Genomic DNA, 57,671 nt, shown 5'->3' on the forward strand with positions numbered 1-57,671 from the left:
CACAGCTTACCGCTCCTGGTCGAAATGATCCATGCCTGAATAGCTAATTTGTTTTAAAAACCGTCTATTAAGGGCTTTTCAGGGCTGACTACATAATGTACCTGGAGTACCCTGTTCGCTTCACCTGATTCTGACAGGTGTATTTCGTAAGTTACATGCTCTCCGGACAGTACCTTATTGACATAAACTCTGGCTTTGGCAAACGCTTCTTCTCCCATCAGCCCCGGCATATACAGATGCTGTATATCCTGAGTCTCTGAGAGGTGAAATAGTTTCCGGTAACGGGTGTTCATAAAGCGATAACGCAGTGAGGCATCGACATAGCAGGCCAGTGCCGGTATTGCATCGGCGAGCCATTGAAACGTACGTTTCCGTGATAACTCGGACGGATTAAGGCTATCCTGTGCCTGCCTGTTCATTTAAGCCTCCGCAAATACAGGGAATAAAATAAGCATGCAGTGAATAGGGGCACAATAAATAACAGATCAGATTAACTCAGTGGCCCCACTCAGATATTTAAAAAACGAGCACTGTAATCAGGATAGCACTGATTGAACTGAAGCAGATATTCACGGACCGGATGTCAGAAAAGAAAGACGATTAATAAGATAAATCGCAAAAGGAAACCGTGCAGGCTATTTCTGGTTCATTCACGTTATTCTGTCTGATTGGCCTTGTTACTTATGTATCTCTGCTGAGGTTATCTGGCTTCACTGGGTTGCAGATTGGCCTGAGGCTTCAATTCAAACTCAACCAGTTTATTAATCACCGAAATAAGATCCTGATCGCCCGAATTCTGGCGACCGTAAACGGCATAGACTTCACGGCTGACCGACTCTGCCTCTGATACCAGATACAGGTCTTGATTGACCAGATAAGGTTCAACCAGAGCCAGTGGTAAAAAAGCGACACCACCATAGGTGATCAGAAACTCCAGTGCAATCTGGCTTTGTTCGGTATGCAGAATCGGCATGACAGGAGTGCGGAATAGCTTGGCATTTTTCATATTGAAAGCTGTGCCCCAGTCTACAAAAACATAGCCAGCCTGATCAATTTCACTCAGTCTTATACCTGCTTTATGGCTAACCAGTACCAGTTCAATCTGGCCAATGATGCAATTCTCTAATTCTGCTGAATTCGGTGGATCTAACACCACCGCTATATCCAAACGTCCAGCCAGGAGTGACCGGGTTAATTCCTGGTGGGAGTTGATTTCGGTACGGATCGATAAACCGGGAAACTCGTTTGCCAGTCTCGGCAGAATGGACTGAAGAAAAGTGCCCCAGAGATTGGATATGCCGCCCAGAGTGAGTTGAGTATCCTGTGCTTCCGACATACCTACGTCCTGCAGTGCCAGTTGCCAGCCTGCTAACAGGTTTTCAGCGTGGGGTAATAAACGCTCTCCAGCCACAGTCAGGCGGATATTATTTCTTTGTCGGGTAAAGAGATCAATGCCGACCATCTCTTCCAGCTGACGAATACGGAAGCTGACCGCAGATTGTGTCAGATGAAGGTTCTGCGCTGCCTGACCAAAATGTCGGGTTTTGGACACTTCAAGAAAGGTGCGCAGTAAGCTCAGATCCATTATTTATCCATAAAAAAAATCGATTGAAATTAATAAAAAAACATCATTTTACAGTGCTGAGGGAAGAAATAATAATTCAAATTATCTTAGTCAGAGCTGTATCTCTCCGATATTTGCTCTGAGGCACGTATTGGCCTCTCTTTATTAACTGGAGCGATCTGCCGGTAAATGCTGTCTTTTTTGGGGTTTGACACAAGAATTTAGCCTTAGTGTCTCCCTATGATTTTATCGTAAGAAACTTATTTTGCTGCAGGCTGCTAATGAAAATTAGCATGCCTGGGGCTTTTTTTGCCGTTAATTATTATAAGAAGCTCTTATCGAAAGTGACGAATATGCTTCTGTCTGGAGTCTGATCTTGAAAATCTGTTTCATCATGTACCCCTGGGACCGTATTGATCCTGAAAGTGATTCGACCTTGCGTATGATCCATGAATGCGTAGATCGGGGGATTACTGTGGCTGTGACGACACCAAACAACCTCACTATCCGGGACAGTGAAGCCCATGCTTTCTGTAATGTGATCAGACACACCACTAAGCTTACCAGCAACATTGTTTCTTTTTATAAAAAGGCTGAGTTTAAACGCTGTAAGCTGCCGTTAGCGGGCTTCGATGCCATTATCATGCGGGCTAATCCTCCTCTGGATACCGTTGCGCTCAACTTCCTGGATTCGGTACGTAACGACGTCTTTATCATGAACGATCTGGATGGTCTGCGTATTGCCAACAACAAACTTTATCCGGCCTCTTTCAGCGGTGAGGCCAGTCGTTTTGTTCCTGCAACTCATGTATCGAAAAACCGTGAGTATCTGGAGCAGGTACTGAAAGATTCCCCGTCTGAAAAAATGATCATGAAGCCACTCAACGGCTTTGGTGGCCAGGGGGTGATCGTGATTGAGAAAGGTGCGCGGCAGAACTTCCGCTCTTTATTGGATTTCTATATTGGTTCAGGTGATGAAAGCAATTACGTGATTCTGCAAGAGTATGTCTCTGGTGCTGAAAAAGGTGATGTGCGCATCCTGTTGCTCAATGGTGAACCGGTTGGTGCCATGCGGCGTGTGCCACCCGCTGATGATGTGCGTTCCAATATTCATGCCGGTGGCCGGGAAGAGAAACACGTACTGACTCGTGAAGAGAAAGAGTTATGCCGGGCGATTGGTCCTCAGCTGGTGCGTGACGGTCTCTATTTTGTCGGTCTGGATGTGATTAACGGTAAGCTGATCGAAGTGAATGTACTGAGTCCTGGCGGCATTACCCGTATCAACCGTTTAAACCGGGTACGCCTGCAGAAGCAGGTGATCGACTTTGTTGAAAATGTGGTGAAAGCCAAGGAAGTGGTAGCAGAACGGAAAAATGCTTTCCGTAAGGTGATTGAAGATGCTGCATCTGTCTGAGCAGGAGATTTTGCGTCGTATCCGCCTGGGTGAAGCTTTTGAATGTCAGGCAGAAGATGGCTCTTTTACCCTGAAAGTAGAAGAGTATACCCCTGCGATCTATACCGCGATCCATGACGGCCATCAGTTTCGGTCATCTCTGGAAAAATACAGCCTGCTGAATGAAGCGGAACGTTATCAGGAAGAAGACCCTTTTACCGGTGAAATGATTCAGGCCATGCCGATAACACTGATCGGCATGGATTCACGCTATGAGTATGACCTGAATCGACCGGTAGCCACCTGCGTCTATAAAAAAGCCTGGGGCAAGCAGGTATGGCATAAGCCGATCTCAGCTCGTCAGCGTCAGCTTAGTATCGAAAAACATAAGCGTTTTTATCGTATTCTGGATGCTCTGATCGAAAAAGTTGAGCAGCTTTACGGTGCTTGTATCGTTTTTGATATGCACTCTTACAACGGCTTCAGACAAAGTGAATCCGCACCGGTATTTAACCTGGGTATAGAACAGGTGGACATGGATCGCTGGCAGCGGGTGGTCAAACGCTTTGAACGCCAGCTGAACAACATCACGTTACAGGGTATACCCGTTCGTACAGCCAGTAACGAGGTGTTTTACGGACGTGGCTATTTAATTGCTCATACCAACAGCCGTTTTGAAAACACTCTGGTGATTCCCTGTGAAGTGAAAAAGGTGTTTATGGATGAGCACACCGGGGAAGTGTTCCGTCTGTTATTGGATGAGCTGAAAGAAGGCCTGAAACATAGTCTGAGTGATACTGCCGCTTTTTTCGCCCGCAATCATACTCGCAGGGCCAGCGCCAAACGACTGGATATGTTGTCTTCTCAGCTTGATCCGGCGATCAGAAAACTGGATCAGGCGTTGTATCAGCTGGCCCGCGATCTGGAAACACTTTATTACATCAACCCGATTAATGTTACTCAGGAAAAGCGCCGTTTTTTCAGTAAAAAAGGCAGCTATCGTCCAGTCTTTCGTTACCGGCCCCTGGATATTGATCCTTACCATTTTCGAGAACAACTGTATCGCCTGCCAGTGGATGAGATTCGTGATCCCGGAATTCAGCAGATGTACCGTCAGACTATTGATATGCTATCCAGCAAGATTGATCTGTTGGTACATTCGGGCAGCGAGCAGTTTGTTTATAGCTCGTTGAAATACTACGGCGAACCCAGTATGGAAGATGAGGCTAATGCCCACTTTTTACTCCATGCGGCAGGGTTAGAAGAGGCTGAAGAGAAGACGATTACAGCAGAAGAAGCCTGTGTTTATTTTCGCCAGTGTGCTTCTGATTGGGGGATGGACTGCAAGGTTGAGCTGAACCATCGGTTAGTTGCGGGAGCTATGGTCTCTGATCGCAAAAAAGCACTCTATGTTAATGCCAATAATCATTTTTCTCAGGGGCAACTACAGGCTCTGGCACATCATGAACTGGGTGTGCATATGGCGACTACGCTCAATGCGCGCCAGCAGCCATTGCGAATATTCTCCCTCGGGCTGCCGGGTAATACTATGACTCAGGAAGGTCTTGCTATTCTTAATGAATTCCATACCGGCAACCTTCCTCTGAAACGTTTGCAGAATCTGGCTCATCGGGTATTAGCAGTAAAAGCTATGCTTAATCATGGTGATTTCCACCATACTTTCAATTATCTCTACGAGGAGATGAAGCTGGGACAGGACAGTGCTTTTAGCATGGCGGTCCGGGTTCATCGTGGCGGTGGTTTTACCAAGGACTATCTCTATCTGAGAGGAGTGAGCGAAGCCTTACGCCTGTCTCAGACTCGAGATATCCGTAATCTGTATATTGGCAAAACTGGCTTTGCTTACTTGCCTCTGATTGATGAAATGATCGAGCGAGGTATTTTGAATAAGCCTCAGTTTGTTGCCGAAGGGTTGATCAGCCCACACCAGAATTCTGAAGTATTGACCTATCTGATGATGTCAGTGCGGCCCACCGCTCCGGCGACTGAGCCACCTCCTAAGCTGTGTGCCTGATGACAAGGTAAACAAAATGACAATAATAAATAATGACAATAAAGATCTGATCAAAAAGGTGCTGACTGAAGCCGCTGCCGATATTCCTGTGGAGCAGATCTGTGAACAGAATGGCATCAGTAAAGCCACCTACTATGCCTGGTATTCTGCTTATAGCTGTGAAAACGGTGAGTTAATGCGGATAACTGAAATCAGGGAAAAAGATCAGAAGCAAGCAACAGATCAACTGGTTAAACAGATGACGGTTTTCCGCTAAGAATACTTGCTGTAAATCATTGAACACCTGCGCTTCCTGCTCGTTATTTGAGCGGAAAGCGCAGGGCTATCTGAATAGTCATCTTCATTGGAAAGCATCTGTGCGAATACTTAAGTAACAAGCCTTAACAACCAGAGAATGAGCATACCTGTAGCGATTGGCCAGAATACATTACGGCTTAATATAGAAACGATGATGGCTCCGACTGCCGCTGAAATTTGAGTGATGTCAATAACATCCCCGCCTGACGAGTGGCTGAATATGATTGCTGGAATGCATAATGCCGCTAATATGGCTGGTGGTAGTAGTGCCAGAATATTTCGGCTCCGTTCCAGCAATTTTTGAGTGGAACCATGCAGCTCAATAAAAGAAAGGCGAATGAGAAAAGTACCAAACCCTGCCAGTATAAATAGCAGCCATAGCGATAGTGTATCCATTAGCACTTCTCCTCTGAGTGGGCTTTAGTCGGTTCAGTCCGTTGATTATCTGGCATTAACAGACCCACGCTTACCCCAGCGACAATTGCAACAATAAAGCCACTGTTGTAGGGCAGTTGCTGGAACAAGACGGCACAGGAGCCAGATATGATAGCAACCACTAACATCACTGGACGGGTAATGGTGGCCACTAACATCGCCAGGAAGGCCAGAGGTATCGTGAATTCCAGTGACCATTCGGCGGGGATACTGGCCCCGACCGCAACTCCCGCAACGACCGATAATACCCAGCTCAGCCACATGCTACTGGCGACACCAATCAGATACCAGAGACGCTCACCGTCGGATTTAGCCATCTGTTCTGGTATGGCGCACAAACCATACACCTGATCCGATAGCAGATAGGCGATCGGCCAGCGTTGGTGCTTTCTTAAGGGAGCTAACAGAGGAGCAAAGGTAACGCTGTATATGGCAAAGCGCAGATTAACGACGATAGACGTAACAAGGATAATGACAAAAGGGGCATTATCCTGAATCAGCTGGTAAGCGGCTAATTGAGCAGATCCTGCAAAAAATAGCAATGTCATTGCCATAATCGTTTCCGGTGTCATACCTAAGCTGACACCCTGGGCTCCGGCGATCAGGCCAAAAGGTAATACGCCGGATACCAGGGGAAGAAGATTACGAACACCTAACCAGAATTGAGTTCTGTGGTTTCCAAAAGACATATCAAAGTACTCAGACGTTAAAAGTAAAGGCATTAAAGGCAACTGACACTCATGGACACTCTAACGGCATTTAAACCGCGCTGTCATAATCTGTAGTTGCTCTGTTTTATCCAGTGTGTCATTGGCATAAGCCTGTATCTCAAGGCTCTGCTGTTTGTTACGGGAAACACTGTGGGCGACCTGCTCCATATTGTTTGCGATGCTATCGGTCGCTTCGGTAACCTCGGTAATATTATTGATTAGCAGTGCGTTGTTCTGGGCTACATCATGAATCAGGTTCTTGATCTCCTGGATGGCGTTAGCGGCTTGATCGCCCAGCGTCCGGCCTTGTTGGACGTGGGCCTGGCCTCGATCCATTGTTTGCAACAGTAGCTGCAGGCTTTGTTGAATATCATCTACAGTTTGTCGGATATGTTGTGTGGATTGCACGGTTTTTTCTGCCAGGCTACGTACCTCATCAGCAACCACTGAAAAGCCCCGACCCGACTCACCGGCACGGGCCGCTTCAATCGCAGCATTCAGGGCCAATAAATTAGTCTGATCGGCCAGAGTGTTGATCATATCCGTGACGCCATCAATCTTGCCTGAGGATACTTCCAGAGTGGTGATCTGATGACTCAGTTCATCAAATACCTGTGCTAAATCGGTCAGACTGCTGATCGCCTGGGTAATCACTTTATCTCCGGCAATCGCAGATTGTTCAGCCTGCTTAGATTTTTCATAGGTGGTTTCGGTGCCCTGCGCCATATTCTGGATTACGGCGCGAATCTGTTCGCTGGCAGAGGCAACAGCTCCGGCCTGATCATTGGTAATGGCGTTGCTTCTGACCATATCGGCCAGGTTTTTGGATAAGCCTGCCGCGCCCTGATTCAGGGTGGCGCTACTGGCTCTGACCTGAGATAAAATGGTGCTTAAAGAGTGGCTCAGCGTGTTAACAGCCTCTCGGGCTTGATCGATTTCATCGTGTGGTTGAGGCTTGATCGTCAACGCTTGGGTCAGATCCCCTCTGGCAAGATTTGACAGTGCAGAAGAGATACTTTTTAAGCTGCCAATGACCCGTTGACTGATTCTAATCAACATCAGCATCACGGTAACCGCAACCAGAATACAAACCCCCAGAATCAATCGCTGTGTTCTTTCTCCCGCCAGATGGGCTTCTTCTTGTGCCTCAGCCAGCTGGATTGATAACTGTTGGCTGGCATCTTCAATACTGAGTCTTAATGTCTGATAGTGCTGACCTGCCTGGGCCTGATAATGCTGTATCTCTAAAGCCACCTGGCTGAGTTGCTGGTAGAGGTTACCAATCTCTTTCAACATAGGTTGATAAAGCGTACCAAATCCCAGCTGCTCACTTTTTTTGTTGAAGGCCTCAAGAGCCAGGATAACCGCATGACTGTGCTCTTTAGAGGGAAATTCTAAGAAGCGACTGGTAGTTTGTCTGATCTGAGCAAAGTCTTTACGAAAATTGGTGAACAGGCTTTTCTCCAGTTCGGCCATCTGTCCAGCCAGGGCTCCTCTGAGTCCTTTATTGGAAATCCGTCCTAGCTTTTCACTGCTTTGAATCAGCCGTTGTTTGATCTCTACCCACTGCTGCAGAATGGTCTGAATTTTATCTATATGCTGACCTTTCGTGCTGTTTTGCTGGTTAAACCTTTTCAGGTATTGCGCTTGTAGCAGGAGGTTTTTCAGTTGCCCGCTTTCGGATTTTTTGTCCTGTTTTAATACCGAAAGCTCCAGGCGGGTCATATGCAGGATTTGATCATTTAACTCATTAACCCGTAAGAAGGAGTGATCTAATGTGCGTAGTGTGAAAAAAGACAGTATTGCCAGAAAAAAAAAGCCAATCAGCGTCAGAGTCACTACGATATAAAGCTGTTTTTTGAGACTTAGAGCATTAATCATCAGAGATCTGCCTCTTAGATTATTATCGGGTAGCGGCTCTTTTTCGGTAAAAGAGCAGGGCTGCACTTATTACTGAAATCCAGGTATAGGCATAAACCGCAGGTGATAAAGAATGGCGTAATGTTCGGGGCTTGACCGAAATAACCCCGGTATTCTCCGATCACTGAGCGGAAAATACCGAGGCAGCTATAAGATAAGCGGCATTCTGGTTAGGCCTGACCCTTATTTCGCAATTAACTGCTGTGAGAGAAGGGTTAATTGATATAGCCAAAGGCTTTTGGCAGGTAGAGCGCCAGAGGTGGCCAGTAGGTGGTGACCAGCATCACGGGTAGCGCTGCAAATGCCATAAAACCTAACGCCGGGCGCATGACCTGAGACATGCCGACTTTACCAATACGGCAGGTCATAAACAGGATCGGTGCCATTGGCGGACTGTTACAGCCGATGACAACGCTGGTGCCGACAATCGCTGCAAAATGTACCGGGTCAACGCCAATGTTAACCATAACGGGTAACAGCAGAGGACTGATAATCGCGACAACACTGACATCATCCATGATCATACCCAGTAAGATCAGGAAAATATTCACAACCAGCAGGATCAGTAATTTATCCTGGAACAGATCCATCAGTAACTCGGTCAGCTCCTGAGGCACGCGTTCAAAAGTAAAAATACGGCTGGCGACGAAAGAAAATACCAGAATCACCATAATGACGCCGGTGGTCGCTGCAGCATCCACCAGACAGGCTATAATCTTTTTAAAATCCAGTTCACGATAGACAAAAAGGCCAACAGGAATCGCATAAGTCACTGCCACAGCGGCGGCTTCTGTGGGGGTGAATACCCCACCATAGATACCGCCCAGAATAATCACAGGTAGCATTAAAGCAGGAATCGCTTTCCAGCCATTGTCACCAATCGCCGTTACACGCTCCTGGAAAGTTAAGGTACGGGCTTCCGGGTCAGGGTTGTGACGCATTTTCAGCCAGTTGATAAAGCACAGAGTAATGATCAACAGAATGCCAGGACCTATGGTCGCCAGGAAGCAGGCTGCAACAGACTGACGGGTGACCACCGCATAAAGAATCATTGTAATACTGGGGGGAATCAGCAAACCCAGCAGAGACGAGATCCCCAATAGTGCACTGGTGTATTCCCGTGGATAACCGTGTTTTTCCATTGGGCCGATCATAATCGTACCGATAGAGGCTACAGCCGCTGAGGCTGTGCCTGAAATAGCACCAAAAACACCACAGGCCACTACCATTGATGAACCCATGCCAGTACGGGATTTACCTACCAACGCCTCAACAAAATGCACCAGGCGTGCAGCCATCCCACCGGATTGCATCAGGTAACCGGTCATCACAAACAAAGGCAGTGCAAGCAAAATAATGGAGTTAACAGACCAGAAGCCTGTCGTCATCAATGAAGATATGTCCACGTCGTACGCGAAAGACAAGATCATCGTCATAGCTGCAAATGAGAATACAACAGGCACGCCAATCATCATCAGCACTACCACGGCAGCTATTGCTAATAAAGCTCCCATAAAAAACTCCTATGAGAATTATCGTTATTATCAGCCGTTTTCAGGCTCGCGGAAACTGATCAGATCTTCAAAAAAATCACGAATCAGATAGAAAATGAACAAGACGCTGGCAAAGAAAAGGCTGCCCTGAGAGAGATACCAGGGTAATTGAAAGACAGGGGTCGTCTGGCCTTTCTTGATGCCCCATAGCAGCAAATCATTGCTCCAGGTGGCAAACATAATCGCCATGAACAAAGAGATGGACGTTGCCAGCAGACGCATAAAACCAATGACCCTGGCGTTACTACTGATGACCTGAACAAAGTCTGCGGTGAGGTGGGAACGGTCTCTGGAAGCCAGTACGGCACCCAGCATATACAGCCACATGGCCCCCATCAGCACCAGCTCTTCCAGGCCAAATACCGGCTCGTCCAATGCCCGGCTAAAGATGCCGTAGGAGAGCATAAAGGCGATGGCCAGACTGATAATGACAACCACAGGTTTGATCAAGGTGGCCAGGACTGTGTCGATTTTATGAATAATAGAAAGTATTGCGGACATGTTTGATTCCTGTAGTTAAGAAATGAAAAAAGTCAGCGGGGAAAACCCGCTAACTTTCATCCTTTAAGTGAGGCTTTCAACTTATTAGGAATAAACGATTTATTTTGGCACAGAGGCGTTTGCGCGAATCCTGGCCATTAGCTCAGCGCCCAGCTTCTCCTCAACCAGAGGCCAGACATCATTACGGACGCGTTTTACCCAGGCCTGCATTTCTGCTGTGGAAGGCTCTACATACTCCATGCCTGCTTTCTGGGCGGCCTTGATCCATTTTTCATCTTCGGCACGAGCATCTTTAAACTGTTGGTTGATCACCACTTGAGCGGCATCTGCAATGATCTTCTGATCTTCTGCATCCAGCTCATTCCAGGTGTCATTGTTCATCAGTAGGGCGTAAGAGGAGAAGTTATGCCTGGAGTGAACATAATAGTTCAGCTGATCACGGAAATACTCGTAATCCCAGTAAATAACATTACTGGAGTCGCCATCAACAACACCGGTTTGAATGGAGGTATATACCTCAGCCCAATCAATAGGCACCGCCTGGAAGCCCATAGCCTGAACCGTTTGTGGCAGTGGGAATACAGGTGCTGAGCGCACCTTCATACCTTGTGCGTTTTCATATGAGGTGGCGTATTTGCCTTTTGTCGCAATACCGCCAAAACCCTCAGGATAAGGGCCAAAGTATTTCAGACCGATATCCGCATAAACAGGGCCAAGAATATTCTTCAGCCAGCCGTTCTCACCATAAGCTTTCAGAGCATCATCCCAACCCAGGGTCAGATAGGGAATATAGTTAACAGCCAAGCGCTCATCGTAGGATGTTTGAGGCCAGGTCACCATCATCTGGATGTTGCCTTTTACCAGCTGATCAAACATCTCCTGCTGACCACCCAGCTCTCCCTGATAGAAGATATTGACCTTCATGCGGCCATCGGATTTTTCTTTGATCAGGTTTGCCCACTGCTGCATGGACTTACCCTGTGCTGAATCACGATCACCCGACTCCAGAGCAAGATTGAACTTGTACTTGTCATTGCTGGCAAGAGCATCCAGTGTTCCCGTTAGCGTAACAGCAGCGGAGACTGTGATAACCTGAGTCGTTTTTAACAAGGTTTTAAGTGATAAATTCATAATAATACCGGACTTGTTGTTCTAATTTTTATTTGTCGTAGAGATGCTTTGGACCTTAATAAAAAAGGGTTCAAAGTAACTCAACAGCGTACTTCTAGTATAAAAATGAAGTGAAAAAAACTTCCAATGATATAATTTATATACTTTCCATAACCCTGGGTTATCAACAGGCGATGACGCGCTTTCTGCCAGACAAAAAAAGACCAGCAATAGCTGGTCAAAATGCTAAACATTAACAACATTAAAAATAAAGGCACGATACAAATAGATAACTCTTACATAAAATACGTGTTATTACCTCCTGATAAGTCATCATGAATGTTTTTCATATTAATTAACCCGATGTTTGTTTTATATGTTTTAAAAATCTACGGCGATAGATATTTCTGAATAAATAACTTATCTCTCTAGCCCGAGGTATAAATACCAAAAAACTTTTGTGCAGGTACTTAGTGATTGATCCGTCTGATATATCACTGATAAATCGGGGTACAACCTAGAGTTCTATACCTGCCTGCCATTCTTTAATACGCATGGTCGAGTTCGCGCCTAGTGATAAGAAGGGTTCAGGAGGCAATCGGCGAGGAGGACTGTAGTCCATAAAGTCTCTTAGATGGTCTGAGTCTCCCAGCACCGCTAACTCTGCCGCCATCATTCCAGATAACGTCCCTTTGACCGTACCTAAGCCATTCTGACAGCAAGCGGACCAGATCCCTGGTTCTAATTCGCCAAAGGCTGGGACTGAGTTCCAGGTCAGACAAAGACGCCCTCCCCAGCGGTATTCCATCTCAATACCTTCCAGCATAGGAAAACGGTTTTTAAACGAACGATCTTGTAGCCTCGCTGCCCGGCGCATATTACCTGTACTGGCTTCGATAGACTGGTTAAGAGTTGCGTGGTTGCGTATCACAATACGATCGCCACTCCCCTGATAGTCTGAACATCGTCTTACCGTAGTACCCAGGGGATCAGCAGGCAGAATTCCCCAATCGGATGCACCGCCTAAACATTCAACTTCATCGGATGTGAGAGTCCTGGTCATCGAGGCGTAGGTAAAGACATGCAGCAACTTTTTGGGATAGAAACCAAACGACTGTATATGTCCATTAACGGCCATAATGATGCCTTTGCAGTGCACTCGTCCTTTGGGCGTTGCCACGACGTGGGGTTTACCGCGCTCAAGGGAGATAGCAGGGGAGTTCTCGAAGATACGGATCTTGTCACTGAGTCCCTTCGCCACCTCTCGAATAAAAGCCGCAGGCTGAATCATTACCGCGCCTGGTGTATACAAGCCATATTTATAGAATGAACTGCCTGTCCAGGCCTGCATCTGTTGAGCATCTTTTAACTGATAGCTTTCACCCAGGTTTTCCAGATGCTTGCAGTAACTGTTGATATGGGCGATGCCCTTGTCTGACCCTGCAGCGGTCATTTTACCGCAAGGGGCAAATATTTTGCTGTCTAAGTTGTATTCATGGGCCATATCACGGGCAAAGTTGATCGCGGCCCTATTTAGTTGTATCTGTTTGATATCCTGCTCATGGGCACCTGCATAGGTTTCAGAGTTTAGCTCATGGGGCAGATCGATCATAAAACCGCTATTACGCCCTGATGGGCCATCGGCAAGACGACGGGCTTCCAGTACCACTATCTCCTCGCCTTGTGTCAGTTGCAGCAGCCTTTGAGCTGCAGAAAGGCCTGCAAATCCAGCTCCAATAATTAACCAGTCAGCGTGTATATCGCCTTCAAGCTCAGGATAGGTCGGTGCATTGGGCAGTATTGCATTCCATGCTGCAGGTCCTGGATCTTTGGGGAGGTGCTTAACATCTATTCGACTTTTGCTCATGGCATATTCCAGACCGGAAAGACCACCGGAAAGAGCCGAGAGCCGTGTAACTCAGCTCTTTCCAGCGGTCAAAAAGTTTCAGAGATAATCTACTAATCGATACTGCCATCTACAGCATCATCGCTAAGATCAACCCAGATTGTTTTCAACTCTGTATATTGGTCATGAGCATGAATTGAGTTGTCCCTGCCGCCGAAGCCTGACTGCTTATAACCACCAAATGGCGTGGTGATATCACCCTCACCAAAGCAGTTAACAGTGACCGTGCCTGCTTGTATCGCTTGCGCGGCCCGCAGTGCTTTCTTCGAGTTGGCGGTAAACACTGAGGCGGCCAATCCGTACTCGGTATCATTGGCAACTTGAATCGCCTCTTCATAGCTGGCTACAGTAATAACCGACAGGATAGGGCCAAAGATCTCTTCGCGCGCCAGCTTGTCTTTATTACTCACGCCATCAAAAATCGTCGGCTGGATAAAGACACCGTCCATCGTCTCGCCTCCGAGCACCAATGGGTGTCCGGCTTCTTTACCGGCATCCAGATAGCTGGCAACCTTAGCAAAGTGACCAGAGTCAATCATGGCGCCCAGTTGGTTGGATGGGTCCAGAGGATTACCGGTTTTCCAGCTGCGGGCATGAACTTTGATACGCTCCATCAACGCATCTTTGATGCCTTCCTGGACTATCAGGCGAGAGCCAGCCGAGCAGTTTTCACCCATATTCCAGAACGCGGCGGCACACACTTGCTCAGCCACTTTATCCAGGTCTTCTGCATCATCCAGTACGATACAGGGGTTTTTACCACCCAGCTCCAGCACAACTTTTTTCAGATTGGAGTCAGCAGCGTAGCGCAGGAAACGACGGCCCGTATCTGTAGAGCCGGTAAAGGTCACCATATCAACGTCCATGTGACAGCCCAGAGGCTCGCCGACCTCACGGCCACTGCCGGTAACCATATTCAGTATGCCTTTTGGCAGACCGGCCTGAGCCGCCAGTTCAGCAATTTTCAAAGCTGTCAGCGTCGTTTGTGCGGCGGGTTTGATCACCATAGAACAGCCAGCAGCTAAAGCTGGGGCAATTTTCCATGCCAGCATCAACAGAGGGAAATTCCAGGGCAGGACAGCACCTACGACACCAATAGGCTCACGTACAATCATGGAAATCGCGTCTGGGCCAACCGGTGCAGTCTGGTCGTAGATTTTGTCGATGCTTTCCGCATGCCAGGTCAGAGTGTGAACAAACTCCGGAATATCAATATTGACACAGTCTACAATCGGCTTACCGGAGTCCAGGCTTTCCAGTACAGCCAGTTCATCGCTGTTCTCTTCAATCAGGCGACATAGCTTCAGCAGTGTGGCTTTACGCTCACCTGGATGCAGACGGCTCCAGCGACCATCATCAAATGCTTCCCGTGCTTTTTGTACGGCAAAGTCAACGTCATCTTTATTGCACGCCGCAATATTAGCCAGTACTTCACCTGTGGCCGGGTTAGTGGTTTCAAATGTATTGCCGGTTACCGATGGACGAAAACTACCATCAATAAAGCTCATGGATGGTGGTGTCAGTGCTGCAGCAATGGCCTGGTATTCTTCAAGAGTTAACATATTTGACATCACTATTCTCCCGCCTCAACAACAAGCTTTTCGGCTTGTTCAATTCCACTGTTTAAACTGTCTGCCAACACACCACTGTTATCTTCAGCCAGAATGCTGGCGATGGTGATTTTCAGGTTTTTAACAACCTGAGCCATCGCGATTTTTTCTTCTTTATTCAAACCACGCAGAGGCTTACGCACTTCTCCTGCGTAGCGACCATCCAGTGTCACGCCATATTTAACGCTCTGAATAAATTTGCCGCCCTGCTCCAGCACGCGCATTAAAGGCATCATAGCGGACATAATTCGACGACCTTTACTGAAGTCGTTTGCCTGTACACAGGCCTGATACAGTGCAATGTGTTCTTTGGGCAGGAAGTTAGAACCGGCACAAACCCAGCTTTTAGCACCCCAGGCGAAGAACTCCAGCGCCTGATCATCCATACCACAGGAGACCTGAATATGAGGGTAATCCCTGGCCAGCATGTGCAAGCGGTTAATATCACCAGAGCTTTCTTTAATACCGCAGAAATTGGCTGAACTACCCACCCGGTCCAGGAACTCTTCTTCCATGTTGACGCCCATACGATCCGGGTAGTTGTACAGCATGATAGGCATGTTGGCGGCACGATCGATTGTCAGGGCGTGCAGCGCCAATTCCCGCTGGGTAGGCAGAGAATAAGGCGGTGTCGCAACCAGAAGCACATCGGCTTCGTGCTTAGCACCATCTTCAGCCAGCTTGATAGACGCATCCGGGTCAATAGAGCCGGTACCAAAAATGATCTGTAGCTGATCACCACAAATCTGACGGGCAATCTTAAGCAGCTCTACACGCTCTTCATGGCTTTCCACATAGTATTCACCTGTGGTTCCGCCAATCATCAGACCGTGTACTCCGGATTCCAACAGGAATGTTACATGTGCTGCATAGGCATCAAAGTCAATGGAGTAATCTTCCCGGAAAGGTGTAATGACCGGGGTATATATTCCTTCGAAATGCATTCGAATCACCTTCGTTATCATTGTTTTAAATCGGAGTAAGGGCTTCTTGAAGCTGTATCCGAGCTTAACTAAATGTTAACGAGGCTAATATGATCCACAATCAACCTTTTTTTAATGCAAAGAATAACGTCAGGTTATCATCATCAGTTTAAAAATTAATAAATGCTTTGTCTGATCTCAGTTGCCCGGGCAATCCAGTAAGTTTTGCGTACACGCCATACTCACAGTTTATTTATAAAATATCTGAATAACCTTTTCCTTTGCGATAAGACTTATCGTAGGAGATATTGATTTTGTTGTTTAACTATCTTGACAGTAGGGCCTGCTATAGGCACGGTATATACTTTTACTCACTTTTTGATTGAATGCCTGACTGTTATGGTAAAAAATGCTGAACCAGATCAAATTCTTGTAAAAATGCCCTCTTTAAGAGCAGTAAAGTCTTTTGTCGCTGCAGCCAAGTATCAAAATTTTACCCGTGCAGCTGAAGCTCTATGTGTATCTCAGGCAGCCATAAGTCGTCAGATTCGTGAACTGGAAGCTTCTCTGGGCGTTAAGTTGTTTAAGCGTGCTGGTCGGGCTGTCGAATTGACTGAAGTCGGTTCTATCTTTTACGATGCGGTATACCTCTCTTTTGTCAATATTGCTCAGGCAGCCCAACGCATTGAAAACAGTCGAAAGATAAAACAAGAGTTGACTATTTGCTGTTCTCCGGCCTTTTCTGCTTTCTGGCTTTCAATCCGTTTACCCGTTTTTTTTGCATCCAATCCGGAAATAGATATCAATATTGTGACGACTAACAACTTTCTGAATATAGAAAAAGGTGTACATCCTGACGTCTTCATTAATAAAGCCTGTGATCCCAGGGATGGATATCACTCTATTCCGTTATTTTATGATCTGGTTTTTCCGGTGTGTTCTCCCTTGTTTCTCGAGCAGCACCCGGATATTAAAAGCCTGGAAGGACTGCAAAAATCTACACTACTAAACCTGAGCCCTTATGGACGCTCTCAGATTGCTGAACATGTCGATTGGGGCGTTTGGTTCAATAGCCAGGGTATCGATTTGAATATGTCTGCTGACTATAAACGACATACTTTTAGCACTAACGACTATAACATGTTGATTCAGATGGCCCTGAATCATCAGGGGGTGAGTCTTGGCTGGCATCAGTTGGTAGCTCCAATGATTGAACAAGGTCAGCTTGTCAGGGTAGGAGATATGGCGGTTCAATACAAAGAAAAGTTACACTATCTAACCTACTCTGAAAGTAATAAAAATAATAAAGCACTTGATACATTTAAAAGCTGGTTTTTTCAGAATATTGTACAGGAGCCAACATCTGTTCTTAATATTGAATAGGTAGCATATAGCAATACCAGATTGATTTTAATCAGCTGTAAATGCATGCCTGCTTTTGCTCTCACAATCCGGGATGATTGAAAGGTCTTTTATCCGGCAACCACCTGAGCATTACAGCGAAAACCAGGAACAAAATAGTCGTATATTCAAAGAGCTATCAATGATAGCTCTTATACAAGCCAGAGTAGTTATTAGTCATCCTGTTTGTTGTGGCCGCCAGGACGGGCATTCTGCCAGGGGTTTGCCCTACTTCCCTGACTATCTCCCTGGGTTGATCTCTTTTTAGTCGGCAGTGATAAAGATTTCCGAGGCTGGTTATTCCTGCTTTTACGAGGTTCTGAATGGCGCTCTCTGCTCTGTTCCGCATCCAGTGCACGAGGTGTCTTCGTGGCTCGTTTATTAGATGAAAAACCTTTCATTCTCAGGTAGAGGCTCTCAACTTTCTGGCGTGCCCATGGGGTTTTTCGCAGAAATTTAAGGCTGGATTTAACGCTGGGATTACTTTTAAAACAGTTGACCGGCACCTGTTCGGCCAGCTCTCGCCAGCCAAGCTCTTCTACCAGTTCATTCAGAATCTGCTCCAGTTTGACGCCATGAAGAGGGTCAGAGCGTCCGTCTGATCGGTTGGTTGTGTCAGAAGGTTTTTGGGTCGATTCAGTCATAATTAAGCAAATTCCAGAAATATCCAGTACTGGTGGTTGATGCTCTGAATATCAGTGCATCAGGCTGGCCAGTAGTAAAAGCAGCAGGATACCGGATAACCCCTTCCAGAAAAACAACGGGTTTCGTTCTGCCAGTGGCATATTGCCTTCTTTAATATAGTGTGGATTTGGCTTTTTCAGGTCATAGACAAACTCAGACAACCGGCGATATCTGAGCTCGGGGTTAGGTTGTAACGCTCTGCGCAGCGCTCCATCCAGCCAGACAGGAATCATAGGGTTGTACTGGAAACTGGGCATATACTCCAGTCTGGAGAAATCGGCACGGCTATGCAATAACTCCATCTGTCCGGCATAAGGTTTTTGTCCGGTCAGCATCCAGTAGGCAATTGCAGCCAGGGAGAACTGGTCAGCTGCTGGTCCGGGGTCTCTATTCAGACGATACTCAGGTGCGGTATAGCTATGGAAGCCTGCAGCTCGGGCAATGGCCAGAGGCTCTGGCAGATCATCCATGCCTGGTACCGCACAGGAGGCAAAGTCGATCAGCTTAATCATACCCTGCTGATCAACCATAATATTATCCGGGTGCAGCCCCTGACATAAAATGTCGCGACGATGCAGTGCTCTTACGGCTTTTACCATCTGTTCTATCAGATCTGTCTGACGACGCAGTTCGGCATGGGGGTTCTGAGCAATCCACTCGGATAGGGTACGGCCATCAACATATTCCCGCAGATAGTACAAATAATTCCGGGGACGGGAGGCATCAACAATTTTGGCGACATAGGGGGAGTTAACCCGCTCAACAACCCATTGCTGCATACTGAACTGGCGTAAAAAGTCTTTGCGTCCGGCCAGTTGTGGTGACGGTGCTTTGAGTACCATTTCACGCTCAGTACGCTTGTCCTGAACCCGATAAATGCAGCTCATGTTGCTTTTACTCAGTACTTCCAGTATGCGGTAGCCGTCCAGTTCTTCGCCTTCATTCAGGTCAGGCGGTACTGGCAGTGCACCAAAAGCATCACCCAGAGTTTCTCCTGATTCTTCTGGCAACATATCGATGCGCACCAGTTGAAAGCTGAAGTGAGTACTGCTGTATCCTCGGGCGCTGGCTTTCTGTACGGCACTTTGCAGTATCTGATCACAGGCCATATTAAGATCGGACGCATGCTGTCGTATCAGTTGAACGTAATCTGAGGTGACCAGAGTGCCTTTTGCAGCCTGAGTGGTAAATAACAGAATATCGCCCTGATTAACTGAGAATTGCAGATAATCGATATCTACACTGGGGTCCAGTCCAAGGGCTCTGGATGGATAGCGATAACCTCCCATAAAATTCGTATGTTCTCGATTCAACTGCTCAAACTCACCACCTCTCAGGCGATATACCAGGGTGTCGCCCATATGAAACAGATGTCCCTGACGGCCCCTCAGTACGATGCTGCTGAATGAGCTGATATAGTTACCGTTAGCGACACTTTTACCCTGACTGAATAACCAGCCATTCAATGCGCTCAGTACTTTGGTGGCTGATGTTTTGACATCCCAGTTATCCGGTGTGGCGTAATAATCTGCCAGAAAACCACGAACACAGGTCTCAGCCGCTTGCTTGGCAATCACATTTCTCCAGGTGGAGTCTGCAACCACTGCCGCGATGCCTTTTGCCGCTAGTGCTGAACCGTCAGGTACTCGCACTGACATAGTGGAACGCACCGAACTTTTATCCGGTGCAATGAAAGATTGTCCGTAACTGATTTTCAGCTGACTGTCTCTGGTCATGCTACGCTTCACCCGAATCTGCACCAATGCAGTGCAGTTAAATCGCTTATGTCACTCTGGCTTACCTGAATTCGGGCAGTAAAAAGAGCCATTCTGTCCGGTCAGTCAGATAAGGTTCGTATTATGCAACAGCCGTATGACTGCTGCACTGACTTATATACCATCCATGTCATTTTTTTCCCGCTGGTTCTTTAGTAGGAATCTGTAACACCCCGGATGGAATTAAGTTCAGTCTGCCGATATAATCCCAGGCCAGTTTAAGATGGACAGATGCATTTTTTGTTCCTGTCCGACTAACAATCATTCAATATCAATTCTGGGGTCAGAACGATGGACTTTGATAAAATTCCTGCAGGCAAAGACGCACCACACGACATCTATGTAGCGATCGAAATTCCTGCAAACAGCTCTCCGATCAAATATGAGATCGAAAAAGAGTTCAGTGCAATCATGGTTGACCGTTTTATGGCAACCCCTATGTTCTACCCTGCAAACTACGGTTTCATCCCGAACACGCTGTCTGAAGATGGTGACCCACTGGACGTTCTGGTGATCACTCCTTACCCGGTTCTGCCTGGTTCTGTGATCCGCTGCCGTCCGGTTGGCGTTCTGAACATGACTGACGAAGCAGGTCCTGACGCTAAGCTGGTTGCTGTACCGCACGACAAACTGACCACTGTTTATAAAGAAATTCAGGATGTAGATGACATCCCTGAGCTGCTGCGCCAGCAGATCACTCACTTCTTCGAGAACTACAAAGATCTGGAAGATGGCAAGTGGGTTAAAGTGGATGGCTGGGCTAATGCAGAAGCTGCTCGCGATGCAATTGTTAAGTCTATCGAAGCATTCGAAGCAGATAAGTAATTCTGCTTTGATTGCCTGATCCGGAGCTTTATCCGGGTTGAAAAGAACCGCAGCTCAGTCTGCGGTTTTTTTATGTCTGGTGGTTACTACTGCCTTCTGCACTTTTTATCTATCGGTCTGTATTCAAAGCGACTGATTATTCTATAAGGTCATTTCCTGATGCGTCATTCAGAGACGTCTGGTTTTCTTTGTTTTATCCTGATGGTAGAATCTACATGATAATCATTATTATTAAAAATAAAGCTTTCAGGAGTCCCTCTGAATGTTCCGCTATTCCTATCTTGCGTTTAGTATCACTGCAGCCCTGACTGCAAGTCTGCAGGTTCAGGCTAACGACACCACTCCGGTGGAAGGAGAAACCATTACTGTGACCGGCAGTGGTTCAGGATTGACATTATCCCCGCTGGGCGACATTTCAAATGTCAGTAAAAATGGCGTTAATGTCGAAGAGCTGCCTTATTCTGTCTCTGTTGTTAGTCAGGATTTTATTCAGGAAACCGGTGCTAAGAATATCCAGGATGCTTTGCTGTATTCTGCCGGTGTTTATGCCGGTGCATTTGGTATTGATACCCGAGTGGACTCTCACACCATTCGCGGCGTTGATCCGGTGAAATATCTGGATGGTTTGCGCGCTGATTATGGGTATTACAATAATGTGCGGCCGAGTACTTATGCTCTGGAACAGATTGAAGTATTAAAAGGTCCATCATCGGTATTGTATGGACAGGGCTCTGTGGGCGGTATCGTTAATTCGGTCACCAAACGGCCTGAAGAGACTGAAAAAGGTGAAATCTGGGCGCAAGTGGGCTCATTTGATCGTAAGCAGCTGGCTGCAGACTGGACCGGGCCTCTGGATAAAGAGGGTAAGGTGCTGTTCCGGGTTATCGGCCTGAAGCGGGACAGTGATACCCAGGTGGATCATGTTGAAGATAACGAAGTCCTGTTCAGTCCCTCTCTGACCTGGCGTGCCAGTGATGCAACTGATGTTACTCTGATGTACAACTATCAGAAACGTGATGGCGGTATTACTGCTCAGTTTTTGCCATCGCAGGGTACCATCTGGCCCGGGCCTCTGGGACAGCTGAAGCCATCAACTTTTGTAGGTGAGCCAGGTTGGGACAAATATGATCGTGAGCAGTCAGCACTGACGGCAGAGCTGAATCATAAATTTAATGAACGCTGGAGCCTGTCCGGTGTGGCTCGTTACGTTGATGCTGAGACCAGTACCAGGGAACACTGGGCAAATATTGGCTATGCACCGGATGCTGAAGGCTATATCGGTCGCACGCAGTATGTGGTTGATAAAAGTACGGAAGGTCTGAATACCGATATTCGCCTGAACGGTGATATCTCGCTGGGTACAACCCGTCATCGTCTGACTTTCGGTTTTGATAGTCAGGATATTGAGATTGATGAGTGGGATCTGGCCAGACAGGCCGGTACCGGAATCAATGCTTATAATCCGGTGTATGGCAGTGTGGCACCCATTGCCGGGACCATAGATCCACCATCGGTCACGACGGAACAGCTGGGTTTTTACATCAGCGACCATATCAACTGGAATGATTTTGTACTGTCTGCAGCACTGCGCAGAGACACCGTCAAGACCATTACCGAAGGTACGGGTAGTGTCAAAGCCAGTGAAACAACCAAATTGCTGGGCCTGATGTACCAGTTTGATAACGGAGTATCACCTTATATCAGTTACTCCGAATCCTTTGAGGCGAATACCGGTAGTGATGGTATGGGGGGGACGCTGGAGCCAACAGAAGGTGAGCAGGTTGAAACCGGTATTAAATACCTGTCTGCAGATAAATCCACCACAATCACTCTGGCGCACTTCGACATAGAACAGAAGAATCGGGTAACTAATGGCTCGACACCAGGTGGGTTACAGCAGGTCGGTGCTCGTATTAAAGGCTGGGAGCTGGAAGCATCTAAGAGCTGGAACAGTCTGAGTGTGAAGTTCAATCATGCCGATATTGATGCTGAAGATGGCAATGGTGGTCGTCTGCCTTATGTTGCTGAGCGTCAGAGCAGTGTCTGGGGTAGCTATCTGTTCAATAGTAATTGGCGTGCTGGTCTTGGTGTCCGTCGTACTGGTTCAACAACAGGCTGGGGTGGAGCTCCTGTTATTGATGGTGTGACCCTGGTTGATGCTATGGTGGGCTATCGTACAGGTAACTGGGACTTCACTGCAGATATCAAAAATGTGACAGATAAAACGTACATCTCCTGGTGCCGCTCTGAAGGTACCGACTGTGGTTATGGTGAGAAGCTGAATGCGACTCTGAATGCTCGTTATAAGTTCTGATCTGTATAAACCGCCTGACTCTGATACAGGATCAGGCGGTTTTTCTTTACTTACTGATTATCTAATCGCAGTTAATACCGCCAGGGGAACCTCACCTACGCACCTGAGATTTGGCTTTGGGGCCTTCAGTGAAGTGGAAATTACAAGATAAATAAGCCGTTAGCACAGGTTCTGAATGAGCTTTGACTGATATTTTGCTGTGCTTTTATTTGCATCTGATGCTTCTTATTCTTTGTCGTTGTAACCGTCACGAAATATTTCCACCAGGTTTCCGATATGTTTCACTGCTGTAATATTTGAGTAATAAAACTGTCAGATAATGCCTGCCACTAAACTTCAAAACCCGGATTTCACACCGATCTCCGCTTTATATTTTCAGGTTTGTGTCAGGACTTATCGATGAACACAGCAACATCTACCACGCAACAGAACATTATCCGCTGGGTGGGTATTACCTCCCTGATTTATCTGCTTCTGGTCGCCGTTGGCATGATTGGCACCGGTTTCAAATGGGCGACAGCCGGTCACGCAAAAGAGCTGTTTGAGTTTGCTTCAAACCCGTTTGTTGGTCTGATGATTGGTACGGTAGCGACGGCACTGATTCAATCTTCCAGTACCGTAACCTCAATTATTGTAGGGCTGGTCGCCGGTGGTCTTCCGGTTGAAGCGGCAATTCCTATGATTATGGGAGCTAACATCGGCACCACAATCACCAATACGATTGTCAGCCTGGGCCATATTCGTAACCGGGATGAATTCCGTCTCGCGTTCGCGGCGGCAACGGTGCATGACTTCTTTAATCTGATGGCGGTTATCATCTTTCTGCCACTGGAACTGATGTTTGGCATGCTGGAAAAAGCCAGTGCTTACCTGGCGGCTCTTCTGGTTGGCGGTGAGTCTCTGAGCATGAAGAGCATGAACTTTATCAAGCCTTTGATTAAACCTGTGACTGGCGCAGCTAAAGACCTGTTCTCTGTACTACCCGAACCCACCAGCGGCATGGCGATGATTGTTCTGGGTATCGCTCTGATTATCTTCTCTGTTGCTTATGTGGGCAAACTGCTGAAGAAAGCTCTGGTAGGTCGTGCAAAAGAGATGTTGCATGGTGCTATCGGCCGTGGTCCGGTAACCGGTATTGCGTCTGGAAGTATCGTAACGGTATTGGTGCAGTCTTCTTCTACAACGACCAGCCTGATGGTACCTCTGGTTGGTACAGGTGTTCTGAAACTGAAAGATATCTATCCATTTACGCTGGGTGCAAACATTGGTACCTGTATTACTGCTCTGCTGGCTGCAACAGCCGTGAGCGGAGATATGGCGATCTTTGCTCTGCAGATTGCTTTGGTGCATCTGAGTTATAACGTCCTGGCAGTGATTACTATCTTCAGCATTCCCTTCCTGCGTAACCTGCCGCTGATCCTGGCTGAGAAGCTGGCGGCACTGGCTGCAGTGAAGCGTCGTATCGCATTCGGGTATGTGTCTGCCGTATTCTTCTTCCTGCCGGGCTCGCTGATTTTTGTCACTGCCTGATTAACAGCACATCCCTTATAGTCTTAAAAGCCGCGCTCCTGTAGCGGCTTTTTTGTCTTCTCAATCTGCTTTGTTCTTCATCAGGCATGATGCCATTGATATGCAGGCAGCTAATGCGCAGCAACAGGCCCGGAGTACGGCACAGTTCCAGGTGTAGGTTATGTCTGTAAAATCACTGGGGCTTCGTTATACTCCCCAGTGATCTGAAGTAAGAAAAGATTAGTCTGAATATATTATGATGTCATCAGACATGGAATGCTGAAGTGGTCTGCAAGAGTTGTTCAGCCTGCTGGACAACATTACCTGAGAACTGATCAATTTCTTTATTCTTATCTGAAGCTTTTGATATATTGGTCAGCACTGTATCCATGCTGACAGCAATGGATTGTGCCGTTGCTGATATCTGCTCAATACTGACAGACTGTTGTTGATTGCGATCACTGACATCACTGAACAAACGCCGGATCTGCTGCATCTCCTGAATGGCTCCTGCGCCTTGCTGCTTACCCTGATCGACCTGACTGATTCCCTGGTCCATAGATTGCTGGATACCGTTCAGCTGTTTCTGCATGCGGGTAATAATTTCATCGATTCGTGCGGTCGCTGAGGAGGTTTCTTCAGATAGTGAACGGACCTCGTCTGCTACAACAGAAAAGCCCCGACCGGCTTCTCCTGCACGGGCGGCTTCGATAGCAGCATTCAGCGCCAGAAGATTGGTCTGCTCTGCCAGGCCATTAATAATATCGGTCACGCCATCAATCTGTCTGGAGGACTCATTCAGCCCCTTAATCTGCTGATGAAGATCACCAAACAGATCGGATGTTTGTTCAAGAGCCCCTAACGCCTCTGTGATGACTGCACCGCCATGTTCTGTGGCTTGCTGTGCACTGTTTGATAACCGGTTGGTTTCTTCAGATGCGGCGGCCATTTCAGTAACCGTCTGGCTGATCTCTCTGATAGCAGAGGCGACGGTTCCGGTTTCCTGCTCGGTACGTTCGCCATCAGCTACCATCGTATCCAGCGTGTGGCTAAGCTGGGAGGACATCTGCTGCAGGTGTTCGCTGCTCTGGCGGGTATTGACCAGAATATCGCCAAGGCTATCTGCCAGATGATTCACGGCTGCACCCAATTCATCAAACTCATCCGGGTGCTCTTCTTTTACCGCGATGCGCACTGCCAGATTACCTGATGCGATATCTTCCAGTGAGTGCAGTGTACCGGTCAGAGAGCGGGTTGCCCGTTGCCAGACCAGTAACAGCAGAATGCAGGCAGAAATCGCAATGATCGCTCCGGCGACTAATAAGGTGTTGCGGGTGCGCTGGCTGGCTTTCTCGGATTCATTGCGGGCCAGTGCATACTCTTGTAGCACTGATGCCTGCGTGTCTTCTACCAGGCGGTTCAGTTTGATCAGATGAACATCGGCTTGTTGTTCCGCCGTGCGCTGCTCGGATGACAGCTGAATCAGCGCGCTGACCGCTGTTTTAATGGTGGCCAGTCTGTCTGCAAAGGCTTCTTCAAAACCAAATTCTTCCAGCTTGGCGACCAGTTGTTTGATAGCCGCATCGTATGCGATAAAGCTCTCGTCGGAACGATATTCGATAATCGACAGCACAGAGTCTTCCAGCATGCTGAAATTCTCTTTCATAAAAGAGAACATCTTAGACTCGAAATCAGCCAGTGCAGCAATAGCCTGACCGCGTTGCCCCTGCTGATTATCGACGCCGATGGTCTGGGCGGCTTGCAGGGCACGTTGTCTGGCGGCTACCCACTGGGTCAGCATCTCCTCAAACTGAGCACTGTCTGTCATGCCTTCTGCACGCAGGGTGGCCAGGGCGGTTTTCTGCTCATCCAGCAAGCTTTTCAGTTGTTCTTCAGCAGCAGCACCTTTCAGGCGCGATGCGGCGGAAACTTCAGCCTTCAAATGACCAAGTACAATACCTCTTTGTCCCAGTACACTTTCATCTTTAGCGGCAAGACTTTGTTCTTCCAGTGAGGATACTGACAGGTAGACCATAAAGGTAAAGCCCAGGGATATCAGCAAGACAACCAGAAGCAGGTTGTGTTTAAAGTTCAATCGAAACAATGACATAGATGGTTTCTCTCTTTTATAGTTGTGCTTTTTTCTTATAGGTCGAGCATATTTGATACAGGGTTCGGGCAGGCTTTATTGTCTGCGATAGGGTAACAGAGTGGTTAAAGCGATCTGCTTGATGACTGAGGTGAATAAGTTTACCGAACACCGTCAGGCAGTCCGTGCAATAGATAAGAGTCTGATTCCGACTATCGTCTAATCATTCCTTATGATTGTCTCATTCTTCCATAGATCAGGGGCAGGAATGAAGTACCAGAACCCATGATCTGGCAGAAGATTCGTTATTAAATTGTAACGGTTGCATAAGAGAGGGCCATCGCCCGGATGTTTGGCCATACAGATTTTACTGCTAAACATGCTGATTCAGTTGCACTTGCTTATTCAGATGTTGCCGACGGGTACCCTTCCAGCAGAAATACGATCCACAGTGAACTGGAATGGCTTTGTTTGCGTAATACCCGAAAGCTTTTTATGTGACAGGATAAACACCGTGGTGCTACCAGCCATGATCTCATCGGATGTGTCTTACTCCACCCCCGGAGGCGTTTGCCTGGTCTGGCTTAAGCGGGATTTACGCTTATCAGATCATGAACCTTTATTACGGGCATCGCAGTCCGGTTTCCCCGTACTTTTGCTGTATATTGTTGAACCGGTACTGCTGTCCGATCCGCATTATGATCTCAGACACTGGCGTTTTATTCGACAGTCTGTTCAGACGATACAGCAGCGAATACCAAAGAGCAGTTTGCTGGTATTGCATGGGCATGCGGCAGAGGTATTATCAGCCGTCCGGTCCGCGCTGGCCGAGCAGGGCCGGTGGATTGAAGGTTTATTCAGTCATGAAGAAACCGGACTGTTCTGCACATTTCAGCGAGATTTGCAGGTCAGGCTCTGGTGTGATCAGCATCATATTCCCTGGCTGGAATCGCAATCCGGTGCGGTGATTCGGGCTTTATCTTCTCGAGAGCGCTGGGACCGTGACTGGCAAAAGGTGATGAAAGCACCTCTGGCAACTCCGGGACCTGATCAGATTCTATGGTTTAATGGCGCTTCCATTCAATGTGCCGCTTCTGTTATTCCCCATTGTTTTTGCTGGCCATTAAGCTGGATGGATAACCCGGCAGCCTTTCAAACCGGCGGTGAGCAACAGGCACTAAAGGTATTGCACAGCTTTTTTGATGATCGGGGTCGTTATTATCACAAGCAGTTATCCAGCCCTTTACTCAGCCAGGATGCCTGTTCACGTTTATCACCTTATCTGGCATGGGGATGTGTCAGTTTGCGTCAGTGCTATCAGCTCTTGTTGCAGCACTGGTCAGAGCCGGGCTGGAGACGTGCGTTAAGTGCTTTGTCATCCCGTTTGCACTGGCATTGTCACTTTATCCAGAAATTTGAAAGTGAATGTCGAATGGAAACGGAGCATATCAATCGTGGCTATCAGGCTTTTCCATTTGATGAGTCTGTTGATTCGACACAAAAACTACGGGCCTGGCAACAAGGAAAAACCGGGTACCCTATGGTGGATGCCTGTATGAAAGCGTTAGAGCAGACCGGATACATTAATTTTCGGATGCGTGCCATGCTGGTGAGCTTTTTATGTCATCACTTGCTGATTGACTGGAGACGAGGTGTTCATCATCTGGCGCGTTATTTTCTGGATTTTGAACCGGGTATTCATTACGCCCAGTTTCAGATGCAGGCCGGTGTAACCGGAATTAACACTCTGCGTATCTATAACCCGGTTAAACAATCTTTTGATCAGGATGCTGATGGCACTTTTATTCGTCAATGGTTACCTGCACTAAGAGATTTGCCGGATGAGCTGGTTCATCAACCCTGGCAAATGACACCTATGGAGCAACAGATGTTTTCCTGCTATATCGGCCGGGATTATTCCGAACCTGTGGTCGATATCACAGCAACCGGGAAAACAGCACGCACTCTGTTGTGGCAATGGCGTAACAGGCCTGATGTTAAAGTAGAAAGTCAGAGAATTCTGCAACGTCATGTCAGAGTGAGATAGTAATCTGCCAGCCCGTGCAAACCGTATAAATCAGGTTTATATTCGGCCTCAGGATATAAGAGGCCAGGGTTCATCAGATACAGGTTGTTCCGGTATGAAAAAAGAACATCTGCCCGTCAAAGTTTGCCAGGTTTGCCAGCGCCCGTTCAGCTGGCGCAAAAAATGGGAGAAAAACTGGGATCAGGTGCTGTATTGCTCGAAGCGATGCCGTGGCTCAAAACACAGAGTTCTCCGTGATGACGAGCCAGTTTTATCTGGTTGTATTCAGTCAATGAAGTGATTGCCTGCAGGAGAAAAGAACTATGTCCCGTAAACCTGATTATGGTTTTACCGACAGTGATTTATCCCGGATTATTGAGATGGCCTGGGAAGACCGAACCCCTTTTGAAGCAATCGCTTCCGGCTGGTCGTTGTCAGAACCCGAAGTGATTACCCTGATGAGGCAATCATTGAAACCGGCATCTTTCCGTTTATGGCGCAAAAGAGTATCAGGCCGAAAAAGTAAGCATCTGCAGTTGCGCCATCCGGGTATTGAGCGGGGCTATTGCTCCAGTCAGTATAAGCTGCGCTCTCGAAAATAACGCCAGGTTTTTCAGGCATACCGAAAGATGTCAGGGTGGTACCTGACATCTTAAATGCGGGAAAATAGATCAGATTTCTCTGAGATCTGATCCTCAGAGGGATCTGAGTCACAAAACAGATCTGGCTTCAGATTATGGATGCTGTGGTCTGATGTTGTTTACAGCTTAACAATCAGTTTGCCGGTGTTGTCACCGCTGTACAGCATATTTACACCTGCTTTAGCCGCTTCCAGACCATCCAGAACATGGACCCGGTTCTGAATTTTGCCCTGTTCCAGGTAATGCATAACGCCATTGGCCAGTTCCGCTGAGCGATGGAAGTGATCGGTGATCACAAAGCCTTCAATCGTCGCCCGGCGCTTAATCAGATTAATCCAGCTGGGTGCTGGTGACGCTTCTGCCTGGTGGTAATCGGCTATCAGACCGCATACTGCAACTTTGCCGTGTGGATTAATGCGTTCTATCACTGTGTGCTGTGCTTCACCGCCGGTATTTTCAAAGAACAGATCAATACCGTCCGGGCTGGCAGCGGTCAGTGCTTCAGAAACATTGTCCGTTTTGTAATTGATCACTGTATCTGCACCCAGATCTTCTTTCAGCCACCGCACTTTATCTTCACTTCCGGCCAGGGCAATTACTTTCAGGCCATCGGCAACAGCCATCTGGACCACAACGGAACCTACCGCTCCGGCTGCACCGGTCACTACGATGGTTTGTTGCGATTTCTGCTGGCGCTGTTTTGCCTGCAGAATATCGTGATAACCCAGATAGGCCGTTAAACCAGGCATCCCCAGAGTCGACAGAGCCAGTTCTGCATTAACCTGCGCCGGTACAACAGACAATTCACCTTCTCCAGCGACGATCTGTTCAGTCCAGCCGGTCATACCTGTCACCTGAGTACCCACCGGGTAATCTGGATTCAGGGATTCTGTGACGACACCAAAACCCAGCGAACGCATAATTTCTCCGGGTTGTACCGGTGGAATATAGCTGCTCGGATCGGGGCTGACCCAGCCTCGCATGGCTGGGTCCAGTGACAGGTGGCTGACCTGAACCCGGTACTCACCATCCTGCAGTGCTTTGCTTTCAAATCGGCGCGTTTCAAAGGTGGACTCATCAATCAGGGCTTCAGGGTATTGTTTCAGCACAATGGCGTTGTAGCTCATGGAATCTGGCTCCGTAATATCAGTGATTGTGCAGTATCTTACCTCTGCGTTATTTGCTGATTAAGCAGGTAATATGGGAATCAGTTTTGCTAGAATTGCAAAAAATGAGAGTGCAGCGATGTCAGTAATACAACAAGCTCGAAACGTTTTAACTCAGCAGAGGTCAGAGTGGATCAGCTAAAAGCCATTGAGTATTTTATTGCCGTGGCAGACAATGGCAGTTTCAGCAAAGCAGCCAGTAAGCTGGGGGTGCCGGTGTCCAGTGTCTCCCGCCAGGTCTCGGCGCTGGAAAGCATGCTGAAAGCTGAGCTGCTGTTCCGCTCTACCCGGCAGATCCGGTTGACCGAAGCCGGGCAATTATATCTGTCCCATTGTCAGGATATCAGTGAACGTCTGTCTCATGCCCAGGCACTGGTAAACAGTTATCAGAGTGAACCCAGTGGTACTCTGACGATCAGTGCAATGCCTTCATTTGGTGAACGTATTCTGGTACCAATGATTGAGACTTTCCAGCAGCACTATCCACAGGTGCTGGTGGATGCTGAATTTTCTGACGAGGTGCAGGATCTGACCCTGAAAGGGATTGATCTTTGTTTTCGTGGAGGGCCTTTGCCGGATAAACGTCTGGTGGCCCATAAGGTGATGGAAAACCAGTTTTATCTTTGTGCCAGCCCTTCATACATTGAGCGTTATGGTTGTCCGCAGACACCGGAAGAGCTGGAACAGCATAAGGCGATTTACTACCGGGGGCCGAATGGCAGAATTCCCTGGTGGGTGGCGGATCATCTGGGGCATCGACAGTGCCGACCGGAGACTGTACTGGTGACCAACTCATCAGGCCTGCTGATCAACAATATCCTGACTGGTCGGGGATTATGTCTGTTGCCTGGCTGGGCCTTGAAACCTTATCTGCAGGATGGGCGGCTGGTCAGAATCGATATGGCTAACCCTCCCAGAATCAGTCTGGAAGCATCTATTGGTATTTATCTGCTATATCAGCAGACTCGCTATCAGATTCCTAAAGTACGCTATGCTGTAGACTTCTTCCGGCAGCAATTAGCGCAGATGGATGGATAAAACTCAGTCGCTAATCAGACGGTATCTTCTGAAGTATCTATGGGGATAACGTCACTGTTGTAGCAGTTGCCCGATTTGTTCACTCAACAGCTCAACCACTTTCGGGGCTTTGCCCTGAAAAGAGTGGGTCGTATAGACAGGCACTTCGGGTAATTGATAACCGGGTAATACGTCTGTCAGTAGTCCTTGTTGCTGACTCTGTCGGAAAATAAAGTCAGGCAGAATGCCTGTTCCGGCTCTGTCAGATACTGACGGTGGGTGGTACGTTTCAGCAAGACTACGCCCAGTTTCTGCTCTTGTATATGTCCATAATGTGAAGCCAGAAGTACAATCAGATGTGTATTAATCGGGCGAAAACCTGGTTATTCCACTGGCAGATGTCCGGTTTTTACCCAGATAATTGTCTCTTCTTCAGTCCTGGGGGAGTGCTGGCTCATATGAGGACTGCGCAGCCAGCAACCTGCTGGATATGTGCCGTGTTCATCCTGAAAAGTACCGGATAGTACCAGTATCTCTTCTCCGCCAAAGTGACGATGTGGCTGGAATATCTCTCCGGCTGGCCATTTCACCAGAGCAACATGCTCATGCTCAAATTCATGCAGGGGCATCACTTGCAGACCGCCAATGCCCGGTAACCAGTCGGTATTCCGGGTATTGATCCGTACTGGTTTCAGATCATTCGGACTGAACTGATTCAGCTTAACCAGAATAGTGCAGCCTTCTTTACTAAAAGGAGCATGCTGGCTTCCCGGAGGATTCCTGATGTAGCTACCCGCCGGGAAATCACCGGTTTCATCTGAAAAAACACCTTCCAGTACCAGGATTTCTTCGCCTGCCGGGTGAGGATGAGATTGAAATCGGGAACCTGGCTCATATTTTACAATACTGGTGGTGTGTCCGGATTCTTTCGCTTCTCGTTCCAGTGGTTTGCGCCAGACTCCCAGAGCTGGGCTGCTCAGCCATTCCTGTTGTCCGGTATTGATTACCAGGCGTTCTGAAAAACTCATATTAAGCATCATCGTCTTACCTTAAGTAGAACCAGACTTTCTGCGCGCGGGGCTGATGTATCAATCTTATACTGCAATTCTCCCTGGTTTGCACTATTCACGAAGTCGAACAGATGGATGATAACAAATCGCTTTTGCCAGGTTTGTTGAGGGGCAATACCGACAAAAGGGCGGTCTTGAAAGGATGATCTGGTGACTGAGTTCACAAGGAACCGGGTTATGCAACGAACCCGGATAAATCGATGCTTCTCAGGAATATGAATAAAAAACGCCGGCAGTGTGCTGGCGTTTTTTTATGGTGATGCAGCCCGTCAAAAGAAACGCGTCATTATTCTGCTAATTTAGGTGCATCGATTTCCAGCTGTTTGGCTGCAATCACTGCCTGAGTACGACTATGCACACCCAGTTTACGTAGAATAGCGGTCACATGGGCTTTAATGGTGGCTTCGGAAACATTCAGCTCATAAGCGATCTGTTTATTGAGCAGGCCTTCTGTCAGCATATTCAGCACCCGGAACTGCTGAGGTGTCAGTGTTGACAATGCTTCCGCAAAGCGAGCCTGTTCCTCACTGATTTCACTCAGGGTATCTGAAATTTCAGGTGGCAGCCAGACTTCGCCATTCAGTACTTCTTCAATGGCTGAGGCAATGGTTTCCTGCGATGATGATTTAGGAATAAAGCCGGAAGAACCAAAGTCAATTGCACGTTGAATAACCAGAGGCTCTTCGGTGCCAGATACAACAATGACAGGAATGGCCGGGCATTGACCCCGTAAAAATACCAGACCTGAAAAACCATGAGCGCCGGGCATGTGCAGATCCAGCAGGATCAGGTCAGCGTCAGGGTGATCACTGGACGCCGTCTGCACTCCCTCCATAGAGTCGGCTTCAACAATTTCAGCTTCAGGGACAGCCAGTTTTACTGCCTGCTGTAAAGCTGCGCGGAACAACGGATGATCGTCTGCAATGATGATCTTCTGGGCTAGTGCCATTAATCTCCTCCAACTCCCTGCCAGTATTATAATTTTATTTGCTCTGACATGAATCATACCCTATTGCAGACATCTTTGCCTGCAAAAAAAAACTCCTGCAGCCTGTGGGGCTGCAGGAGTTTTTAAGGGGTAAAGCTTGTATTAACGATTCAGACGATCATCAATCAGGTTATCCACTACACCCGGATCTGCCAGAGTAGATGTATCACCCAAACCATCACATTCGTTAGCTGCAATCTTACGCAGAATACGACGCATGATCTTACCAGAACGGGTCTTCGGCAGGCCTGGCGCAAACTGAATCAGATCAGGTGTTGCAATCGGACCGATCTCTTTACGAACCCACTTAACCAGATCTTTACGCAGATCATCGTCAGCCTCAATGCCATCATTCAAAGTGATGTAGATGTAGATACCCTGACCTTTAATATCATGTGGGTAGCCTACTACAGCGGCTTCAGCAACGTCCTTATGAGCGACCATAGCGCTTTCGATTTCTGCTGTACCCATACGGTGACCGGATACATTGATCACGTCATCAACACGACCGGTAATCCAGTAGTAACCGTCTTCGTCACGGCGGGCACCATCACCTGTGAAGTATGTGCCAGGATAAGTGCTGAAATAAGTCTGGATAAAGCGCTCATGGTCACCCCAGATTGAACGGGCCTGACCAGGCCAGCTGTCCAGCAGTACCAGACCACCTTCTACTGCGCCTTCCAGCTCAACACCCTGAGCATCAACCAGCGCTGGCTGTACACCAAAAAATGGCAAAGTGGCAGAACCTGGTTTCAGATCTGTTGCACCTGGCAGAGGCGTAATCAGAATGCCGCCAGTTTCAGTTTGCCACCAGGTATCAACAATCGGACACTCACCGTTACCAATCTTTTCGTGATACCAGGTCCAGGCTTCAGGGTTGATTGGCTCACCTACAGAACCCAGCAGACGCAGGCTGGTACGTTTGGTATCACCCATAACATCGTCACCCTGGGCCATCAGGGCACGTACTGCCGTCGGTGCGGTGTACAGGATGTTTACGTTGTGCTTATCAACCACATCACCGAAACGGCTGTGAGATGGGTAAGAAGGTACACCTTCAAACATCAGAGTCGTTGCACCGTTTGCCAGTGGACCGTAAACGATGTAACTGTGACCGGTAATCCAGCCTACGTCAGCAGTACACCAGTAAACGTCACCTTCCTGGTAGTCGAAAACGTACTGGTGCGTCATGGATGCGTAAACCATATAACCACCAGTAGTGTGCTTCAGACCTTTTGGAGCACCAGTCGAACCTGAAGTGTACAGAATGAACAGAGGATCTTCTGCGCTCATTGGCTCTGGCGGGCACTCTTCTGCCGCTGCCTCATAAATGTCGTGGTACCACACATCACGGTGTTCGTGCCAGGCGATATCGCCGCCAGTGCACTGTACAACAACTACTTTTTCTACTGTCTTAACATCAGGGTTGGTCAGTGCTTCATCAACATTTTCTTTCAGAGGCACTGCTTTACCCCCGCGACGGCCCTGATCTGATGTAATTACGATGCGGGAGTCAGAGTTCACGATACGACCTGCGATCGCATCAGGAGAGAAACCACCGAATACTACGGAGTGAACCGCACCAATACGGGCACAGGCCAGCATAGCAACAGCCGCTTCAGGAATCATTGGCATGTAGATGGTGACTACATCACCTTTACGTACACCCTGACCTTTCAGTGCGTTAGCGAATTTACAAACACGGGTATACAGATCACGGTAGGTGATTTTCTCATCCTGTTCAGGATTGTCACCCTCCCAGATGATAGCAACCTGATCACCACGGGTTTCCAGGTGACGATCCAGACAGTTGGCACTGGCGTTCAGGGTGCCATCTTCGAACCATTTGATGTCAACATTATGCGTATCAAAGCTGACATTCTTTACTGTGCTGAACGGCTTAATCCAGTCGATACGCTGGGCATGCTCACCCCAGAAACCGTCAGGGTCTTTCACAGATTGCTCGTACATGGCCTGATATTTATCTTTATTGATCAGCGCATGTTCAGCGAATGCTGCAGGAACCGGATACACTTGTTGTTCGCTCATTGATATCTTGCCTCTGTGCCTTGGAGGAATTAACTCCGGGCGTTTTATTTTTATGATGCGGAGTTGTTTAAAAATAACCCCACCCGGAAAACATAATTTGTGCACAAAGTTATACTGGTCGAAAGGCAGGGAAAACATTAGACCTTGGTAGCAGTAAATTATTCTTTATAATCAATAGCTTACAAATGCATTGCAATAATGTGACCATTCGGACATTTTTTGTTTTCATCTTTCGCCAGTGCAAAAAAAGTAAAATACGACCTTTGGGTCATATTATGACCTTGCTCAAAAAAAGCGTCATTAAGCGTTGTCTGGCATCACTTTTTGACTGTTTCTGGCTCTCTGTAGGCATAAAACGACAGTATCTGGCGACAGTCCCGGCATATGTAGTCTGTTCCTTTGATAATCCGGTTATGGCGTCTGATGGTGAGCGGATGAATTCGCTCAGGACAACCGCAGCGATACAGATAGTTCTGGCGTGCGCTGGACGATACATCAAAACGATGAGTGGTCCGGGCCGGAACCTCAAGCACCGTTTCCATTAGCCAGCGCCACTCTTTGCCATGAGGCTTTATCCGTCGGCCAAACTCCCGGTAAGCAATCAGATGAGCCAGTTCGTGGGGAACGACCTCCTGCAAAAAGGCCTGACGATTATCCTGGAACAACTGCAGATTAAAGCGCATCTTCCATTTTTCCAGCCATGCCTGCCCGGCACAGCGTCCTTTTAGTGATAAATCCAGTTCAGGGATCGGATAGCTTTTCTGCATATGTTGCCCGGCTTTAGCCAGCCAGAACAGGGTGGCCTGTTTCAGCAGGTAATCTGCCTGTGCCAGCGATAGTGGCGAGTTGTCGTCATAATCACTCAGGGCATCCTGAAGAGAAAACAGATTCAGATTAGCGTTCAATAGCAGACTCCGGAGAAGATGCCCCTAAAACCAGGGCGGGTACATCAGTCTTGTCTATTGTACACAATATTGTCTGACAACCTGTGCTGGCTAACAGTATCTCTCCATCTGTGGCAGGCTTAAATCGTCACAGATACTATTGATGACAGGTGTAACTTGTAGCCGGTAAAGCGCGTAACAGGTAAAAGCCGGAGTCTGTCCGTTCTGCTACGCAATAGTGTAAAAGGCTGCTGTTCCCGGATCGGGTCAGGTACAATAAACAATCTGAACTGAGCCTGAGTGCTGAAGGTCTTTATCCGTTTTACCTGAGCTATTTCTGTTTCAGGGTATGAATGAGGTCATTAATGAAAGAAGAGTCTATTCCGGTTTCCGTCATTTCCGATGAAACCCTTGATGAACTGTATGATTTTCTGGAATCAGAGCAGACAGATCCAGAGGCTCTGGATGTTATCGGCCTGCACGGATTTATGGTCGCTCTGGCAGTGAGTCCTGAGCCGGTGCCTGTGGGTGAGTGGTTGCCTGTTGTCTTCAATGGTATGCCGGAATTCAACGATGAATACTCCGAGCAGAAGGTGATTGGCTGGCTGGAAACCCTGCAGGATAATGCCAGAACGGTACTGTATCGCGGGCAGACTATTGAGTTACCTTTTGAAGCAGAGCTGGAACTGGATGAGGCTTTGGATGACAGTGAAATCAGTGCCTGGAGTGCCGGTTTTACTGAAGCGATGATGCTGCGCGAGGAAGCCTGGTTTGCGCAGAATGAGCAGGAAGTTGCCGAACTGTTGTTACCCTTCATGGCCATTTCCTGCCTGTTCCCGGATGAAGACCTGGATGATATGGTTTCTGATCTGGAAACAACTAATCGCCTGATCAGTCAGCTGCCAGAACTACTGGTCGATCTGTATCTGCTGTTCCATGCTCCGGTGGAAAAGCCGTCTCCTTTTAAAAAAACAGGTGGACATCCGGGCAAAGGCAATAATAAAAGTAGTAATAAAAAGGGCAATAATCGCCGGGGTGGACAACGTCGTCGCTGATTCAGCGAGTTGACTGATCTTTGGATTTTTTATTGTCGGTTTGCTGATCCCGCCGCGGAAAGCACGCGGCGGAACACAGGATTTGCGTTAGCTTTTTGCTCTTGTTGCTGGTGGAATATCTGGCTTTAATGGGTCTGGTGATCGCCATAGAGTTTATGGTACAGCCCTTTCTGTTCCAGCAGCTCGTTATGGCTGCCCTGTTCCATAATATGTCCATCGTCAAACACGTAAACTCTGTCAGCCTGTTTTACGGCACTGAGTCTGTGTGCGATGATCAGTGTGGTACGTCCATTCAGGAACGTTTCCAGAGCAGTGTGTAAACGGGCCTCTGTTTCGGTATCCAGTGCTGAGGTTGCTTCGTCCAGAATCACCACTTGCGGATCACTGAGAACCATACGGGCGATAGCCAGTCGCTGTCTCTGTCCGCCGGATAGTCTTAACCCTTTCTGGCCGACCAGGGTTTCCAGTTGTTCGTCCAGTTCCTGCACAAACTCTTTCAGTTGGGCAATCTCCAGTGCCTGCCAGAGCGCCTGATCATCAAACTTCAGTCCCAGGGTCAGATTATCCCGGATGGTGCCATTAAACAGGGCCGGGTGCTGCAGTACAGTGGCGACGGATTCTCGTACCTGCTGTAAACCTATTTCTTCAATCGGGACACCGTTAAAACTGATCTGTCCCTGACTGGCCGGATAAAGGCCCAGAATGGCCTGAACCATAGTAGACTTGCCGCCGCCGCTGGCACCTACCAGAGCAACTTTTTCACCCGGTTGAATATTCAGGCTGACGCCTTTAAGTACCGGTTCATTATGACCATAACTCAGATGCAGATCATGAATGTCGATACTGGTAGTGGTCTGATCTTTAAAGGGATTTTTCTGACAGGGATAAACCACTTCCTGTTCCAGCTGTACCAGCTGATTCAGTCGGGATATGGCTGCTTTAGCACCAAACCAGGCATATTGAATACCCAGCACCTCCTGCACCGGGCCCATCATAAACCACAGATAGCCAAACACCGCCAGCATCTCTCCGACACTCAGGTCAGAAAACAGGACCATCAGCATGGCCAGAGCGCGGAACAGGTCAAAACCAAACAGGAAAACCATAAAGCTTAACCGGCTGGTGGCATCACTTTTCCACTCAAAGCTGGCTGAATGGCTTTTTACCGCATCAGCCTTATTGATCAGGCGCTGAATATAGTGGTCTTCCCGGTTGCTGGTTCTGAGCTGCTGGATGACATCCAGCGTTTCGCTCAGTGCCAGCTGAAACGCTTCAAAGGCCGAGTTCTGAGTCTTTTTCAGTTGTTTAACATGTTTACCCAGACGCATGGTAATCCAGACAACCACCGGGTTCAGCAGCAGGATAAACAGCGCCATCTGCCAGTGCATCCATAACAGAACAACCGCAGCGCCGATCAGCGACAGAGTGGCAACAATAAAGCGGCTGACAGAGCTGCTGATAAAGCGGTCAATAGTGTCAACGTCTGTCACCAGATAGGAAGCGACGGCACCACTGCCCAGCGTTTCATACTCAGCCATAGAGATACGCTGCAGGTGACGTAGCAAACGCTGTCGCAGCATAAAAACGATATCTTTAGAGATCAGAGTGAATTGCCGGGTCTGCCAGACATTCAGTACCAGTGCGGTCAGGCGCATGATGACGGTGGCTATCAGTACAACCAGAATATAGAGCACAGGGCCGTGCCAGTGTTCTGGCGTCAAGCTGCCAATCCAGCGAGTGATGGCACCAGGCTGATTCAGCAGAACTTCATCTACCAGTAACGGAATCAGCAGAGGCAGAGGTACACTGACCAGGGTGGCTATAATGGCCACAACATTAGCCAGTATCAGTTCTTTCTTATAGCCGCGTATCACCTGCCATAAACCGGCAGGTGTAATCGTATCCGTGATACTGAGTTCTTCTGCTGAGTCTGCTCGGGCAGACGAAGACAATGCACACTCCTGCCCTGATTGCTTGCCGGGTATAGCCTGATATTTCAAAGAAGTACTCCTGTACTGATGTCTGACAGACCATCCTGATAACCGATTCTGCATAGTCTGCATAGGTAATTAATAGTCTGCACAGGCAGTTAATAACATTAATAGTCTGAATCGGTGGTTGATAGCCTGAATCGATTTGCCGGTAATCTGAAAGACCGGTTGCCGTCTGTAGATAATGCATCTGCTTTTCGGATGTCGTCATCTGACATTATTTTTTAGTGTGCTGTCTTACACTATGACAAAGGCATGACTACAATGCCTGTTCATACTGTAAAGCCACTGACAGCCCTGTGACGGGATACGCCCGTTTATGGGCCTGAATACTTTTGCAAGCCTTCGGAAACTATACGAGATGATGCGTCCCGCCAGTTCTGTTCAGACCCGTAATTCCTTCAGCCAGAAACTCCGGCTTTTTGTCTTCCATATACTGGAAAGGCTGATCATGTTGCTGGTCAGGCCGGACTTTCACGGCATCCCCCCACAGGATCTGCCCAAACAGGGTGAAACAAAGGCTAAGCGCTGTTATGTTCTATCGGGAAAAAGTCTGTCAGAGCGCTTATTGCTGAACTGCATTACCCGTCGTTATAAGCTTTCCCGTTCAGAGCAGCCTTTAATCGTTGGGCCGGACATTACCACCCTGAAAGAGAGTGGCAGTTTTATTGCCCTGCATCGTACTCACTATGGACTAGGAGGCTTACCGCGACACACTGTTTCACCTCGCCTTATCCGAATTATGGCACATCTGCTGGAATATCCTGAGCAGGAGGTTGAACTGGTGCCTGTAACGGTATTCTGGGGGCGTTCCCCCGGACATGAGCAATCCGGTAACCGGCGTCTGTTTTCAGACCAACGGGGCTGGCTGCATCAGGCAATATGCCGGGTTCGGGATATTGTATTTCATGGCCGTCATACTCTGGTGCATTTTTCAGAATCCTTGTCGTTACGGGAGATGATTGCCAGCAGTCCGGAAAATGCATTGCTTAATCTGCATGTTCGTAAAACAGCCCGTTTACTACGGGTGCACTTTCGCCAGACCCGCTTAGGGGTCCTGGGGCCTGAACTACAGGATCGTAAACTGGTCATTCGACAGTTGGTACAGACTGCCAGTGTACAGGCTGCGATCAAACAGGCGATGTCTGAGCAGAATATCAGCACTGAAAAAGCTCAGGCTAAGGCCGTTCGTTATGCGGATGAAATCGTGGCTAATGTCTCGTTTAATGCGCAGAAATTTTTTGATCGTTTGCTCAGCTGGTTATGGAATCGTCTGTATGATGGCGTCACTTTACATAATATTGAGGCAGTACAGGATGCAGCCAGGCACAGTACTATTGTGTATGTTCCCTGTCACCGTAGTCATATGGATTATCTGTTACTTTCTTATGCGTTGTTTAATAATGGTCTGACGCCTCCCCATGTTGCTGCAGGGATTAATCTGAACATGCCTGTAGTCGGCTCTCTTTTGCGTCGTGGTGGTGCCTTCTTTATTCGCCGAAGCTTCCGGGATAATCCTCTGTACGCTACTGTTTTTGCAGAGTATCTGTTTTTGTTGCTGAATAAAGGCTATGCAACAGAGTATTTTGTGGAAGGCGGGCGCAGTCGTACCGGCCGTACTCTGGTACCTAAGCCGGGGATGTTATCCATGACAATCAGAGGCTGTCTGCGTAATCCCCACAGAAAAATTCAGCTGGTGCCAGTTTATATCGGTTATGAAAAGGTCGTAGAGGCAGGCACTTATCTGGGGGAGTTACAGGGTAAAGCTAAAAAAAGTGAATCGCTGATGGATCTGGTGTATTCACTGAAAACCCTGAAGCAGCATTTTGGCAAAGTCAGCCTGTCTTTTGGTAAGCCTCTGGAAGTGAATCAGATGCTGCAGCCTTTTATCGACAAGCATCCTCGCTTGTTGCCGGAGGATCGTCCAGACTGGCTGACTCAGGCTGTTACGGATCTGTCTGAACAGGTTGCGACAGGTATTAACGATGCAGCAACGCTGAATGGGGCCAACTTGTGTGCACTGGGTTTGCTGGCTTCCGGGCGTCACACGCTGGAAGAGAGTACTCTGAAAGGATTTATTGCCCTTTGTCTGAAGTTACACAATGAACTGGGTTACTCCGGCCATAGTCCGGCATGCCATGTATCACCAGACGATCTGGTTGCCGAAGCTGAAAAGCTGGAGCTGATTCAGAGGCTGGAGCACAGTTACGGTGATATGCTGCAGCTGAGTGACCAGCAAGCTCTGTTGATGACCTGGTATCGTAATAATATTCTGCATTTGTATGCTTTGCCTTCACTCATTGCTTTCTGCTTCAGTCATCAGCAGCAATGCTCAGAAAAAGAGCTGCTCAGTCGTATTGCTCAGTTTTATCCTATGATACGTAAAGAACTGTTCCTGCCCTGGCAAGAGGATGAACTGGATTCAGAAGTCAGACGCATTCTGGATTGGATGGTACAACAGACACTGTTGGTTCGTCAGGAGGGGATGCTGAGCCAGAATCCTGCTCAGCAGGAGAAAATCACTCTGCTGAAAATGCTGGCACGTCCTATTCAGCCAACACTGGAGCGAGGCTATCTGATGATTGCCTTGTTACTGCATCATGGCAGTCATCATTTTACGATTCAGGAGCTGGAACAGGAGAGTCAGACACTGGCGCAGCGTTTGTCTATTCTGCACGGTCTTAATGCCCCTGAATATTTCCATTCTCCCCTGTTTCAGCAATTAACAGAAGTGTTATTGAATCTGGGATATATTCAGTGTGCATCTGACAATAAACTAACCTTTAATCAAACCCTTATAGATTTATCGCAGGCGTGTCGTCCTCTGTTTGATCCGGCTATGAGACACAGTATTCAGCAGCTGACTCACAGGGAAAAGAGAACGGGCACACAAATCTGATAAATTCAGGTAATAACCCTATAATTCAGATATTTATTTCTGATAAAGCTGTGTTAGGATCAGAACGACTTATTACTCTACTACAGCGCAGGGTTGATTCAGGAGAATTCTGATGAGCGAAGCAATGGACAAAATGATCTCAAAAGATAAAGACTGGTTTCTGGAAAACCTGGTCACCACGGTAAATAACAGTGGTATGGAAATTGGCATTACCCTGCAGATGGACGGTTTTCTGGTATCCGGCTATCTGGTTAATGGTGGCAAATACTTCGACGGTTTCTCTGAAGAATTTGTAGGTGAAACAGCTGCCCACTTTGGTGAAGGCGAAGCGCTGGAAAGTATCAAGCAGGCGTTCCAGAAGTATGCCGGTATGTATGCGCCGAAACAGGGTGAAGAAGCCGCTAATGATACGGCTAACTATATCCACTTGCAGGATGCTCGTTTCTTTAATACAGCCGGTGCACCTATCCCTAACAACCGTGGCATGTGGTGGCGTGGTCGTATCTCAGAAGTCAATGGTTTTATTCTGGGTACACTGAATGCTCACGAAGGTGATGCTGAGTAAGCGTTCTCCGTAGATGTTCTGAATCTTTCAGATTCAAAAAACCCTGATATTACTATCAGGGTTTTTTTTCGCCGGTAGTCAGAGTGATTTGAACTCAGATCGCTGCAGAGTACATAAAGCAGGCTTTTTTCTGGCCATTTCAGTGATCGGGCAGATGGGAAAAATCTGCGCCGTGGGCCCGGTGAAAAGCTCAGGCGCAGTCAATTGAAATCGATTGAGTAAGAAAGAAAAAGGCTTCGGGCAAACCTTTGTGGGATGACAGCTCTCAGAACCTGAACCCGATCACTATTGCCCGATTAATCCGCCCGAAGCCAGACAGGGGTAAATGAATGTCCGCAGTAGTCATTCAGGAGCACCAATGTTTTACCTGCATCTCCTGACGTTCCAGCGCTTAATGAAGGACTAAGTGAGGATGTTAGCAGCAAAAAATAGCAGGAAAATCTGCCAGATTGTCACATGGGGCAAAGCGCCACATGTGGCAGAAAACCACATTGAATAAGAACTGTAATCAGGGTTGTTGCCTGTGACGCTTTGCAATCAGGAATACCTGAGTCAGACAGAGATGGATAACCGCTTAAGCACTACCTGTTGTCATCTGTCTGAGGTAAACTAGTCTGTTTTAATACCAGATAATACTCCGGGCTGGCAATGCGATCAGAGCAGGTTTCATCGTCCTGTTAAATAAGGGCTTTATACTGATCTGTGCAGATGCAATATCACCCGCCAATTTGTTAACCCTTCTGACCGGTCCGGTCAGAATTGCAAGGTAACCTGATAGCGATGGACGAACAGTACACTCCGCATAAAATCGAACAGGAAGCTCAGGCTTTCTGGGAAAAGAATCAGTGTTTCAAAGCGGTAGAAGATGCGAACCGCGAAAAATTCTACTGCCTGTCTATGTTCCCGTACCCAAGTGGCAAGCTGCACATGGGTCACGTGCGTAACTACACCATTGGTGATGTACTGTCCCGCTATCAGCGACTACGTGGTAAAAACGTGCTACAGCCTATGGGCTGGGATGCTTTTGGTCTGCCTGCAGAAAATGCAGCAATCAAGAACAACGTAGCGCCTGCTAAATGGACCTACGAAAATATCGATTACATGCGTGACCAGCTGAAGCAACTGGGCTTTGCTTACGACTGGGATCGTGAAGTAGCGACTTGCCACCCGGAATACTACCGCTGGGAGCAGTGGTTCTTCACTCGTCTGTTCGAAAAAGGTCTGGTCTATAAGAAGACCTCAGCGGTGAACTGGTGTCCGCACGATATGACCGTACTGGCCAACGAGCAGGTAATCGATGGCTGCTGCTGGCGTTGTGATACTGAGGTTGAGCGTCGTGAGATCCCTCAGTGGTTCCTGAAAATTACCGATTACGCTGACCAGCTGCTGGACGACCTGGATAAGGTTGACTGGCCTGAGCAGGTTAAAACCATGCAGCGCAACTGGATTGGTAAATCCCGTGGTGTTGAACTGCGTTTCGGCCTGAAAGACCGCGCAGAAGAGCTGGAAGTCTTTACCACTCGCCCAGACACTCTGATGGGGGTCACTTATGTGGCGGTAGCCGCTCAGCATCCTCTGTCTCTGGAAGCGGCTGAGAACAATGCTGAACTGGCAGCGTTTGTTGAAGAGTGCAAGCACACGAAGGTAGCTGAAGCCGATATGGCGACGATGGAGAAAAAAGGTATGCCTACGGGCTTTACCGCGATCCATCCGCTGACCGGCTGTGAAGTGCCTGTGATGGTGGCTAACTTTGTACTGATGGATTACGGCTCAGGTGCTGTTATGGCGGTTCCAGGTCACGATCAGCGTGACTGGGAATTTGCGACTAAATACGGTCTGACTGTTAAGCGAGTTATTAAATCACCAGATGAAGCAGCATTTGAAAATGCAATAAAAGATGGGACAGGCAGAATTCATGATCCATTTAATAAAGAACCATCTTCTCCTGAAGATATTGCATTTTTTAACGAAGCGTTAAAACAAATCAGAAACTGTCCATACTTGGAAAAAGATGGCATTTTGGTTAACTCTGGTGAGTTTAGCGGTCTGGAATTTGAAGCAGCGTTTGATGCGATTGCGGCTAAGCTGGAAAGTGAAGGCAAAGGTAAGATCACCATCAACTACCGCCTGCGTGACTGGGGTGTATCCCGTCAGCGTTACTGGGGCGCGCCAATCCCTATGATCAGCTGCGGCAGCTGTGGCGATGTACCGGTACCAGAAGATCAACTGCCAGTGGTACTGCCAGAAGACGTTGATTTCGACGGCGTAGGCTCTCCGATTAAGAAGATGCCTGAGTTCTACGAAACTACCTGTCCTAAGTGTGGTGGCGCAGCAACCCGTGAAACCGATACCTTCGACACCTTTATGGAGTCGTCCTGGTACTACGCCCGTTACGCTTGTCGTAACCAGAACGAAGCGATGCTGGATTCCGAAGCGGATTACTGGACCCCGGTAAACCACTATATCGGTGGTATTGAACACGCGATTCTGCACCTGCTGTACAGCCGTTTCTACCACAAGCTGCTGCGCGATGAAGGCCTTGTGAATTCTGATGAGCCATTCCAGCGTCTGCTGACTCAGGGTATGGTGCTGAAAGATGGCAGCAAGATGTCCAAGTCCAAGGGCAATACCGTTGACCCGCAGGAACTGATTGAGAAGTATGGTGCTGATACCGTGCGCCTGTTTATCATGTTTGCGGCACCTCCGGAGCAGTCTCTGGAATGGTCAGACTCCGGTGTAGAAGGTGCAAACCGCTTCCTGAAACGTTTGTGGAAAATGGTTCAGTCTCACGTAGACGCAGGTCCTGTACCGGCACTGAATCCTGCTGCTCTGAACGATAAGCAGAAAGAACTGCGTCGTAAAACCCATGAAACTATCGCTAAGATCAGCGATGATATGGAGCGTCGTCTGACCTTCAATACTGCGATTGCTGCAGTGATGGAGCTGAGTAATGCCATCTCTAAAGTCAATGACTCCAGCGATGAGATGCGTGCTGTCCAGCATGAAGCGATAGAAGCTTGTGTCGTGATGCTGTCACCTATGGTTCCACACCTGGCACATACTCTGTGGCAGATACTGGGTCATGAAGATGCCGTTATTGATGCGGTATGGCCTGTTGTGGATGCAGACGCACTGGCTCGTGACTCTATTCAGATGGTGGTTCAGGTGAACGGTAAAGTGCGTAGCAAGATCGAAGTGGCTGCCGATGCACCAAAAGATGCTGTTGAGGAAGTTGCCATAGCCGACGAAAAAGTGGCTAAATTCCTGGAAGGTGTCACCATTCGTAAAGTCATTGTTGTACCAGGAAAACTGGTTAACATCGTGGCTAACTAAATAAACCCTTAGTAAAATAAGGATTTGCATTCTGTGATGCTTAGGACTATAACTAAGGGGATAGCAGCAGTTTTACTGGCTTTAACCGTCAGTGGCTGCGGCTTTCAGCTACGAGAGTCAGCCGGTTTTCCGGCTGAACTCTCGCCGCTCTACCTCTCGCAGCAACAAGATACCGTATACACTTCTCTGTTAACCCGCCTGCAGCAAGGTGGTGTTGAATTAACAGATCAGCAAAAAGCCGCAAAATGGCGCTTATGGCTGTCCGGTGTTCGTCATAGCAAGCGTCAGGTGACTTATACTTCGGGTGCCAGCAGTTATGATCTGCAGGGAGAAGTCGATTATCAGCTCATGGATGCTGCAGGTAAGGCCGTGATTCCTCCACGCACTTTGCGCAGTGAACGTACTTACACCAGTAACGAAAGTCTTTACAGTGAAGCCAGCGATATCGCTGCACTTCGTTATGAGATTGAACGGGACCTGGCGCGTCGGATCAGCCAGCAGCTGAGTAAAGTGAAGTTGCCGACAAAAGATGATAACCCGGCTCGGGAACCATGAAGGTTTTTGCAGATAAACTGCCTGAACAATTGCAGTCTGGTATGAAAGCGATTTACTTTGTCGCAGGTGATGAACCCTTGCAAATGCGGGAAGCCTGCGATGCAGTACGTGCTGCTACACGGGCTATTGGTGCTGAAGAGCGTGAAGTACATCATGTTGATAGCAGCTTCAGATGGTCCACTTTGCATGATGCCAGTGCCAGCATGAGTCTGTTTTCCAGCCATAAGCTGATAGAGCTTCATCTGCCTTCTGGCAAACCGGGACAGGAAGGTAGTCAGGCCTTGCAGGCTTACGCGAAAACTATCTCTGATAATAAAGGCCGGAGTGATAATACTCTGCTGATTATTTCAGGTAAGCTGGAAGGCTCTGCGACTAACAGCAAATGGTTTAAAGCGCTGGATGCTGTTGGTGTATATGTTCCGGTCTGGCCTGTGGATGCTCAGCGCTTACCAGGCTGGATCACCCATCGCCTGAGAAAAGCCGGTTTTCAGTCAACGCCAGAAGCAGTTTCTCTGCTGGCCCAGCGAGTGGAAGGTAATCTGCTGGCCTGTGATCAGGATATTGAAAAACTGCGTCTGCTGTACCCTAATCAGAATCATCTGGATGATCAGGCTATTCTGAATGCGGTGCATGACAGCTCCCGTTTTGATGTCTTTACCCTGACTGATGCTCTGTTGCAGGCTAATCCGGTGCGCACCAGCCGTATTCTGGCTGGACTTCAGGGGGAAGGCGTTGAACCTCCGATTCTGCTCTGGGGGATTACCCGAGAACTTCGACAGCTGATTACTCTGAAACATCGGACGGATCAGGGGCAATCGTTTGATCGTATCTGTCGAGAGCTTCGCATCTGGGATAAACGTAAACCCCTGTATCAGAAAGCACTGAATACTCACTCGGCTAAAAAATTGCATACTCTGCTGATGCAGGCTGAGCAGGCAGATCGCTGTATTAAAGGCCTGGAACAGGGTAATACCTGGTTTCTGCTCAATCAACTGTGCCTGGCATTCAGTGGTTTTAAAGCACTTCCTCAACACTGATACGTTTTTATCTGGCTTTCCTGCTATGCCTTATTCAACAGGCATCTGCCCGGAGCAGAGGCCTGTTTCGCGATATGAGCGACTTCTCAGATAATGTTCAGGTCAGGGCTCAGCCGGTTTGTCCGGTAGCGGGAGAGTTATCTCTTTTTCTGGAAAAATGGCGCACAATACCAATCAGGCTGATTGCTATCCAGAACAACTCAATAATTACAGAAGACAGATTCCAGCTCACCATCAGCGAGATCAGCAACAGAATAGCGCCGGTCAGGTTAAGCAGTGAATAACGAATATCATGACTGTTCAAACGCTCTGTCTGTAATAGATAAAACGCCAGCACAACCAGAAACACCCCAAGGTTCCCTACCAGATCAAACCATGTATAACTCATTGCATTTGCCTTTATTCAGACCGAAAAAAAGCCCCCGTCTGTCTATGACATCAGGAGGCTTTTACACGTTATAGCGGAGCTTATTTTCAAATGCAAGATTTTTATTTGTTACGCAAACAGGATTGGATCTATTTATTAATTGAATACTGCATGTATTAATCCTGCGACTAAATATTAATTATAGGCTCAGCAGTACTATCGATAGAATTTCATAAAACTTTGCACATCTTCGGGGAATTGTACATTGAAGATATCTGATTTTGCAGATGCTACAGATAATAACTTTAACCTGATCAGGCTGATCTGTGCCTGGTTTGTAATTGTATCCCATTCATACCCTCTGGCTCTCGGAGCAGAGAATGATACTGGTGATTTGCTGGCTCGTTTAACTGGCTTACCCCTGAGTCATCTTGGGGTGAGTATCTTCTTTATAATCAGTGGCTTCCTGATTGTTAGAAGCGCAATAACGGGGTCCGGTTTCCTGTCTTATGCAATCTCAAGGGCTATCAGGATTTTTCCGGCATTGATCGTAGCGATACTGCTATCGGTGGCTGTGCTGGGACCTGCCGTGACATCGTTATCCCTTGAAGAATATTTTTCCCATCGGCATACATTAGCCTATCTGGCTAATAATATATGGCTGTTTGATGGTATGGTTCAGTACCAGCTGCCTGGTGTATTTAATGAAAACCCCTATCCGAATGTCGTGAATGGTTCGCTCTGGACTTTACCAATTGAAATTCAGATGTATATCGCAACTGCAGTGGGGATATTCAGTATCAGAGTGCTGTTCAGAAAAAACTACCTGTTAATTTATAAAATAGTCGTGCCATTTCTGACTGCTGTTCTGATTATGATCTGTTATCAGGTTCCCCGGGAATGGATGATATCAGTAGCTCCTGTGCTACCTGATACACTTAAGCTGGCCGCCACCTTTGGTATTGGTTCGTCATTGTATGTACTTCGGGAATATATACCTCTGAAAGCCGGCATATTGCTGGTATTAGCATTGTTTTATCCTGTTGCCGGGAGTTTAAATCTGATGGAGCTTTATATCACCTTACTACTGGCTTACAGTGTTTTCTGGCTGGCCTATATCCCATCCGGAGCTATTCGTCGCTTTAATTATCTTGGCGATTATTCCTACGGACTCTATATCTACGCTTTTCCGGTTCAACAGTTACTGGCTCATTACACTACGCTGTCTGTTATAGAAATGATTATTAGCACTACTTTTATTACTCTGGCTATTTCGGTTATCTCATGGCATTGGCTGGAAAAGCCTGCAATCAGCCAGAAGAAAAATGTTATCAGGCTGTGTCTTAACGTTAAGGGGGGAATTCGGATTGGCAGAAAAAAATCAGTAAGCGAAGTCTGACGCTTAAGTTCACCGTTCATTTACCTGATTACAGATGCAGTAAGCGCTCTGACGGAAGAAAGGTCTTTTCCAGTTGGCTATAATGACTTCGGCAAATAAAAAGCCCCCTGATGACATAACCATCCGGGGGCTTTATCATATCAGCAGATGATTATGCCGCAACCATGATCAGGCCTGCGGCGGCAATTGCACCACCTGCGATACGAGTTGCCATTTCTGCTTTAATCTTCACACTGGCTTTTGCCAGAACAATACCCGCGCCATGCAGTGCTGCTGTCGCCAGAGCAAAACCAGCACCGTAAGCCAGACCACTGGCTTCCAGAGGCATTTCTGTACCGTGTGCTGCACCGTGGAACAGAGCAAAACCGGCAACCAGAGCGGCACAAACAGCCGGGCTGAATTTAACGGCGAAAGCCAGCAGAATACCCATAGCGATCACAGACAGCATGATACCGCCTTCAACGAAAGGTACTGCTACACCGGATACTGCCAGTACGCCGCCCAGCAGCATAGTCACAACAAACGCTGCTGGTACCGCCCACTGCGCTTTACCGCCCATACGTGCAGCCCAAAGACCAACGGCGACCATCGCCAGCAGATGATCGAGACCGCCCACCGGATGGCTTAGCCCTGCCATAAAACCAGATACTTCGTGACCACTGTGGGCCATTGCTGTAGCAGGCATCAGCATTGCTGCTGCCACTGCCAGTTTAGATCCTGTGCTTTTCATTGTACGTGTAACACCATGAAACGTTGTCATAATAAATTTTCCTGAAACAAGGATTGATGATATTCATCCGCTAATCATCCTGCGGCAGTGCGATTATTTCCCGGTAGCAATATATTCCGGGTTGCGCAGCTCAGTACTGTTCTCTGATCACGCTAATCCTGCAAAAGACCGTTAATACCGTAATCAGACGACAGCCTGTGCTGGTGGTAACTCTCTGGCCTCTAACATACCTTCCGTGACGATAAACTGAATAATATCGTCCAGCCCTTTGGCTTCTTTCAGGTTTGAGAAGATATATGGCCTTGAACCACGCATCTTGCCCGCGTCTCTGTCCATGACGTCAAGAGAAGCTCCCACAATAGGAGCCAGATCCGTTTTATTAATAATCAGGAGGTCTGAACGGGTAATACCAGGTCCTCCTTTGCGGGGGATTTTATCACCTGCCGAGACATCAATCACATAAATTGTCAGATCAGACAGCTCAGGGCTGAATGTCGCGCTCAGGTTATCGCCGCCGCTTTCTACAAACACGACATCTAATGCGCCATGGCGGTCAACCAGCTGATCAATAGCCGCCAGATTCATGGAAGCATCTTCCCGGATGGCGGTATGAGGACAACCCCCGGTTTCAACACCGATAATACGATCAGCACTCAGGGCTTTGTGTTCAGTGAGGAATTTTGCATCTTCCTTGGTGTAGATATCGTTGGTGACTACGGCAATATCGTAGTGATCACGCAACGCGGCGCACAGTGAACGCAGCAGTGCCGTTTTACCTGAACCCACCGGGCCACCCACACCGACGCGTAATGTTTGTTTTGGTTTGGTCATAAGATCTCCTCGTTTTAATTTTTTATCTGACTCTGTGTCGTTCTGATGCCTCCCGGCTGTAGCTACCGGCTGCTTTATCTGTGGTTATCCCACAGAGTTCTATAGCAAGGATCAGGAACGAAAGAGTCGGGAATACATATGTTCATGTTGAGAGCTGGCGATGGCTAAAGCAGGCAAGCCTGCGCCAATCTCCTCTTCAGAAATCTTTTCAGCTTGTTCGATGACAGCGGCCAGCTCCGGTTGCAGAGCGACCAGTAGCTGTTGTGCCTGTGTCTGCCCCAGTGGCACCAGCTTGGTGGCAGCCGCGATCTGGTTTTCCAGCCAGGACCAGAGAAAGCCGTTGGCTGCCGCCCGATAGGGGATCTGCCAGAGTGACGCGGCCAAAGCGAACAGGCAGACAAAGCTCACAGGTTCACTTTTGATGAAGGGCTGGGTCATCTGCAGGCTGTTCATCAGTCGTATCAGAGCTTCGCCCATGGCAGTATCCGTCAGGGTCAGCTCATGGGTTTCCCGACAGGCCAGTGTCAGCTCGTTGATGCGTTTAAGCTCGTGCCAGTCTTCCTGAACGCAGGCCTCCATCGACAGCCTGAGCAGAGGAATATCCGTACCTGCAAGGCCCAGATACAGCTGTTCCCGTACCCAGTGCTCCACCTGATCCGCTTTACGAATCCAGCCTGCGTCTATGGCGTACTCCATGCCGTGGGAGAAAGCGTAACCCCCCACAGGAAGACTGACCGAGGCCAGATGCATCAGGCGCACTAGGCTCAGATCGGTCATCGCTGGCGCTGCAGATCCTGCAGATCCAGAGGTGTTATCCAGCTCAGTGTTCATGGTGATGTCCGTGTCTATTACCATGAGATTTAGCATGGGAATGAGCATGTTCGTGGTTATGATTGTGCTCATGATCATGATCATGATCATGGTTGTGGGAGTGGCCGTGGGAATGTCCATGATCATGACCGAGAGAGTGACCGCCGAGGCCTTTAAAGTAAGCGCCGTTTTCTGGCACGAACACGGCGTCGGTATGCACGACAGTCAGCTCCAACAGCTCCAGCATCTCCTCCAGCACATGATCCGGTGTGATGCGCAGCCAGCGTTCACCGACCTGCAGCTTCACATGCCGGTTGCCCAGGTGGTAACAGGCGCGGGCAAAGGTGTGCCAGTCATCGCAACGGGCTTCGGTTACCGGCTCTACTGCACCTTCTACTTTCACAATCTTGCCGCAGTGAGATTTCAGATATTCGCCCACCTGAAGGGCGGTGCCCCGTTCCAGAAACACCCGGACTTCTTCACCATCGGTGCTGGTCAGGCGGAGGCGACCGCGATCCCTCTGCTCATGGTTCAAAGTCACTGTGGCGTAAATAGGGCCTTTTTTTTCGGTGCCCAGGCGTTCGTAAATTTCAAGCATCTTGGTTTTCCTATTCACTGTCCTTAATAGCTGGCTTATCTGCTGTAATAGAGTATTTAAAACCCGCCATCAGAACAGATTAAAACGTTGTGCCAGCGGCAGTTCAGTCGCAGGCTCACAGGTCAGCAGTTCACCGTCAGCGCGTACCTCATAGGTTTGCGGGTCAACGGTGATATCAGGCTGCCAGTTGTTCAGCACCATATCGTTTTTGCTGATGTTGCGGGTATTACCGCAGGCCACCAGTTCACGGTTAAGGCCCAGTTTTTCCCGGATGCCGTTATCCAGAGCCGCTTTGGAAACAAACGTGACTGAGGTTTGACTGGCGGCTTTGCCATGAGCACCGAACATAGGACGGTAGTGCACCGGTTGTGGCGTCGGTATGGAAGCATTCGGGTCGCCCATCGGGGCTGCGGCGATCATACCTCCCTTGATAATCATCGAAGGCTTGGTGGCGAAAAACGCCGGCTTCCACAGCACCAGATCCGCCAGTTTTCCCGGTTCAATTGAACCAACTTCGTGAGAGACACCGTGGGTAATCGCCGGGTTGATGGTGTACTTGGCCACATAGCGACGGGCGCGGAAGTTATCACAGCCGACGGCCTGATCTTCCGGCAGGAGGCCAAACTGAGTTTTCATCTTGTGGGCGGTCTGCCAGGTGCGGGTGACCACTTCACCGACACGGCCCATCGCCTGGGAATCGGAGGAGATCATGGAGAAGGCGCCGCGATCATGGAAAATATCCTCTGCAGCGATGGTTTCCTTGCGGATACGAGAGTCGGCAAAGGCCACGTCTTCCGGAATCGAGCTGTCGAGGTGGTGGCAGACCATCAGCATATCAAGGTGTTCATCCACCGTATTGACCGTATAAGGGCGGGTCGGGTTGGTGGAAGAGGGCAGTACATTGGGGTAAGCACAGGCGCGGATAATATCCGGCGCGTGACCGCCACCAGCCCCTTCGGTGTGGTAGGTGTGGATAACCCGGCCTTTGAACGCGCCAATCGTGTCATCGACAAAACCGGATTCGTTCAGGGTGTCCGTATGAATCGCCACCTGAACATCATACTTTTCCGCCACCGTCAGGCAGCAGTCGATAGATGCCGGTGTTGTACCCCAGTCTTCATGCAGCTTCAGACCACAGACACCGGCTTCCAGTTGTTCTTCCAGCGCTTCTGGCTGAGATGCATTACCTTTACCCAGAAAACCCAGATTCATCGGCATATCATCGGTACTTTGCATCATCTTGCCGATATACCAGGGGCCCGGTGTACAGGTAGTCGCATTGGTACCGGTGGCAGGTCCTGTACCGCCACCTATCATGGTGGTGACACCACTCATCAGGGCTTCTTCGATCTGCTGCGGGCAGATAAAGTGAATATGGGCATCAATGCCGCCAGCGGTCAGAATCGAGCCTTCCCCAGCGATCACTTCAGTACCTGGCCCGACGATGATATCCACATTGGCCTGAACATCTGGGTTACCCGCTTTACCGATTCGGACAATGCGACCGGCTTTAATACCCACATCTCCTTTGACGATGCCCCAATGGTCCAGAATCACTGCGTTGGTGATCACCAGATCCATAGCGCCTTCGCTGCCATCGGTGGGTTCATTTACCTGCTGGCTCTGGCCCATACCATCACGGATCACCTTACCGCCACCGAACTTCACTTCATCGCCATAAACGGTGAAATCTTTCTCGACCTGAATCCAGAGATCGGTATCACCGAGTCGGACTTTGTCACCTACCGTTGGGCCGAACATCTGAGCATAAGCAGTGCGGTCCATCGTCACTGATGAGGTCTCAGCGTTGGCATCTGAGCTGCCTGCGTCTTCAAGCGGCCCCATCACTTCAGCGCGGAAACCATAAATGGTTTTGCTACCGGCAAACTCCACCAGCTGAACTTCACGACCCTGACCGGGCTCGAAACGAACCGCAGTGCCGGAGGCGATATTGAGGTGGAAGCCTTTGGCGGCTTCTCGGTCAAAACTCAGTGCAGGATTGGTTTCGGCAAAATGATAATGGGAGCCTACCTGAATCGGGCGGTCGCCGGTGTTTTCGACACGAAGGGTGATCACCTTGCGGCCTTCGTTAAGCGTAATCTGTCCTGCTGCGGCTTTTACTTCACCGGGGATAAAGAAGCTTTCCTGATCGGTCATAATGATGACTCCTTAGCAGATAGGCTGGTGAACGGTGACAAGCTTGGTGCCATCGGGGAAGGTGGCTTCTACCTGAACCTCGTGAATCAGTTCCGGGATGCCTTCCATTACCTGATCCGCGCTTAACAGGGTTTTGCCGTAACTCATCAGCTCAGCAACGGTTTTACCGTCGCGGGCACCTTCCATGATTTCCATGGTGATAAAGGCAACCGCCTCAGGGTAATTCAATTTCAGTCCACGGTTCAGGCGTCGTTCCGCCAGCAGGGCTGCGGTAAAGATCAGCAGCTTATCTTTCTCTCTTGGCAGTAGTTCCATAGTGACCTCTTGCAATTTGATCCTGACGGGCAGGTCATTTTTTTATTCGGTGATTCAGTCTTTTTGAATTCAGGTGCGCTTTATTTAGGTATTGGCTATTCAAGTGGCCCAGATACGCGGCTCACAGGCATCGCGGTTAAGCAGTTCAGGGCGCAGCTGTTTCCAGCATTCGATAAAGAGTTTGCGGGCTTTTTCCGAGCAGTGGCCCAGATAGCGCACTATCAGAAAGCCGTGATTCAGAGTGACGCCCGCGAGAAAATTCCCATCAAGGGATTTGTACTGCTCGCAGCAATCCCGCAACCTGCGGATCAGGTTTTCCAGTGCGGTTTCATCATCGTTTATTGGGGCGTTAAAAGAGGGCGTATCGAACGGCCCGGCCACCATCATGGCGGTAATCGGATAACCTCTCAGCCCCGCCAAACTCTGCAGCATGCCGTTTTCCTGCTGATCACCATCGACGACTAACCGTTCACGCAGGCAAAGTTTGCCATCGCGAAAAATCTGCAGGCTTTGTTTCATCAGACTGCCGGGGGAGAAGGGGTGCTGGCAGGCGGGCAGGCCGAGACTGGTGATCTCCCAGCCGATATAGCGGGCGTTTCCGGTCAGGTGAACCTGAGTATCCAGCTGGGTCATGGCACCGGGGTAGATAATGCCTTCCAAAGGCAGCCATTCAAGGGAGGCATCATCTGCCAGATCGAAACGTATTCTCTGATGCTGCAAGCTTTTATCCGCGCGGGCTTTATAGACCCGCCCCGCTCCCGGTGTGGTAATCAGGGCAGAAGCTTGTTCATCCACATCAGCAGAGATGGTCAGGGTATCGCCCGAAACCATCCCGCCCGGTGGATGCAGCAGATAAAGGTGCGCCAGATCCGGCCCCTCCGGGTAAAAGGGCTTCTGTACATAAAGCGGACCTTTATGCTCACAACCTTTTAATACTGATCCGCGCAGAGTACGGGCCAGCTTGAGTGCCAGTCGGGCCTCCCAATGGGAAGCCTGTTTCTGTATTGTGATCACTGCCTGATTCATAGGTCGTCCGCTTTACAGTTGCACTGTTTTGGTGCTTATTTGTTGAGTGAAAATTTTTTGGTGCGTTTTTTATAACTGTAACCTTATGTTTTTATTGTATTTTTATTAACCATGACGCACGGCTTTTCTTTTTCTGTAATCTATTGATGCAATTTCCCGACCAACTTGAGATAGGTTGTTGCAGGCTAAAACCTAGAGAACGGCATCAATAAATTTCTGCAGTTCAGGCGTTTTGGGAGCAGCAAATACTTCCTTGGCATCACCGGATTCCCATATCTTTCCCTGATGCATAAAGATCACACGATCACCAACATCTCTTGCGAAATTCATCTCATGGGTTACGAGCACCAATGTCATGCCTTCCGCCGCCAGCTCTTCCAGAACATTCAGAACATCACCTACCAGTTCCGGATCAAGGGCTGAGGTAATTTCATCGCACAGCAGCACCTTAGGTTGCATTGCCAGAGATCGAGCAATGGCAACCCTCTGCTGCTGCCCGCCTGATAGCTCCTGTGGATAGCTGGAGGCTTTATCTTTAAGCCCTACTTTTTCAAGTACCTGAAGCGCTAAGGTATCAGCTTCTTCAGCAGAGACTTTGCGAACCAGTTTAGGGGCCAGGGTAATGTTCTGGCTGACAGTCAGGTGTGGAAACAGATTGAAACTCTGAAAAACCATACCCACGCTTTTGCTCAGTTTTCTGATCTGCTCTTCGTCGCTGGTGACTTCCATCTGATCGACAGTGATGCCGCCTTTGTCATAGCTCTCCAGGCCATTGATGCAACGAAGAAGAGTGCTTTTCCCTGAACCGCTGCGGCCAATAATAGAGATAACCTCACCGGCTTTAATTTTCAGATCGACACCTTTGAGCACGTGGTTGTCGCCGTAATACTTATGCACGTTATCGATATTAACCAGTGACATTGAGTTTTCTCTCCAGATGACGGCTGGCTACAGATAATGGGTAGCACAGCAGGAAATAGATAAGAGCGACCATGCCAAATACTTTGAATGGTTCGAAAGTTGCGTTGTTGAGCATAGTTCCGGCTTTAGTTAATTCGACAAAGCCAATGATTGAGGCCAGAGCGGTGCCCTTAACGATCTGTACCGAGAATCCGACGGTAGGGGCTACGGCCACCTTCAGCGCCTGAGGCAAAATAATGTGGCGCATGATTTCGAAGTAGCTGAGGCCGAGGCAGCGTGAAGCCTCCCATTGGCCTTTGGGGAGTGATTCAATACAGCCCCGCCATATCTCAGACAGAAAGGCACTGCTGAACAGAGTTAATGCCAGAGCGGCTGCCGTCCAGGGAGATACATCAATGCCCAGAAGCGACAAACCAAAAAAGACCAGAAACAGCTGCATCAGCAAGGGTGTACCCTGAAACAACTCGACATAAAAGCGGGCGATTCTGACTAATGCCGTTCGGCTGCTGATCTGCAGAAACGTAAGCAGCAAACCGACACTGGCTCCGCCTAAAAAGGCGATCAGGGATAAAACAACTGTCCAGCGTGCGGCAAGAATCAGGGCCTGAAAGATATCCCAGTTGGTAAATTCATTCATCGTTGTGCCCTCAGATTAGGGAAGACAAGATAGTGAATCCCGTTAAAGAG

49 protein-coding genes (1 of these 49 running past the window's edge) are annotated in these 57,671 nt (G+C 48.4%); 18 read left to right on the forward strand and 31 right to left on the reverse strand.

Translation table 11 applies throughout. From position 1 onward, the window contains the following. Window positions 1-53 precede the first annotated feature (53 nt). Entirely contained in the window at window positions 54-419 is a 366-nt protein-coding gene (locus H4O21_RS16785; protein WP_182810036.1) for a PAS domain-containing protein, read from the reverse strand. Window positions 420-700: 281 nt separating this feature from the next. Then, window positions 701-1,585 carry a LysR family transcriptional regulator gene (locus tag H4O21_RS16790; protein WP_182810037.1) on the reverse strand — a complete coding sequence of 295 codons (885 nt, stop codon included), beginning with the start codon at window positions 1,583-1,585 and terminating at the stop codon, window positions 701-703. Window positions 1,586-1,940: 355 nt separating this feature from the next. Between H4O21_RS16790 and gshB the strand changes: the two genes are divergently transcribed. The 3 genes from gshB to H4O21_RS16805 are packed head-to-tail and all read left to right on the forward strand — an operon-like array spanning window position 1,941 to window position 5,248. After that, complete coding sequence (gene gshB / locus H4O21_RS16795; RefSeq protein ID WP_182810038.1) at window positions 1,941-2,978, forward strand: glutathione synthase; 1,038 nt, start codon at window positions 1,941-1,943, stop codon at window positions 2,976-2,978. Then, entirely contained in the window at window positions 2,962-4,992 is a 2,031-nt protein-coding gene (locus tag H4O21_RS16800; protein WP_182810039.1) for a flavohemoglobin expression-modulating QEGLA motif protein, read from the forward strand. The genes gshB and H4O21_RS16800 overlap by 17 nt, the downstream gene beginning before the upstream one ends. A 16-nt stretch (window positions 4,993-5,008) precedes the next feature. Next, window positions 5,009-5,248, forward strand: a complete 240-nt coding sequence (locus H4O21_RS16805; RefSeq protein ID WP_182810040.1) for a helix-turn-helix domain-containing protein — start codon at window positions 5,009-5,011, stop codon at window positions 5,246-5,248. A gap of 110 nt (window positions 5,249-5,358) precedes the next feature. On the opposite strand, the gene H4O21_RS16810 is transcribed toward H4O21_RS16805, so the two are convergent. The 9 genes from H4O21_RS16810 to H4O21_RS16850 all read right to left on the reverse strand — a co-directional run bounded on the left by H4O21_RS16810 (window position 5,359) and on the right by H4O21_RS16850 (window position 15,978). After that, a complete protein-coding gene (locus H4O21_RS16810; RefSeq protein WP_182810041.1) occupies window positions 5,359-5,685 on the reverse strand; it encodes an AzlD domain-containing protein in 327 nt (108 codons plus the stop codon). Continuing rightward, window positions 5,685-6,413 carry an AzlC family ABC transporter permease gene (locus tag H4O21_RS16815; RefSeq protein ID WP_182810042.1) on the reverse strand — a complete coding sequence of 243 codons (729 nt, stop codon included), beginning with the start codon at window positions 6,411-6,413 and terminating at the stop codon, window positions 5,685-5,687. Before H4O21_RS16815 ends, H4O21_RS16810 begins: the two co-directional genes overlap by 1 nt. 60 nt (window positions 6,414-6,473) lie before the next feature. Then, complete coding sequence (locus H4O21_RS16820; protein WP_182810043.1) at window positions 6,474-8,315, reverse strand: methyl-accepting chemotaxis protein; 1,842 nt, start codon at window positions 8,313-8,315, stop codon at window positions 6,474-6,476. Window positions 8,316-8,569: 254 nt separating this feature from the next. Continuing rightward, window positions 8,570-9,868 (reverse strand): TRAP transporter large permease, encoded by a 1,299-nt coding sequence (locus H4O21_RS16825; RefSeq protein ID WP_182810044.1) that lies wholly within the window; start codon window positions 9,866-9,868, stop codon window positions 8,570-8,572. A 30-nt stretch (window positions 9,869-9,898) separates the two neighbouring features. After that, on the reverse strand, window positions 9,899-10,408 hold the full coding sequence (locus tag H4O21_RS16830; RefSeq protein ID WP_182810045.1) for a TRAP transporter small permease: 510 nt from the start codon (window positions 10,406-10,408) through the stop codon (window positions 9,899-9,901). A gap of 99 nt (window positions 10,409-10,507) precedes the next feature. Continuing rightward, window positions 10,508-11,539: a TRAP transporter substrate-binding protein DctP gene (gene dctP, locus H4O21_RS16835; protein WP_182810046.1), complete on the reverse strand. Its 1,032-nt coding sequence runs from the start codon at window positions 11,537-11,539 to the stop codon at window positions 10,508-10,510. A gap of 496 nt (window positions 11,540-12,035) precedes the next feature. After that, a complete protein-coding gene (locus H4O21_RS16840) occupies window positions 12,036-13,385 on the reverse strand; it encodes an NAD(P)/FAD-dependent oxidoreductase (RefSeq protein ID WP_182810047.1) in 1,350 nt (449 codons plus the stop codon). Between the two features lie 92 nt (window positions 13,386-13,477). Then, window positions 13,478-14,995: an aldehyde dehydrogenase gene (locus H4O21_RS16845; protein ID WP_182810048.1), complete on the reverse strand. Its 1,518-nt coding sequence runs from the start codon at window positions 14,993-14,995 to the stop codon at window positions 13,478-13,480. 2 nt (window positions 14,996-14,997) lie between these two features. Beyond that, the gene (locus tag H4O21_RS16850; RefSeq protein WP_182810049.1) at window positions 14,998-15,978 is read right to left on the reverse strand and encodes a dihydrodipicolinate synthase family protein; all 981 of its coding nucleotides are present in this window, start codon (window positions 15,976-15,978) and stop codon (window positions 14,998-15,000) included. Window positions 15,979-16,356: 378 nt separating this feature from the next. Here H4O21_RS16850 and H4O21_RS16855 point away from each other — a divergent pair, with 378 nt between their 5' ends. Then, a complete protein-coding gene (locus H4O21_RS16855) occupies window positions 16,357-17,340 on the forward strand; it encodes a LysR family transcriptional regulator (protein WP_182810050.1) in 984 nt (327 codons plus the stop codon). A 191-nt stretch (window positions 17,341-17,531) separates the two neighbouring features. On the opposite strand, the gene H4O21_RS27820 is transcribed toward H4O21_RS16855, so the two are convergent. Both H4O21_RS27820 and H4O21_RS16865 read right to left on the reverse strand, forming a co-directional pair. After that, window positions 17,532-18,002 (reverse strand): VF530 family protein, encoded by a 471-nt coding sequence (locus H4O21_RS27820; protein WP_182810051.1) that lies wholly within the window; start codon window positions 18,000-18,002, stop codon window positions 17,532-17,534. A gap of 51 nt (window positions 18,003-18,053) precedes the next feature. Further along, on the reverse strand, window positions 18,054-19,778 hold the full coding sequence (locus H4O21_RS16865; RefSeq protein WP_255487346.1) for a bifunctional serine/threonine-protein phosphatase/kinase: 1,725 nt from the start codon (window positions 19,776-19,778) through the stop codon (window positions 18,054-18,056). A 330-nt stretch (window positions 19,779-20,108) separates the two neighbouring features. Between H4O21_RS16865 and ppa the strand changes: the two genes are divergently transcribed. From ppa to H4O21_RS16880, 3 genes are all read left to right on the forward strand, one after another. Beyond that, window positions 20,109-20,642: an inorganic diphosphatase gene (gene ppa / locus H4O21_RS16870; RefSeq protein WP_182810052.1), complete on the forward strand. Its 534-nt coding sequence runs from the start codon at window positions 20,109-20,111 to the stop codon at window positions 20,640-20,642. A 262-nt stretch (window positions 20,643-20,904) separates the two neighbouring features. Then, entirely contained in the window at window positions 20,905-22,956 is a 2,052-nt protein-coding gene (locus H4O21_RS16875) for a TonB-dependent siderophore receptor (protein ID WP_182810053.1), read from the forward strand. 399 nt (window positions 22,957-23,355) lie between these two features. After that, a complete protein-coding gene (locus H4O21_RS16880; protein WP_182810054.1) occupies window positions 23,356-24,486 on the forward strand; it encodes a Na/Pi symporter in 1,131 nt (376 codons plus the stop codon). Window positions 24,487-24,730: 244 nt separating this feature from the next. Here H4O21_RS16880 and H4O21_RS16885 read toward each other — a convergent pair whose 3' ends face one another. Then, on the reverse strand, window positions 24,731-26,575 hold the full coding sequence (locus tag H4O21_RS16885; protein WP_182810055.1) for a methyl-accepting chemotaxis protein: 1,845 nt from the start codon (window positions 26,573-26,575) through the stop codon (window positions 24,731-24,733). Between the two features lie 493 nt (window positions 26,576-27,068). On the opposite strand from H4O21_RS16885, the gene H4O21_RS16890 reads away from it, so the two are divergent. From H4O21_RS16890 to H4O21_RS16900, 3 genes are all read left to right on the forward strand, one after another. Continuing rightward, window positions 27,069-28,601 (forward strand): FAD-binding domain-containing protein, encoded by a 1,533-nt coding sequence (locus H4O21_RS16890; RefSeq protein ID WP_368737562.1) that lies wholly within the window; start codon window positions 27,069-27,071, stop codon window positions 28,599-28,601. Window positions 28,602-28,695: 94 nt separating this feature from the next. Next, the gene (locus tag H4O21_RS16895; RefSeq protein ID WP_182810056.1) at window positions 28,696-28,881 is read left to right on the forward strand and encodes a DUF2256 domain-containing protein; all 186 of its coding nucleotides are present in this window, start codon (window positions 28,696-28,698) and stop codon (window positions 28,879-28,881) included. A gap of 22 nt (window positions 28,882-28,903) precedes the next feature. Continuing rightward, window positions 28,904-29,182 carry a TIGR03643 family protein gene (locus tag H4O21_RS16900; protein ID WP_182810057.1) on the forward strand — a complete coding sequence of 93 codons (279 nt, stop codon included), beginning with the start codon at window positions 28,904-28,906 and terminating at the stop codon, window positions 29,180-29,182. Window positions 29,183-29,340: 158 nt separating this feature from the next. On the opposite strand, the gene H4O21_RS16905 is transcribed toward H4O21_RS16900, so the two are convergent. Then, complete coding sequence (locus H4O21_RS16905; protein WP_182810058.1) at window positions 29,341-30,348, reverse strand: NADP-dependent oxidoreductase; 1,008 nt, start codon at window positions 30,346-30,348, stop codon at window positions 29,341-29,343. Between the two features lie 168 nt (window positions 30,349-30,516). On the opposite strand from H4O21_RS16905, the gene H4O21_RS16910 reads away from it, so the two are divergent. Further along, window positions 30,517-31,425 carry a LysR family transcriptional regulator gene (locus H4O21_RS16910; RefSeq protein WP_182810059.1) on the forward strand — a complete coding sequence of 303 codons (909 nt, stop codon included), beginning with the start codon at window positions 30,517-30,519 and terminating at the stop codon, window positions 31,423-31,425. A 362-nt stretch (window positions 31,426-31,787) separates the two neighbouring features. Here the strand turns inward: H4O21_RS16910 and H4O21_RS16915 are convergent, their stop codons facing one another. From H4O21_RS16915 to H4O21_RS16930, 4 genes are all read right to left on the reverse strand, one after another. Next, entirely contained in the window at window positions 31,788-32,444 is a 657-nt protein-coding gene (locus tag H4O21_RS16915) for a cupin domain-containing protein (RefSeq protein WP_368737563.1), read from the reverse strand. Between the two features lie 316 nt (window positions 32,445-32,760). Beyond that, window positions 32,761-33,423, reverse strand: coding sequence for a LuxR C-terminal-related transcriptional regulator (locus H4O21_RS16920; protein WP_182810060.1), 663 nt, complete (start codon window positions 33,421-33,423; stop codon window positions 32,761-32,763). 141 nt (window positions 33,424-33,564) lie between these two features. Next, the gene (acs, locus tag H4O21_RS16925) at window positions 33,565-35,511 is read right to left on the reverse strand and encodes an acetate--CoA ligase (RefSeq protein ID WP_182810061.1); all 1,947 of its coding nucleotides are present in this window, start codon (window positions 35,509-35,511) and stop codon (window positions 33,565-33,567) included. A 317-nt stretch (window positions 35,512-35,828) separates the two neighbouring features. Further along, window positions 35,829-36,416 carry a SprT family zinc-dependent metalloprotease gene (locus H4O21_RS16930; RefSeq protein ID WP_220495706.1) on the reverse strand — a complete coding sequence of 196 codons (588 nt, stop codon included), beginning with the start codon at window positions 36,414-36,416 and terminating at the stop codon, window positions 35,829-35,831. A gap of 332 nt (window positions 36,417-36,748) precedes the next feature. On the opposite strand from H4O21_RS16930, the gene H4O21_RS16935 reads away from it, so the two are divergent. Then, a complete protein-coding gene (locus tag H4O21_RS16935) occupies window positions 36,749-37,450 on the forward strand; it encodes a YecA/YgfB family protein (RefSeq protein WP_182810062.1) in 702 nt (233 codons plus the stop codon). A 125-nt stretch (window positions 37,451-37,575) separates the two neighbouring features. Here the strand turns inward: H4O21_RS16935 and H4O21_RS16940 are convergent, their stop codons facing one another. Continuing rightward, entirely contained in the window at window positions 37,576-39,450 is a 1,875-nt protein-coding gene (locus tag H4O21_RS16940) for an ABC transporter ATP-binding protein (protein ID WP_255487347.1), read from the reverse strand. Window positions 39,451-39,760: 310 nt separating this feature from the next. Between H4O21_RS16940 and plsB the strand changes: the two genes are divergently transcribed. From plsB to holA, 5 genes are all read left to right on the forward strand, one after another. After that, window positions 39,761-42,340, forward strand: a complete 2,580-nt coding sequence (plsB, locus tag H4O21_RS16945) for a glycerol-3-phosphate 1-O-acyltransferase PlsB (protein ID WP_182810063.1) — start codon at window positions 39,761-39,763, stop codon at window positions 42,338-42,340. Between the two features lie 112 nt (window positions 42,341-42,452). After that, window positions 42,453-42,905 (forward strand): gas vesicle accessory protein GvpU, encoded by a 453-nt coding sequence (gvpU, locus tag H4O21_RS16950; protein WP_182810064.1) that lies wholly within the window; start codon window positions 42,453-42,455, stop codon window positions 42,903-42,905. A gap of 780 nt (window positions 42,906-43,685) precedes the next feature. Continuing rightward, entirely contained in the window at window positions 43,686-46,238 is a 2,553-nt protein-coding gene (leuS, locus tag H4O21_RS16955; RefSeq protein WP_182810065.1) for a leucine--tRNA ligase, read from the forward strand. Window positions 46,239-46,274: 36 nt separating this feature from the next. After that, window positions 46,275-46,793, forward strand: coding sequence for an LPS-assembly lipoprotein LptE (locus H4O21_RS16960; RefSeq protein WP_182810066.1), 519 nt, complete (start codon window positions 46,275-46,277; stop codon window positions 46,791-46,793). Next, window positions 46,790-47,830, forward strand: coding sequence for a DNA polymerase III subunit delta (gene holA / locus H4O21_RS16965; protein WP_182810067.1), 1,041 nt, complete (start codon window positions 46,790-46,792; stop codon window positions 47,828-47,830). Before H4O21_RS16960 ends, holA begins: the two co-directional genes overlap by 4 nt. A 109-nt stretch (window positions 47,831-47,939) precedes the next feature. On the opposite strand, the gene H4O21_RS16970 is transcribed toward holA, so the two are convergent. Next, window positions 47,940-48,218 (reverse strand): CBU_0592 family membrane protein, encoded by a 279-nt coding sequence (locus H4O21_RS16970; RefSeq protein WP_182810068.1) that lies wholly within the window; start codon window positions 48,216-48,218, stop codon window positions 47,940-47,942. A gap of 244 nt (window positions 48,219-48,462) precedes the next feature. Between H4O21_RS16970 and H4O21_RS16975 the strand changes: the two genes are divergently transcribed. Further along, on the forward strand, window positions 48,463-49,596 hold the full coding sequence (locus H4O21_RS16975) for an acyltransferase family protein (RefSeq protein ID WP_182810069.1): 1,134 nt from the start codon (window positions 48,463-48,465) through the stop codon (window positions 49,594-49,596). 151 nt (window positions 49,597-49,747) lie between these two features. Here H4O21_RS16975 and H4O21_RS16980 read toward each other — a convergent pair whose 3' ends face one another. The 10 genes from H4O21_RS16980 to H4O21_RS17025 form a co-directional block, all read right to left on the reverse strand. Beyond that, window positions 49,748-50,356: a HupE/UreJ family protein gene (locus H4O21_RS16980; RefSeq protein WP_255487348.1), complete on the reverse strand. Its 609-nt coding sequence runs from the start codon at window positions 50,354-50,356 to the stop codon at window positions 49,748-49,750. 153 nt (window positions 50,357-50,509) lie between these two features. Next, the gene (gene ureG, locus H4O21_RS16985; RefSeq protein WP_182810070.1) at window positions 50,510-51,157 is read right to left on the reverse strand and encodes an urease accessory protein UreG; all 648 of its coding nucleotides are present in this window, start codon (window positions 51,155-51,157) and stop codon (window positions 50,510-50,512) included. A 111-nt stretch (window positions 51,158-51,268) separates the two neighbouring features. Beyond that, window positions 51,269-51,988 carry an urease accessory protein UreF gene (locus tag H4O21_RS16990; RefSeq protein WP_255487349.1) on the reverse strand — a complete coding sequence of 240 codons (720 nt, stop codon included), beginning with the start codon at window positions 51,986-51,988 and terminating at the stop codon, window positions 51,269-51,271. Next, window positions 51,978-52,565 (reverse strand): urease accessory protein UreE, encoded by a 588-nt coding sequence (locus H4O21_RS16995; protein ID WP_182810071.1) that lies wholly within the window; start codon window positions 52,563-52,565, stop codon window positions 51,978-51,980. Before H4O21_RS16995 ends, H4O21_RS16990 begins: the two co-directional genes overlap by 11 nt. 69 nt (window positions 52,566-52,634) lie before the next feature. Continuing rightward, window positions 52,635-54,722: an urease subunit alpha gene (gene ureC / locus H4O21_RS17000; protein ID WP_182810072.1), complete on the reverse strand. Its 2,088-nt coding sequence runs from the start codon at window positions 54,720-54,722 to the stop codon at window positions 52,635-52,637. Between the two features lie 12 nt (window positions 54,723-54,734). Beyond that, window positions 54,735-55,037, reverse strand: coding sequence for an urease subunit gamma (locus H4O21_RS17005; RefSeq protein WP_182810073.1), 303 nt, complete (start codon window positions 55,035-55,037; stop codon window positions 54,735-54,737). 99 nt (window positions 55,038-55,136) lie between these two features. Then, window positions 55,137-56,063 (reverse strand): urease accessory protein UreD, encoded by a 927-nt coding sequence (locus H4O21_RS17010; RefSeq protein ID WP_182810074.1) that lies wholly within the window; start codon window positions 56,061-56,063, stop codon window positions 55,137-55,139. 192 nt (window positions 56,064-56,255) lie between these two features. Continuing rightward, complete coding sequence (locus H4O21_RS17015; protein WP_182810075.1) at window positions 56,256-56,984, reverse strand: amino acid ABC transporter ATP-binding protein; 729 nt, start codon at window positions 56,982-56,984, stop codon at window positions 56,256-56,258. After that, entirely contained in the window at window positions 56,971-57,621 is a 651-nt protein-coding gene (locus H4O21_RS17020; RefSeq protein WP_182810076.1) for an amino acid ABC transporter permease, read from the reverse strand. The genes H4O21_RS17015 and H4O21_RS17020 overlap by 14 nt, the downstream gene beginning before the upstream one ends. Beyond that, window positions 57,618-57,671, reverse strand: the 3' portion of a protein-coding gene (locus tag H4O21_RS17025) for an amino acid ABC transporter permease (RefSeq protein WP_182810077.1). 621 nt of this gene lie beyond the right edge of the window; only the last 54 of its 675 coding nucleotides appear in the window; the start codon falls outside the window, past its right edge; its stop codon occupies window positions 57,618-57,620. Before H4O21_RS17025 ends, H4O21_RS17020 begins: the two co-directional genes overlap by 4 nt.

It is taken from the genome of Oceanospirillum sediminis (assembly GCF_014164585.1).
GTDB classification, from domain to species: domain Bacteria; phylum Pseudomonadota; class Gammaproteobacteria; order Pseudomonadales; family Halomonadaceae; genus Oceanospirillum; species Oceanospirillum sediminis.

Excerpts from the sequence above, each read along its gene's own strand:
- H4O21_RS16785 (WP_182810036.1), bottom strand. The coding sequence starts at position 419 with ATGAACAGGCAGGCACAGGATAGCCTTAATCCGTCCGAGTTATCACGG.
- H4O21_RS16790 (WP_182810037.1), bottom strand. The coding sequence starts at position 1,585 with ATGGATCTGAGCTTACTGCGCACCTTTCTTGAAGTGTCCAAAACCCGA.
- H4O21_RS16800 (WP_182810039.1), top strand. The coding sequence starts at position 2,962 with ATGCTGCATCTGTCTGAGCAGGAGATTTTGCGTCGTATCCGCCTGGGT.
- H4O21_RS16805 (WP_182810040.1), top strand. The coding sequence starts at position 5,009 with ATGACAATAATAAATAATGACAATAAAGATCTGATCAAAAAGGTGCTG.
- H4O21_RS16810 (WP_182810041.1), bottom strand. The coding sequence starts at position 5,685 with ATGGATACACTATCGCTATGGCTGCTATTTATACTGGCAGGGTTTGGT.
- H4O21_RS16815 (WP_182810042.1), bottom strand. The coding sequence starts at position 6,413 with ATGTCTTTTGGAAACCACAGAACTCAATTCTGGTTAGGTGTTCGTAAT.
- H4O21_RS16820 (WP_182810043.1), bottom strand. The coding sequence starts at position 8,315 with ATGATTAATGCTCTAAGTCTCAAAAAACAGCTTTATATCGTAGTGACT.
- H4O21_RS16825 (WP_182810044.1), bottom strand. The coding sequence starts at position 9,868 with ATGGGAGCTTTATTAGCAATAGCTGCCGTGGTAGTGCTGATGATGATT.
- H4O21_RS16830 (WP_182810045.1), bottom strand. The coding sequence starts at position 10,408 with ATGTCCGCAATACTTTCTATTATTCATAAAATCGACACAGTCCTGGCC.
- dctP (WP_182810046.1), bottom strand. The coding sequence starts at position 11,539 with ATGAATTTATCACTTAAAACCTTGTTAAAAACGACTCAGGTTATCACA.
- H4O21_RS16840 (WP_182810047.1), bottom strand. The coding sequence starts at position 13,385 with ATGAGCAAAAGTCGAATAGATGTTAAGCACCTCCCCAAAGATCCAGGA.
- H4O21_RS16845 (WP_182810048.1), bottom strand. The coding sequence starts at position 14,995 with ATGTCAAATATGTTAACTCTTGAAGAATACCAGGCCATTGCTGCAGCA.
- H4O21_RS16850 (WP_182810049.1), bottom strand. The coding sequence starts at position 15,978 with ATGCATTTCGAAGGAATATATACCCCGGTCATTACACCTTTCCGGGAA.
- H4O21_RS16855 (WP_182810050.1), top strand. The coding sequence starts at position 16,357 with ATGGTAAAAAATGCTGAACCAGATCAAATTCTTGTAAAAATGCCCTCT.
- H4O21_RS27820 (WP_182810051.1), bottom strand. The coding sequence starts at position 18,002 with ATGACTGAATCGACCCAAAAACCTTCTGACACAACCAACCGATCAGAC.
- H4O21_RS16865 (WP_255487346.1), bottom strand. The coding sequence starts at position 19,778 with ATGACCAGAGACAGTCAGCTGAAAATCAGTTACGGACAATCTTTCATT.
- ppa (WP_182810052.1), top strand. The coding sequence starts at position 20,109 with ATGGACTTTGATAAAATTCCTGCAGGCAAAGACGCACCACACGACATC.
- H4O21_RS16875 (WP_182810053.1), top strand. The coding sequence starts at position 20,905 with ATGTTCCGCTATTCCTATCTTGCGTTTAGTATCACTGCAGCCCTGACT.
- H4O21_RS16880 (WP_182810054.1), top strand. The coding sequence starts at position 23,356 with ATGAACACAGCAACATCTACCACGCAACAGAACATTATCCGCTGGGTG.
- H4O21_RS16885 (WP_182810055.1), bottom strand. The coding sequence starts at position 26,575 with ATGTCATTGTTTCGATTGAACTTTAAACACAACCTGCTTCTGGTTGTC.
- H4O21_RS16895 (WP_182810056.1), top strand. The coding sequence starts at position 28,696 with ATGAAAAAAGAACATCTGCCCGTCAAAGTTTGCCAGGTTTGCCAGCGC.
- H4O21_RS16900 (WP_182810057.1), top strand. The coding sequence starts at position 28,904 with ATGTCCCGTAAACCTGATTATGGTTTTACCGACAGTGATTTATCCCGG.
- H4O21_RS16905 (WP_182810058.1), bottom strand. The coding sequence starts at position 30,348 with ATGAGCTACAACGCCATTGTGCTGAAACAATACCCTGAAGCCCTGATT.
- H4O21_RS16915 (WP_368737563.1), bottom strand. The coding sequence starts at position 32,444 with ATGATGCTTAATATGAGTTTTTCAGAACGCCTGGTAATCAATACCGGA.
- H4O21_RS16920 (WP_182810060.1), bottom strand. The coding sequence starts at position 33,423 with ATGGCACTAGCCCAGAAGATCATCATTGCAGACGATCATCCGTTGTTC.
- acs (WP_182810061.1), bottom strand. The coding sequence starts at position 35,511 with ATGAGCGAACAACAAGTGTATCCGGTTCCTGCAGCATTCGCTGAACAT.
- H4O21_RS16935 (WP_182810062.1), top strand. The coding sequence starts at position 36,749 with ATGAGGTCATTAATGAAAGAAGAGTCTATTCCGGTTTCCGTCATTTCC.
- plsB (WP_182810063.1), top strand. The coding sequence starts at position 39,761 with ATGGGCCTGAATACTTTTGCAAGCCTTCGGAAACTATACGAGATGATG.
- gvpU (WP_182810064.1), top strand. The coding sequence starts at position 42,453 with ATGAGCGAAGCAATGGACAAAATGATCTCAAAAGATAAAGACTGGTTT.
- leuS (WP_182810065.1), top strand. The coding sequence starts at position 43,686 with ATGGACGAACAGTACACTCCGCATAAAATCGAACAGGAAGCTCAGGCT.
- H4O21_RS16960 (WP_182810066.1), top strand. The coding sequence starts at position 46,275 with ATGCTTAGGACTATAACTAAGGGGATAGCAGCAGTTTTACTGGCTTTA.
- holA (WP_182810067.1), top strand. The coding sequence starts at position 46,790 with ATGAAGGTTTTTGCAGATAAACTGCCTGAACAATTGCAGTCTGGTATG.
- H4O21_RS16970 (WP_182810068.1), bottom strand. The coding sequence starts at position 48,218 with ATGAGTTATACATGGTTTGATCTGGTAGGGAACCTTGGGGTGTTTCTG.
- H4O21_RS16980 (WP_255487348.1), bottom strand. The coding sequence starts at position 50,356 with ATGACAACGTTTCATGGTGTTACACGTACAATGAAAAGCACAGGATCT.
- ureG (WP_182810070.1), bottom strand. The coding sequence starts at position 51,157 with ATGACCAAACCAAAACAAACATTACGCGTCGGTGTGGGTGGCCCGGTG.
- H4O21_RS16990 (WP_255487349.1), bottom strand. The coding sequence starts at position 51,988 with ATGAACACTGAGCTGGATAACACCTCTGGATCTGCAGGATCTGCAGCG.
- H4O21_RS16995 (WP_182810071.1), bottom strand. The coding sequence starts at position 52,565 with ATGCTTGAAATTTACGAACGCCTGGGCACCGAAAAAAAAGGCCCTATT.
- ureC (WP_182810072.1), bottom strand. The coding sequence starts at position 54,722 with ATGACCGATCAGGAAAGCTTCTTTATCCCCGGTGAAGTAAAAGCCGCA.
- H4O21_RS17005 (WP_182810073.1), bottom strand. The coding sequence starts at position 55,037 with ATGGAACTACTGCCAAGAGAGAAAGATAAGCTGCTGATCTTTACCGCA.
- H4O21_RS17010 (WP_182810074.1), bottom strand. The coding sequence starts at position 56,063 with ATGAATCAGGCAGTGATCACAATACAGAAACAGGCTTCCCATTGGGAG.
- H4O21_RS17015 (WP_182810075.1), bottom strand. The coding sequence starts at position 56,984 with ATGTCACTGGTTAATATCGATAACGTGCATAAGTATTACGGCGACAAC.
- H4O21_RS17020 (WP_182810076.1), bottom strand. The coding sequence starts at position 57,621 with ATGAATGAATTTACCAACTGGGATATCTTTCAGGCCCTGATTCTTGCC.